The organism is Stenotrophomonas sp. yr243, assembly GCF_900184195.1.
GTDB lineage: Bacteria > Pseudomonadota > Gammaproteobacteria > Xanthomonadales > Xanthomonadaceae > Stenotrophomonas > Stenotrophomonas lactitubi.
Map to the genome: position 1 here is coordinate 1 of NZ_FXWT01000002.1, position 56,367 is coordinate 56,367.

The window sequence follows — 56,367 nt, forward strand, 5'->3', positions numbered from 1 at the left end:
GGGTCCGGTTGCGGGGGTGTCCGCGGCATGGATGCCGCGGCCAAGCCCCCATGGATGGGTTTACGGCGTCCCCCGCAACCGGACCCACCCCGCCATCCCACGGATAGCCCGCTGTTGCTTTGGCCGTTGCCGTTGCCGTTGCCGTTGCCCTGGCGTCGGCAGGTGCAGGGCGTAGCCCTGCCGGCTCACCCACCCACCCTATACTTGCCGCCGTGACCGCCTTCCCGACCCTCATTCCGCTGGATGCACCCCTGCTGGTCGGCTACAGCGGCGGCCTGGATTCGACCGTGCTGCTGCACTGGCTGTGGCGATCGGCGCAGGCCGCCGGCACGCCCTTGCGCGCCATCCATGTACACCACGGCCTGCAACCCGCTGCCGATGACTGGGTGCGCCACTGCCAGCAGCAATGTGCTGCGCTGGGCATCGAGCTGGCCGTGCACCACGTGCAGGTCACGCGTGAGGGCGGGCATGGCATCGAAGGTGCCGCCCGGCTGGCACGCCGTGCGGCATTCACCGCCGAGTTGCAGGTTGCGGAAACCCTGGTGCTGGCCCAGCACCAGGACGACCAGGCCGAGACCTTCCTGCTGCGCGCGCTGCGCGGCTCGGGCATCGATGGGTTGGCGGCGATGACCGCTGACAGCCAGCTCGACGGACAGCGACTGTGGCGGCCGTTGCTCGCTGTGCCTCGCAGCGGGCTGCAGGCCTACGCCACCGCACACGGCCTGCAGTGGATCGAAGACCCCAGCAACGGCGACGACCACGCCGACCGCAATTTCCTGCGTCTGCGGGTGCTGCCACTGCTGCGCCAGCGCTGGCCACACGCCGCTGCCGCATTGGCGGGCAGCGCCGCGCATAGCGCGCAGACCCGCGCGCTGCTCGACGAAGAAGATGCCGAGCTGCTCGCTCACCTGGAAGTGGCACCACGGGTACTGTCGCTGGAGCTGCTGCGCCAGGTTGCCCCGGAACGTGCTGCGCGCGTGCTGCGTGCGTGGGTACGCCAGCACAACGCAGCGCCGCTGCCGGCGCACGTACTGCGGCAGGCACAGAACGAATTGATGGTTGCCGGCGCCGATCGGCAATCGCAGGTGCGTTGGCAACAGCACGCCATCCGCCAGTGGCGCCAGCACGCCTACCTGCTGCCGGCAGAGCTGCCTTCTCTGCCGAAGGACTGGCAGGCGGCGTGGGACGGCCGCGCGCCGCTGCAGCTGCCCGACGGCGGCCAGCTGCGCCTGCTCGGCGCGGACGGCTTCGAACACCCGCTGCAACTGCGCGCCCGCCAAGGGGGCGAACGCATCGTGCTGCCCGGCCGCACGCATTCATCCGCGCTGAAGGACTGCCTGCAGCGCGAACATTTGGCGCCCTGGCGACGCGCGCAGCTGCCCCTGCTGTTCGACCGAGAGCAGCTGCTGGCGGCCGCCGACGTGGTTGTTTCCGCACCGCTGCAGGCCTGGCTGCAGGCACACAATGCACAGTTGCAGTGGCATCCGGGCGGCTGGTGAATTGACCCTCGCGCGCGCGCCGTCCACACTTGTCGCATGGCCAAGAAGTCCCCCGAAAACGCCTCCCCGGTCGCCCAGTTCGAGCAGTCGCTCGAATCGCTGGAACAACTGGTGGAGCAGATGGAAACCGGCGAGCTGAGCCTGGAAGCGTCGCTCAGTGCTTATGAACGTGGTGTCGGTCTGTACCGCCAGTGCCAGCAGGCGCTGGAGCAGGCCGAACTGCGCGTGCGCCTGCTCAGCGATCCGGCCCAGCCCGAAACCGCCGAACCCTTCGATCCGCCCAGCCATGACGGCTGAGGCGTTGTTCGCGCGCTGGCGCGACCGTATCGAAAGCCAGCTCGACGCCGCCCTGCCCTCACCCGCCGATGCGCCGCAACGGCTGCACCAGGCGATGCGCTATTCCGTACTTGGTGGCGGCAAGCGCATGCGCCCCTTGCTGGTCTATGCCGCCGGCCAGGTGTTCGGCGCCCCGCTGGACAAGCTTGATGCCGCAGCGATGGCGGTGGAGCTGATCCACGCCTACTCGCTGGTGCACGACGACCTGCCGGCCATGGACGACGACGCCCTGCGCCGTGGCAAGCCCACCACCCACATTGCCTTCGACGAAGCCACCGCGATCCTCGCCGGTGACGCACTGCAGACCCGTGCGTTCGGTCTGCTGGCCGATGCGCCGCTGCCGGCGGCATTGCGCGTGGCGTGCCTGCAGACCCTGGCTCATGCCTCCGGCGCGGCCGGCATGTGCGGTGGCCAGGCGCTGGACATCGATGCCACCGGCCAGCAGCAGTCGCTGGCAGCCCTCACCCGCATGCATGCGCTGAAGACCGGTGCGCTGATCCGCGCTGCCGTGCGCATGGGCGCGCTGTGCGGTGAAGCGCCCGAACCCGTGCTGGCCCAGCTCGACGGTTTCGCCGATGCGCTCGGCCTGGCCTTCCAGGTCCGCGATGACATCCTCGATGTCGAAGCCAATTCCGAGCAGCTGGGCAAGACCGCCGGCAAGGACCAGGCCCAGGACAAGAGCACCTTCCCTGCCCTGCTCGGCATGGACGGGGCCAAGGCGCAGCTGCGCGAACTGTCCGCGCACATGCAGCAGGCGCTGGCGGGCTATCACGAAGAAGCCGATGCGCTGCGCGCGCTGGCCACGCTGGCGGTGGAACGCGACCACTGAGGCAGCGTGCCGCCACCAACAAAAAACGCCCGGCAGTGCCGGGCGTTTTCGTATCCGCTTACAGCCTGTCTTACTTGATCAGGCGCAGTGCGAACGGGTAACGGTAGGCTTCGCCGTTGTTCGCCTTCACCGCAGCGATGATGCTGAAGACCAGGCTGAGCAGGCCGACGATCGGCGCCAGGAACGCGCCGATGACCACGAAGGTCAGGATGATGCAGGCGAACATCGCGATGGCGACGGTGATCTGGAAGTTCAGCGCCTCCTTCGACTGGTCGGTGACGAAGGCCTTGCTGGCGTCATCCTTGTTGATCAGCCAGATGACCAGTGCGCCGATGAAACCGGTGAAGATGCCCAGCAGATGCGCCGCCAGGGCCATGGTGCGCTGGTCGGCCGGTACGCTGGTCGCCGCCGGGACGTTCTCGAATTCGCTCACGACAAAACTCCTTTTTATTGGGTGGTCTTGACCGACCGGCGGCAAGCCGGTCGCGTCAGGCGGGCCTAGCTTACGCCATCAATGGCATCAATCATTGCCGGCGATCGTCATCCGTCCCACCAGGATCGAGCCGGTGCGGATATGCGAGCGCGGATCGACGTCGCTGCCAACCGCCTCAATGGCCATGAACATGTCGCGCAGGTTGCCGGCGATGGTGATGCCGTCCACCGGATACTGGATCTGGCCGTTCTCCACGCGGAAGCCGCCGGCGCCGCGCGAGTAGTCGCCGGTCACCCCGTTCACCCCCTGCCCCATCAGCTCGGTCACCAGCAGGCCGTTGCCCATCTGCGCGGCGATCTCCTGCAGCGAACCGGCATTGGCCGCCAGCTGCAGGTTGTGCACGCCGCCGGCATTGGCGGTGGTCTGCAGGCCCAGCTTGCGTGCCGAATAGCTGCCCAGCACGTAACGCTGCAGCACGCCGTCGCGGACCAGGGCCGACGCGCGCGTGGCCACACCGTCACCGTCGAAGGCGGCCGAGCGCAGGCCGCGGCGCAGGTGCGGCAGCTCCTCGATCTGCATCCAGTCGGGGAACAGCTGCTGGTCGACACTGTTCAGCAGGAAGCTGGCCTGGCGGTACAGTGCGCCGCCGGACACCGCCGACAGCAGATGGCCCACCAGGCTGCGCGCCACTTCCGGCGCGTACAGCACCGGCATGCTGCCGGTCGGCAGCGAACGTGGCTGCAGGCGGGCAACCGTGCGCTCGGCGGCGCGGCGACCGACGCTGGCTGGATCTTCCAGGTCCTCGCGGGCCAGTGCGCCGGTGTACCAGCCGTCGCGCTGCATGCCGTCGCCGGTGCCGGCGATCAGCGCACAGCCGATCGAGTGGTGGGTACCACGCTCGCGGCCGATGAACCCGTGCGAATTGGCGTAAACCGACACGCTCTGCATGCTCGACACCGAGGCGCCATCGGAATTGCGGATCTGCGCATCGGCTTCGCGGCCCGCTGCCTCGCAGGCCAGTGCCAGGTCCACCGCCTCGTCGGCCTGCAGCTCCCAGGGGTGCCAGCCGTCCAGTTCGGGGAAGTCGCGGGCCATCAACCCGGCCTCGGCCAGGCCGGCGGCCGGGTCGTCCTCGGTATGGCGGGCGATCGCGCAGGCCTGCCCGACAGTGGCCAGCAGGCTGGCCTCATGCAGGTCGGCGGTGCTGGCACTGCCCTTGCGCTGGCCGAAGTAGACGGTCACGGCAATGCCGCGGTCACGGGTGGACTGCACGGTCTCGACCTCGCCGAGACGGACATTGACCTCCAGCCCGCGGTCTTCGCTGCAGCTGACCTCGGCCTGGCTGGCGCCCAGCGCGCGGGCACGCTGCAGCAGCTGCTGGGAGATGTCGGCCAGCCGTTCCAGCCGGGCCGGGCTGTCGTCGCCGACGGCAACTTCAGGGGCGATCACGTTCAATGCTTTATCCTGTGCGGGTTGGGCCCGGCATCACGCCGGGCGACTTTTTTTGAAATCAGGTATGGACGATGCGCGGACGCGACGAAGAAACCGGTGAATTCCACGACAAGAGCCGCAGCCAGAACCGGCGCGATGCGCTCGACGTCCTGGCCCTGGGCGAGAAGCTGGTGTCGCTGACCCCGGCCCAGCTGGCGCGCCTGCCGATCCCGGAGGACCTGCTGCCGCACATCGCCGAGTGCAAGCGGATCACCGCCCATATCGCGCACAAGCGGCAGCTGGCGTTCCTGGCCAAGCACATGCGCCGCGAGGACGATGCCGCGCTGGACGCGATCCGCGATGCGCTGGACGCCAACAGCGACACCGGTCGCCGCGAAGTGGCGATGATGCACCGTGCCGAAGACTGGCGCGAACGCCTGATGAACGAGGGTGACACCGCGCTGGCCGCACTGCTCAACGATTACCCGCAGGCCGACCGCCAGCAGCTGCGCACGCTGGTGCGCAACGCCCAGGCCGAAAAGGCCAAGAACAAGCCGCCGCGCGCCTACCGCGAAATCTTCCAGGTGCTGCGCGCGCTGATGCTGCCGGCCGCGCTGGGCCTGAAGGCATCCGGTGAGGATGTCGAGGCGGACGCGCCGGTCGACGACGCCGACGAGGACTGAGTCCTCCTCGGGCATGGCGGTGGCTGTGGCCATCGCCGTGCTCAGGCCTGGGTACCGCCGACGGTGATGCCCTCGATCAGCAGCGAAGGCTGGCCGACACCGACCGGCACGCTCTGCCCGTCCTTGCCGCAGATGCCCACGCCCTCGTCCAGGGCCAGGTCGTTGCCGACCATGCGCACCTTCTGCATGGTTTCCGGTCCGTTGCCGATCAGGGTCGCGCCCTTCACCGGAGCGGTGATCCGGCCATCCTCGATCAGGTAGGCCTCGGTGGCCGAGAACACGTACTTGCCGCTGGTGATGTCGACCTGGCCGCCACCGAAATTGACCGCGTACAGGCCCTTCTTCACCGAACGGATCATTTCCTGCGGATCGTGCTGGCCGGCGCGCATGTAGGTGTTGGTCATGCGCGGCATGGTCATGTGCGCGAACGATTCGCGACGGCCGTTGCCGGTCGGCGCCACGCCCATCAGCCGCGCGTTGAGGCTGTCCTGCATGTAGCCGACCAGGATGCCGTCCTCGATCAGCGTGGTGCACTGGGTCGGATGGCCTTCGTCATCGATGTTGAGTGAACCACGCCGCCCATCCAGGGTGCCGTCGTCGACGATGGTCACGCCCGGGGCGGCCACGCGCTCGCCGATCCTGCCGGCGTAGACACTGGTGCCCTTGCGGTTGAAGTCACCTTCCAGGCCATGGCCGACCGCCTCGTGCAGCAGCACGCCCGGCCAGCCCGGCCCCAGCACCACCGGCATCACCCCGGCCGGTGCCGGCACCGCCTCCAGGTTCACCAATGCCTGTCGCAGCGCTTCGCGGGCGAAGGCTTCCGGGCGGCCATCGGCAAACAGCACTTCATAGCCGTAGCGACCACCGCCGCCGGAGTAACCCGACTCGCGGCGGCCGTTCTGTTCAACGATCACCTGTACGTTCAACCGCACCAGCGGGCGCACGTCGGCGCCCAGCACACCATCGGTGCGGGCAACCAGCACGGTATCGACGCCACCGGACAGGCTGACCATCACCTGCTTCACGCGCGGGTCGGCCGCGCGCAGGTAACCGTCCAGGCGCTTGAGCACCTCGACCTTGGCTTCGTTGCCGATGCCGTCGATCGGGTCCAGCGCCGGATACAGCACGCGCGCATCGCCGCGCAGCAGCGAGCGTCCGGTCTGTGCGCCACCTTCGCGCGAGATCGCGCGTGCCGACTGCGCCGCCGCCAGCAGTGCACCGGCGTGGATGTCGTCGGAATAGGCAAAGCCGGTCTTCTCGCCCGCAATCGCGCGCACGCCCACGCCCTGCTCGATGGAATGGGCGCCGTCCTTGACGATGCCGTCTTCCACGCTCCAGCTTTCGCGCCGGGCGTGCTGGAAGTACAGGTCGCCGAAGTCCACACCGGGGCCGAGCAGTTGGCCGAAGGTGCGCTCCAGGCCGGCGGTATCCAGGCCACCGGGGCGCAACAGGCGATCTTGGGCAAGCGTCAGGGCGTTGTCAGTCATGGTCTCGATCTGGGGGTGTGAAGGCGGCCAGGCAAGTCCGCCGGGGGAAACGGGGACGCCGGGCTCAGCGCGGCGGCGGTTCGGTGACGGTCGGCGGTACGGCCGGCAATGGTTGTATGCGCGACGGCGGTGCCGGCGCTGGCGCGCGTTCGCGGCTGCGCTCGATCACTTCCACCTTGGGCTCCTTCCACGGGCCGGTCACCTTGTAGGTGCGGGCGCCGATCTCGCCCAGTGGCTTGGACAATACCGCATTGGTGGCGGCGCCCAGCGCCGCGCCTACCGGGCCGCCGGCCACCGCGCCGACCACGGTCAGCAGGTTGCCCGCGCGCGGGTTGACGTCGATGGTCTGGTCGAACTGCTGTTTTCGCAGATCGGCCTCGCCACGGATGGTGATGTTCGCTGCCGGCCCTTCGATCAGCACCTTGTCGGTACGCGCCACGCCGTCGCCGAACTGCACGCTGCCCTCGACCTGGTTGAACGCGAAGCCCTTGGAGAAGAAATCGCGGAAGTCGAACATCAGCCGCCGCGGCAGCTGGGCGACGCTGAGCAGGCCCAGCACGCGGCCGGCACCCGGTTCCAGCTCCAGCAGCTGGCCATTGCGGGCATTCACATCAAGCTGGCCCTGCAGGTTGCCCAGCTGGAAGTCCGACGGACCACCGGGCCACGACGCCTGCAGCTGGGCATGGCCGGAGCCGCCGCGCAGCTGGCCGCCGTAATCGAGGTTCTGCAGCAAGCCGCCGAGGTCTTCACTGCGCACCTGCGCATCAAGCGCGGTGCGCGAGCCGCCGCCCTTGCCGAGCCAACGACCACGGATGTCGATCTCCTGGCTGGGGGCACGGAAGCGCAGTTCTTCCACGCTCAGGCCATTGGCGATCGGCCGCGTGCGCAGCACTGCCTGGCCCAGCACGACCTTGCCGAACTTCAGATCGGCGATGTCCAGCGCGAACGGCGGCAGTTTGGCCGGGTCCATGTCGTCGGCACCGGCCTGCACCCGCGCCGGTGCCGCGGTGGCTCCGGCAAGGGTCGGCAATGATTGCCAATACACGCGATCGAGCTGGCCGCTGATGGTGCCGCCATCGGCGTTGGGTACGTTCAACCTGCCGGCCAGCGAGGGGCCATCCAGGCGCACGTCCAGCGCCTGCGGGCCGGGGTGCAGCTGCAGGCGGGTCTGCTCGAACACGCCGCCGATCAGCATCAGCTGGCCGACCTGCACGTCCACTGCGCGCAGCGGCATCGGATCGCCATCGCCACCGGCGCCACGGGCCAGGCCGATCCATTCCAGCGCATCCAGCGTCGGGCTGCGGCCATTGATGGTCAGCCCGCTGGGCGGCGGTTCGCGGTCAACACGGTCGCTGCCCAGGGTGACCTGCACGCCGGTCTGGTTGTTGTGGCTGCGCGCGGCCAGCGCCAGACGCTGGCCGAATGCCACGTCGATGCGGCCAGCGCCCATCGGCAACTGCGCGGCCACGGTGGTCGGCAGCGGCTCGCTGGCCGGCTTCTGCAGCGGTGCCGGCAGGTCCAGGCGGGTGCCCACCAGGTCCGAGCGCAGGCGCAGCTCACTTGGTGGCGCAGGCGCACCCGGCGCGACCTTCGGCAGGTTCACCGCGATGGTCCACGGCGAGGTGCCATTGATGTAGGGCTTCAGCCAGGCCATTTCCGGTGCGCGGTCGATCAGCACGCCCGCGTCGAGCGTGGCGGCCAGTTCCGATTCGAAGGCCAGCTTGGGGTCACGCACGAAGCCACCGGCGCGCAGGCTCAGTCGGCCGTCCTGGCCAAGGTGGCGCACCGCCAGTTCCTCGGCGGCGAAGCCGGCGTTGCTGTAGCGGGCCTGCCCGCGCATGTTGTCGAACTCCAGCTGGAAGCGCTTGTCGACCAGCTTCAGCCCCGCCAGGTCCACCGTGCCCTGCAGGTGACCGCCGCCCTGGTCATGGTGCAGCGGCTGCAGCAGGTCGAAATGCACATTGGCCGGGCCACTTGCCGCGAGGTTGTCCAGGGTGTCGCCGTATTCCTTGTGCAGCGGGCTCTGCCGCAGCATTGCCAGCAGCTTGCCGGCATCGCCCTGACTGTCGGCGCGCACATACAGCGGCTGCTGGCCGAAGTCCTGGATGCCGGCTTCGAACTTCTGTACCGCTACGCCGGCCAGATCGCCGCGGCCCTGCATGTGGAAGCCGGGGCCGATGAAGGCGACATCGGCATCCACCTGGCCCATCAACGGCCAATCGTGCTGGAAGCGGATGTCACCGTTGGTGATGTGGCCGGTGGCCTCGAAGCGGCCATCGTTGTTGTCGAACGGCCAGTCGTCCAGGTCACCACTGACCAGGCCGATGCCGTTGCGCACCTGGCCACCGGCCAAGGCCATGTCCAGCCAGTCGGTGGCGCCCTTGCTCATTTTGGAATGGATCCAGAAACGCTTGGCGGCGGTCATCGGCACGTCGTCCAGCTTGGCCGCCAGCTGCATCCACGGCCGGGTGCCATCGCCCTGGAACCAGAGCCCACCGCGCACGTCGGCGGCGTAGTCGGTGCCTTCCACGCGCATCGCCGGGGTGCCGATGCGCCAGCCACCGCCCTCGTCGCGCCAACCGACGATCTGCCCGGCCAGGTGCAGGTCATGGCGCACGCCGAAACCGGTCGGCCAATCGAACTGCAGCTGGCGTTGTGGCTGCAGCTGCAGGCTGAAGCCGTCGGCATCACCCTCGAAGCGGCCGCCCAGGCCACGCAGGCCCGGCGAGTTGCCCACGCTGGCGAAGCCCAGCGACTGCAGTTCGCCCTGTACCCACAACGGGCCATCCTGCTGACCGCGCACCTGCAGCTGCGCCACGTCCAGCTGCGGCTTGGCCAGGTACAGCCAATGGCGCAGGCCCGCATCCAGCCGGTCGCTGAGGGCCAGCGCGCGCAGCGCGGTACCCGCCTGCGTCGCCCCGGCCTGCACCTGCATCTGCTTGCCCATCCGCACGTGCAGGCCGTCCAGCTGCTGCTGGTTGCCATCGGCCTGCAGGCGCAGGCGCGGCACCTGCAGCGCCCAACCGTCTGCCGTCCGCTGCCAGCGCAGGCGCGCCTGCAATCGTTGCAGCTGCATCTGCGGACGCGCGATGCCGGGCATCGGCGCGCCTTCGATACGCAGATCGCGCAGGTCCGAATCGGTGGTCAGCGCCACCGGCGCGAAATCTCGCAGGGTCAGCCACAGGTTGAGCTCGCCCTTGCCCTCGCGCAGGCGCATGCCACCGGCAGCCAGCAACGGCGACCAGGCGCGGAAATCAACCGGATCGGCACCCAGCCAGGCCTGGCCGTTGCCGCGCTGGCGATCCAGGTCCAGCACCGCGGTCAGCGGCAAGGCGTCGGTCTGTGCCCAGGCACGCACGCCCACCCGCAGGCGGTCGCCATCCACGCGCAGGCGCAGATCGATGCGTGGCAGGTTGGCGTCGACGCCCAGCGCAGGTGCATGCACGCCCAGGCGGCCGCCTATCACCTGCAGTTCGCCCAGCCGGCGCAACGCATCCAGTGGATCGCCGCCTGCACTGGATTGCGGCAGGCCACGCACCGACCAGCGGCCATCGGCAGCCTGCTGCAGATCCAGCGCCAGGCCGCGCAGGCGCAGTTCGGTCAGCGAGCGGCCCGGCAACAGGCCGCTGTACATCGACACCAGCACTTCGGCTTCGCCGATGGCCAGGCCCTGGCCCGCGCCGATGCGCAGGCCCTTCAACTGCAACAGTGGACCGCGTCGGGTCCAGGTGGTATCCAGGCGCTCGAAGCGCACCGGTTGCCCGGCGCGCGCGCTCAGCCAGGCCGCGATCCTGTCCGGATGGCGCTCAGCCAGCGGCAGCAGCTGGCTGAGGGTGCCGACCAGCAGAGCAAGCCCGACCAGGCCGACCGCGCATGCGGCGATGAAATGACGGCGGATCCTTCGCAGTCGCAGGCGCGGCGGCGCGCTCATCGGCCACCGAAGGGAAACAGTCGGCCTGGATCAGAGCAGAACAACATCGAACTGCTCCTGCAGGTACTGCTCATCCGCCTGGAAGCGGATGCTCTTGCCGAGGAACTCCTCCAGCTCGGCCACGGCCGTGGATTCCTCATCGGTGATCCGCGCCACCACCTTGCTGGAGGCGATCACCAGCAGGCGCGCGGCATCGAACTGGCGCACCGCACGGGTGATCTCGCGGAAGATTTCATAGGTCACCGTTTCGGTGGTCTTGATGGTGCCGCGGCCACTGCACTGCGGGCAGGTCTCCGACAGCTGGCGCTCCAGGCTTTCCACCGTGCGCTTGCGGGTCATCTCCACAAGACCCAGCGGCGAGAAGTCGTACACCGTGGTCTTGGCGTGGTCGCGGGCCAGCGCCTTCTCCAGGGTACGCAGCACCTGGCGGCGATGCTCGGCGTCATCCATGTCGATGAAGTCGATGATGATGATGCCGCCCAGGTTGCGCAGGCGCAGCTGCCTGGCCACCGCCTGCGCGGCCTCCAGGTTGGTGCGGAACACCGTCTCTTCCAGGTTGCGCTGGCCCAGGAACGAGCCGGTGTTGACGTCGATGGTGGTCATCGCCTCGGTCTGGTCGATCACCAGGTAGCCACCGGACTTCAGCGGCACCTGCTTGTCCAGCGCACGGCCGATCTCGTCCTCGACCCCGAACATGTCGAAGATCGGGCGATCGCCGCTGTACAGCTCGATCTTCTCTGCCAGCACCGGCATGTACTTGGCCACGAAGGCCTGCAGCTGGGCGAAGGTCTCCTTCGAGTCCACTTTCACCTTGTCCACGTCCTTGCGGATCAGGTCGCGCACCGAGCGCAGCGGCAGGCTCAGGTCTTCGTAGATGTTGCTGCACGACGCCGCCTCGCGGCCGCGGCGTTCGACCACGTTCCACACCCGAGACAGGTAGGCGATGTCTTCGGCGATGGCCTCGGCCGGCTGGCCCTCGGCATTGGTGCGCACGATATAGCCGTAGCCGCCGTGCTGGGCCGACAGCTCGGTCACCAGCGCCTTCAGCCGTGCGCGCTCGCCTTCGTCCTCGATGCGCGCCGACACTCCCACCACCTTGGACTGCGGCAGCAGCACCATGTAGCGCGAGGGAATGCTGATCTGGGTGGTCAGGCGTGCGCCCTTGGTCCCGATCGGATCCTTCACCACCTGCACCACGATGTCCTGGCCGTCGCGCAGCAGCTCCACGATCGGCACGCTGGACGGCGGCGGCAGGGTCGTGTTCTCGGTGTCGGCACTGGCCACCGGCGCCGGCCGCACCACGTCGTTGGCGTGCAGGAACGCAGCGCGCTCCAGCCCCACTTCGACGAATGCCGCCTGCATGCCCGGCATGACCCGTTGCACCTTGCCCTTGTAGATGTTGCCGACCACACCCCGGCGCCAACCGCGCTCGATGTGCAGTTCCTGCAGCATGCCGTTCTCGATCACCGCGACCCGGGTTTCGCGCGGGGTCACATTGACCAGGATTTCCTCAGACATCGGCAGCCTCCCTGGCGGCATCAGCAGTTGGGGCCAGCACGCCGCAGCGGGCCAGCAGACGATCGGTATGCAGCAACGGCAGCCCCATGACACCGGAGTAGCTGCCGGAAAGATGTTCGATCCAGCGCTCGGCGCCGCCCTGGATGGCATAGGCGCCCGCTTTGTCCAGCGGCTCGCCGGTGGCGACGTAGGCGGCGATGTCGGCCGCATCGATCGCGGCGAAGGTAACCTCGGAAACGACAAGTTCGCTGTCCAGCCCCTGCGCGTCCACCACCACCACGGCGGTCATCACCTGATGGGTGCGCCCGGCCAGCCGCGCCAGCATCGCCCGCGCGTCGGCGGCGTCGGCCGGCTTGCCGAATACGTCGCCATCGAGCACCACTTCGGTATCCGAGCCCAGCACCCGCGCCTGCGGGTCATCGGCCAGCACCCGCGCCAGGCCAGCGCGCGCCTTGTCGGCGGCGACCCGGCAGACATAGTCCTGGGCACTTTCAGAGGCCGCGCGCTGCTCGACGACCTCCAGGTCCAAGGCCTGGAAAGGGCGTCCGAGTCGGGCCAGCAGCTGGTTGCGTCGGGGGGAGCGGGAAGCAAGATAGAGCATCGACACAGCATAACCTGACGCCGGTACCTGAATCGTCGGACAATCCTTCCCCGGCGCCTGCAACCCCGAACGGACTCACAGCGCGTTCATCGCTACGACACCACCCTCACCGCCACAACAAGGAGATCCCATGCGCCGCACCGCCACCCCGCTGCTGCTTGCCCTGTCCCTCGCTCTTGGAGCTTCGATGACCGCCCATGCCGACCCGTCGTCGCCGTCGATCGCCGCAGCGGCCGAAGGCACGCTGCTGAACATCTCGGCCAACGCCGAAGCCACCCGCGTGCCGGACGTCGCCACCCTGTCGGCCGGCGTGGTCACCCAGGCCGCCGACGGCAACAGCGCCATGCGCCAGAACGCCCAGCAGATGGACAAGGTACTGGCCGCGATCAAGGCCGCCGGCATCGCCGAGCGCGACGTGCAGACCAGCGGCGTCAGCCTCAACCCGCAGTACCGCTATGCCGACAACGAAGCACCGAAGATCACCGGCTACCAGGCCAGCAACACCGTCAGCCTGAAGGTCCGCGACATCGCCAAGCTCGGCAAGGTGCTGGACGCGCTGGCCGCGCAGGGCGCCAACCAGATCAACGGCCCGCAGTTCGAGATCGACCAGCCCGAACCGGTCTATGACGAAGCCCGCCTGGCGGCACTGAAGAAGGCCCAGGCCCGCGCCCAGACCTATGCGAAGTCGCTTGGCCTGCAGGTGCGCCGCATTGTCAGCATCTCCGAGAACGCCGGTGGCGGTTTCCGCCCGATGCCGATGATGCGTGCGCAGGCCGCCGGCATGGCCATGGACAAGGCCACTCCGGTCGCCCCGGGTGAGTCGACCGTCTCGGTGAACCTGGACGTGGTGTTCGAACTGGGCCGCTGAGGCCCCTGCCCGCTTCCTGCTACGGCGCCCTGCGGGGCGCCGTTTTCGTTTCCGCCGCCGCCGTGCGCGCCTGCCTAGATGAAGGCCAGCTCAACGCTGCCGCCCCTGCCTCTAGGCAGTGGTGGAGGCGGCGCGCTAATGATTGACTGCCAGCCGCGTGCGGCAACCCCGATGGCGGCCCTGGTGCGTTGAGGACTTCAACACTGGCATGGAGGTGGACCATGGTTCGTACGTATCCCGTAGTACCCCTGCACTTCGATCCCGCCCGCGTTGCCGCCTGGAGTGCGGCCATCGCCCTGCATCTGCTTGCGTTCCTGATGTTGCTGATTCCGGCGACCTACCAGGCCGTCACCGCACTTCCCCGCGACCAGACCACGATCCGGTTCATCCCTAAGGAAGAACCCAAGCCGCCGGTACCGCTGCCGACCGAACCCGAAAAGGTGGAGGTGGTGCACAAGCGGCAGGCCACGCCGGTGCCCGCACCGCTGCCGACGCCTACCGCCACCGTCGAGGAGGCCCAGGGCATCATCCTGCCGGCCGCCGAGCCGACGGCGGTGCAGACGGCGCCGACGATCGCCCCGTCCACGCCGTTGGCCGGTGCCCAGCTGCAGTACCGCAGCAACCCGCCGCCCAGCTACCCGATCCAGGCGCTGCGCAACCACGAGCAGGGCACGGTGCTGCTGCGGGTGGAAGTGGACCCCAGTGGCCAGCCGGTGAATGTCAGCATCGAACGCAGCAGCGGCTCGCGCAGCCTGGACCAGGCCGCGCGCCAGCAGGTGCTGCGCCACTGGCGTTTCGTGCCGGCCGAGCGTGATGGCATGGCCGTTCCGGCCATCGGCATGGTGCCGGTGCAGTTCTCCCTGCCCCACTGAGTCAGAGGCCGGCCCGGCAGCGCGCCGGGCCGGCCACAACGGTGAATGGGCCGGAACAGGGCCAATCTGCCCGGTTATTTGAACTTCGTTGGAAAACCGTTACGAATTTAGTAAAACTTCACACCTCCGTCACCTGCCGGAAACCTAGATTGACGCGTCCCGGGACACACCGGAGACAGCCCTCAATGCTCGAGTTTTCCAGTCAGGAGAGAAGCTGTGAAACACCCGATCCAACGGCCCGCCAGCCGCCGCCGCAACCACCTGGCAACGTCCATTACCCATATCCTCACCGGTGGCGCCCTGCTGCTCGCCGGCGCCGTGGCCTCCTCCTCTGCATTCGCACAGGAACAGGCCACCAACCTTGACCGGATCACGGTCACCGGTTCGAACATCCCGCGCACCAACACCGAGACACCGTCGCCGGTGCAGGTGGTGACCCGCCAGGAAATCGATCGCACCGGCAAGACCACGGTGGCCGAATACCTGCAGACCCTGACCGCTGACGGCTCAGGTTCGATCCCCAAGACCTTCGGCAACGGCTTCGCCGGTGGCGGCGCCGGCATTTCGCTGCGCGGCCTCGGTGCCGGCTCGACGCTGGTGCTGTTGAACGGCCGCCGCATGGCCACCTACGGCCTGGCCGATGACGGCCAGAAGGTGTTCACCGACCTCAGCACCATTCCCCTCGACGCCGTCGAGCGCGTGGAAGTGCTGAAGGACGGCGCCTCGGCGATCTATGGTTCCGATGCCATCGCCGGCGTGGTCAACATCATCCTGCGCAGCGACTTCCAGGGCGCGATCCTGCGTGCCTCCTACGGCACCTCCGGTGATGGCGACGGCAATGCCAAGAAGGCCACCCTGACCGCCGGTACCGGCGATCTGGCCACCGACGGCTGGAATGCGTTCTTCAGCCTGGATGTCGCCAAGACCGACGCCATCAAGATCAGTGACCGCAAGAACCGCAAGTGGATCGGCACCGGCGATATCCGTCCGTGGGGCTACGGCAACAATGCCCAGTTCCTGGGCGGCGCCTTCCTGTCCGGGCGCACCCGCGGCGGCGTGGGCCCCACCGGCGCGGTGTATGACGACCGCAATGTAGATGAAGACAATCCCGCCTTCCTGGTCGCGCTGCCGGGCTGCGCCGGCCTGACCACGATCCCCGGCCAGACCGAGGCCACCGCACAGGCCCAAGGGTGCCTGTGGGATCCGAACCAGCTGTATCGTGACCTCACTCCGGAAGAGAAGTACGTCAACGTGTTCGGCCGTGCAAGCTTCGCTTTTGGCGAGGGCGGTGAGGTCTACACCGAAATCGGCTACTCGAAGAAGGAAACGACCTTCAGCAACACGCCGTCGGGTGTCTCCGGCGGCTGGGGCTATCCCGGCGGCCCGGTCAACGCGAACAGCGGCGACGGGGCAACGGTGCTTGGCCCGAACCATCCGGACAATCCGATCCCGGGCCAGGCCTCGCGCCTGCGCTATTCGGCGTGGGATGTCGGTCCGCGCGTGACCAACAACACCAACGAGTTCAACCGGTTCCTGGTCGGCATCAAGGGCAACTGGGGCGACTGGAGCTACGACACCGCCTACCTGCACTCCGGCACCGATCTGGTCAACAAGCGCACCGGCTTCCTGCGTTACAGTGCCGTGCAGTGCGCACTGGGCAATCCGAACTGTGCCGGCGGTGTGTGGCGCATCGGCGACAATGCCAACCTCAATTCGCAGGCACTGTACGACTACATCTCGCCGCAGATCAGTGCACGCGCCAAGTCCAGCCTGGACATGTTCGACTTCACCGTGTCGCGCAGCCTGATGGATCTGAAGGGTGGCCCGCTGGGCCTGGCGATGGGCACCGAGTGGCGCAAGACCAGCAACAGCCTGACCCCGCAGACCTACACCGACCAGGGTGACATCATCGGCCTGGGCTACTCGGCCTACGACGGCACCCAGAACGTGTATGCCGGCTATGTCGAACTGTCGGCGCCGGTGCTGGAGCAGCTGGAACTGTCGGCCGCCATGCGCTACGACAAGTACGAAAGCGGCGAAGGCAAGGCCACGCCCAAGGTCGGTATCAAGTGGACCCCGGCCGACTGGATCGCGCTCCGTGGCAGCTATGCAGAAGGCTTCCGTGCCCCCAATCCGGCTGAAAACGGCGATGGCGGCCTGGCAGCGTTCTCCAATGCCGCCGACCCTGTGCGCTGCCCGGGCGGCAATCCGGCCCCCGGTGCAACGGACGACGATTGCGGCGCCCTGCCGGTCGCCATCATCACCCGCCCGAACAAGGACCTGAAGCCGGAGGAGTCCAAGAGCTATTCGGTGGGCATCGTGCTGCAGCCGACCTCCTCCACCTCGCTGACCGTCGACGCCTGGCAGATCAAACGCACCAATGAAATCGCCCAGGGCGACACGGGTGCTGCAATCGCGGCAGGCAACGTGCTGCGCGACAACAACCTGCTCAACGGCGTTGCCGGCACCGGCAGCATCCTGGCGGTGAACACGCAGTACATCAACGCTGCATCGACCCGCGTGCGCGGCATCGATACCGATATCCGCCAGACCTTTGACATTGGCCCGGGTCAGCTGGAAATGGACCTGCAGTGGAGCCACGTGCTGAAGTTCGAGCGCACCGATGCCGATGTCACGAGGGATTACGCCGGCACTCATGGCAACTGCGATGTGACCAACTGCATCGGCACGCCGAAGGACCGCATCAACTTCGGCACCACCTGGAAGCAGGGCAGCTGGAGCGTCAGCGGCGTTGCCAACTACATCTCGAAGATGGAAAACAAGGACTTCCGTGGTCCGGAGGGCTCTTACCAGTTCGCCTACGCCGACGGTACCGACGTCACCAAGATCTCTTCGTTCACCACCTTCGACCTGTCCGGCCGCTGGAACATCACCGAAGCCTTCGAGCTGAACGCTTCGGTGCAGAACGTGTTCGACCGCATCGCCCCGCTGGATCCGACCACCTACGGTGGCGTGAACTACAACCCGCTGCACTTCAGCGGTGCGATTGGCCGTTACTTCACCGTTGGTGCCAAGTACACCTTCAACTGATCCTGGAAGTCGCTTCAACGCAAAGGCCCGGGCTCACGCCCGGGCCTTTGCTTTTTTCCGCACGCGACAGCGTCCATCATGGTCACCCCGAAAGCTGCGACGCGGGTGATGCCCTCTTCCAACCAACGCCTTGGCCTGGCCGCACTGACCGCACTGGTGGTCGGCTCGATGGTCGGTGCCGGCATCTTCTCGCTGCCGCAGAACGTGGCGCGCAGCGCCGGCCCGGCCGCCGCGCTGATCGGCTGGGCAGTGAGCGGCGCCGGCATGCTGATGCTCGCCTTCGTGTTCCAGGCCCTGGCCAATCGTCGCCCCGACCTGGACACCGGCATCTATGCGTATGCGCGCGCAGGCTTCGGCAACTACATCGGATTCTCTGCGGCCTGGGGCTACTGGGTCGCTTCGGTGCTCGGCAACGCCAGCTTCTTCGTACTGATCTTCAGCGGCCTCGGCCACTTCGCGCCGGTGTTCGGCGAAGGCAATACTCCCGCCGCGATCGCCGCATCGTCCGTGTTGCTGTGGACCGTGCACCTGCTGGTGCTGCGCGGCCTGCGTACCGCCGCGATCATCAATGGCCTGGTCACCGTGGCCAAGCTGGTGCCGATCGCGCTGTTCCTGGTTCTGGCTGCCGGTGCATTCCGCATGGACGTGTTCCGCGCCGACTTCTTCGGCGCTCCCGCGCTGGGGGACATGGGTCAACAGCTGCGCGGAATGATGCTGGTCACCGTGTGGGTGTTCATCGGCATCGAAGGCGCCAGCATCTACTCGCGCCGGGCCACACGACGCGCCGATGTCGGCCGCGCCACCGTGATCGGTTTCATCGGCGTGTGGCTGCTGCTGGTGCTGGTCAGCCTGCTGTCGATGGGCGTGCTGTCGCAGGCCGAGCTGGCGGGCCTGCCCAATCCCTCGATGGCCTATGTGCTGCGTGCGATCGTTGGCGAATGGGGCGCAACGGTGATCATCATCGGCTCGATCGTCTCGGTACTGGGTGCACTGCTGGCGTGGGTGCTGCTGTGCGCCGAAGTGCTGTTTGCCGCCGCTGGGGATGGCACGATGCCGGCGTTTCTCGGCCGCGAGAACGCGCGCGGCGTACCTGCCAATGCGCTGTGGCTGAGCAACGGACTGATCCAGCTGTTCCTGCTGCTGGTGCTGTTCAATTCGGGCAGCTACACCAGTCTGGTGCTGCTGGCGGCGTCGATGAGCCTGGTGCCGTACTTCCTGTCCAGCGCGTTCGGCGTGAAGCTGGCCTGGCAGGGTGAGGCGTACGCCAGCGCGGCCGGCGCCCGCTGGCGCGACTTCATCGTCGCACTGCTGGCCAGCGTCTATGCGCTATGGCTGGTGTATGCCGGTGGCCTGGACAACCTGCTGCTGTCGGTGCTGCTGTATGTGCCGGGCGTGGTGCTGTACGCGTTGACCCGGCAACAGCGCGGCGAGCGGATTTTCACGCGCTGGGAGTGGGTATTGTTCAGCGCGATCCTGGTGGTGGCGATCACAACGCTGGTGGCATTCTGGAAAGGCCAGCTGACGCTGTAGAGCCGAGCCCGCGCTCGGCTTCGCGCAGGCAGCCGAGCATGGCTCGGCTCTACAACGCGCGTTTCGGCAGCATGCCGATGTCGTGCATCCAGCGTTCGGCCAGGCTGGGCCATGCCGACACCGGCGCATCTTTCAGGCGCAGGCCGAACGCGTGGCCGCCGCGCGCGAACAGATGCATTTCAACCGGCACGCCGGCGTCGATCAGTGCGCGCTGATAGGTCAATGCGTGACGGACATCGTCCGTCGGATCATCGGCGGCCTGCACGATGAATGTCGGCGGCACCTTGGCATCGACCACGATGTCTTTTTCCAGCGAGTCATCCTTGCGTACCCAGAGATGCCCCGGATACAGCAGCATCGCGAAATCCGGCCGGCTGGACTGCGCATCCGCCGCATCCAGCGGTACATAGCTGCGCTGCGCATGCGTGCTCAACCCGGCCACCACATGGCCGCCGGCCGAGAAGCCGATCACGCCCAACCGTTGCGGATCGATGTTCCAGTGCGCGGCCTGCGCACGCAGCAGGCCCATTGCCCGTTGCGCATCCTGCAATGCCATCGGCACGGCCGGAATGTCGCGGCAGTTGCATTCGCGATTCCAGTTTGGTCCCGAGGCCGGTACGCGATACTTCAGCAGCGCGCAGGTGATGCCTTGTGCGGTCAGCCAATCGCAGATCTCGCTGCCTTCCAGGTCCATCGCCAGCACGTTGTAGCCACCGCCCGGTATCACCATCACTGCGGTGCCGTTCGGGGTGCCTTTCGCCGGGAACACGGTGAGCGTGGGAACGGCTACGTTCTGCAGCATCCTCCAGTGCTCGCCGCTGGCCTTGGAGACGGTTTCGCTGACCTGCTCGGGGCCTTTCAGCTTCGGCGGCGCCATCACCTGGCCATCGGGCCAGAGAGGAAATTCAGTGGTACCGGCCGACGGTTGCCAAGTGGTTGGCGCGTCGGCAGATGCGGTAAATGGCAGCAGGACCATCAGCAGGAGAAATGCAAAGCGAAACGCGCGCATCGTCAACATCCACGTGATGGAGCTGCAGTGTAGAGTCGAGTCCGCTCGAAAAATCGCGCGCAATGCATCCACGCATGACGTGGATCTACCGCCGCACGCGACTGCACGGCACGACGCAACAAAAAAGGCCTGCATCTTGCGATGCAGGCCTCTTGAAAGTGGCGCCCGAAGTTGGACTCGAACCAACGACCCCCTGATTAACAGTCAAGTGCTCTAACCGGCTGAGCTATTCGGGCAGACCGCCAGTATAACGACTCTTCACGCGCGATGGTAGGGGTGATTGGCCAACATCGCAGCGGCGCGATACAACTGCTCGGCCACCACCAGCCGCACCAGCATGTGCGGCAGCGTCAGCGGGCCGATCGACCACTTTTCATCGGCCAATGCAGACACTTCCGGCGAATGGCCTTCCGGCCCGCCGATCAGGAACGCCAGGTCCCTGCCCTGTCCGCGCCAGTGCTCCAGGCGCTGCGCCAGTTGTTCGGAACTGAGCTGGCGGCCCGGCACGTCAAGTGCAACGACATAGGCATTCTTCGGCAACGCAGCGATCACCCGCTTGCCTTCGTCTTCGGTGGCGCGGCGTGCGTCCCGCCCTTTGCCGCGCAGGCCGGGCTCGATCTCGACCAGCTCAAAGGGCAACCAGTGCGAGAGCCGCTTCTGGTACTCGGCAAACCCCTGCGCCACCCAACTGGGCGCGCGTTCGCCGGTGGCGATCAGGCGGGCTTTCATCAGCATTCCTCCAAAACGTCGACGGCGCCATCGGCGCCGTCGAAAACCGCATCAACGAATGGCTCAGGCCACTTCGTCGTCGTCGTAGGACGGCGGCTGGTCGCCAACGGTCCACAGGCGCTCAAGCGCATAGAACTCGCGCACGCGCGGCAGCATCACGTGCACGATGACGTCGCCCAGGTCGACCAGCACCCATTCGGCTTCACGCTCGCCTTCGACACCCAGCGGCATGACGTCGATCTTCTTGGCGAAGCGTACGACCTCGTCGGCGATGGACTTCACATGGCGGGTCGAAGTACCCGACACGACCACCATGTAGTCGGCGACGCTGGACTTGCCGCGTACGTCGATCTCGACCGGGTCCTTGGCCTTCAGGTCTTCGGTGGCTTGACGGACGCTGGCCAGCAGTTCCGGCACGGAGGGCGCGGGGCTGGGCAGATCGACCTTGATGGTCTGGGGCTGGGTCTGGTTGCTCAAAGCGGGTCGACTCGATAAACGTGGGGGCGATTATACGGCCACATCGCGGCAACGGTATTCACGAGGTGGCGGAGCGGTACAGGCCGTGGCCAGAAACATAGTCGGCCACCGCCGGTGCCAGCATGGCCCGCCAGGGGCCGCCCGCGGCGATCTGGGCGCGCACGGCACTGGCCGATTCCTCGCGCAGCGGGTGGTGCAGGCGCAGGATGCGGCCGGCCGGGCTGGCAAACAGGGCCTGCTCGTTGTCGGCCCAGCGCCCCTCGGTGGCCAGACCCAGCGCGCCGTCGACGCTGGCCCGCAGCGGACTGCCCGGACGCTCGGCGACGATGAAATGGGCCAGCCCGAACAGCGACTGCCACTCATGCCAGCTGGGCAGGCCCAGCAGGCTGTCGGCCCCCACCAGCCACGCCAGCGGGCGGCTGGGGCCAAGTTCGGCCCGCAGTTCGCGCAGGGTATCGACGGTATAGGACGGCCTGCCGGGAAAGCGCGCCGCCCGATCCAGCTCACGGCGATCCAGCAGCAGGCCCGGTTCATCGCCGATGGCCAGGCCGAGCATGGTGCAGCGTTGTTCGGCGGTCGCGCCCGGCACCGCGCGGTGCGGCGGGTCGGCAGCAGGCAGCATCCGCACCGCCACCTGCAGTTCATCGCGCGCAGCGCGCGCGATCGCCAGATGGCCCAGATGCACCGGGTCGAAGGTGCCCCCGTAATAGATCCGCAGGCTCATGGATCAGGCCCGGGCGAGCAGCCGCACCGCGCGTGCCTCGGCCACCGCCACCAGCAGGCGCTCAAGCGCGAGCCAGGCGTCGCCGTCGGCGCGCCCCTTGGCGATGCGGTCAACCAGCCCTGCTTCGGCCACGAAACGCTCCCAGCGCTTGCCTTCCGGATGCCGCTGCAGCGCACGCTTGTAGGGTGCCTGCCGCGATTCCCAGATACCGCGGAATTTCATCTCCGCAGCCAGATTGCCGCCACGTGCCTGTACCCGCGCCAGGCCGGCACCGGCCAGCAGTTCGCGGATCACGATCGGCATCAGCGCGGCCACGGCCTCGCCTTCGCCGCGCAGACCGGCCAGCATCCTCAGCACGGCCTGTGGCTGGCCGGAGAACGTCGCCTCCACCAGCCGGAACACGTCGTAGCGGGCGGCATCAGCCACCAGCGATTCCATCCGTTCCACGTCCAGGGTCTGGCCATCGGCCAGCAGTGCGAGCTTGTCGATCTCCTGCGCTGCGGCCAGCAGATTGCCTTCCACGCGCTCGGCCAAGCGCTGCACGGCGGCAGGCTCGGCGCGCAGGCTTCTGCTGCGCAGGCGCCGTTCGATCCAGTCCGGCAGCTCATGTGGCTTGATCGCCCAGGCCACCGACAACACGCCGACACGGTTCACCGCCTCGGCCCATTTGCCCTGGTGGGCCTTGCTCCATTCATTGGTGGTGATCATCAGGATCACGTCCGGCGCCGGATTGGCGCAGAACTGGCTGATCACCTCGCCACCTTCCTTGCCCGGCTTGCCACTGGGCAGGCGCACTTCCACCAGGCGGCGGGCGCTGAACAGGCTGGGGGCGTGGAAACTCGCGTCGAGCTGGTTCCAGTCGAAATCGCGGCCATCGGCATCGAACACTTCGCGCTCGTCGATGCCGGCCGCGCGTGCACGGGCCCGCACGGCGTCGGCTGCCTCCAGCACTCTCAGTGTTTCCGGACCGGCGATCAGATAGACCGGCGCCAGCGCCGTGTCAGCGCCCTGCCCGGCCAGCTGTTCCGGTCGCAGTTCCATCAGGCGCCCGGCTCAGTGCTTGACGGCGGGTGCGGGCTCGACCGGATCGTGCTCGACCGGCTTCGGCGCCGACAGGCTGCCGCCCTTTTCCAGCTCGGCGCGGACCACGCTGTCGATGCGACGGATGATCGAGGCCGACATTTCCCGGCGCAGTTCATCGGCCAGGATCTCGCGTTCGGTGGTGGTACCGGTGGCGTCGGTCGGTGGCGACACGTAGTCGCGCGACAGTTCGATCACCTGCTGCGGCACCAGCTCGCTGCCGTCTTCGCGGCGGAAGATGAAGATCACCGCATAGCGCAGGCTGTATTCCTGTGCGCGGCCCTGCGAGTCGATCGCGATGGGCAGGTCGCCCCAGCGTTCGGACAGGACCTGCAGCTGGGCATTGGGGCCCTTGCTGTCCTCATCGGCCAAGCGCGCACCGGAGGCCAGCAGGCTGCGGTTCAACAGCTTGACCAGCTCGCTGTAGGGCGCGGTGGATACCACCTTCACCGGCGCCGTATCGGTCGGCAGCATCAGCTTGTTGCGCAGGTGGAAACCACAGCCGGCGAGGCCGAGGACGAGAACGAGGGCAAGCAGGATTCGGGTCATGGAGACAGTCTGGCGGAGCCGGGCGATCACGGCAACAGACAGGGTGCCCGAGGCCGCGTGAATGCAGGGCCATCGGCCGGGCACGCCCGGCGTGGCGACAACGCACCGGCCACCAGGATGGCGGCCGGTGCCGGGTACATCAGGCAGCGACGATGTTCACGATCTTGCCGGGGACGATGATGATCTTGCGCACCGCCAGGCCTTCCAGGAACTTGGCCGCGTTCGGCTCGGCCAGGGCCAGCGCTTCAACCTGCTCACGCGCGGCGTCGGCGGCGACCTCAATGGTGCCACGCAGCTTGCCGTTGACCTGTACCGCCAGGGTCAGCGCATCGCGTACCAGCGCGCTGCTGTCGGCCTGCGGGAACGGCTGGTCTTCCAGCAGCGTTTCGCCATGGCCCAGCACCTGCCACAGGGCGTGGCTGGCATGCGGGGTGATCGGGTTGAGCAGCAGCACGATGGCCTGCAGCGCTTCCTGGCGCACGGCGCGCCCCTGTTCACTGCCGTCCTCAAACTTGGCCAGTGCGTTCATCAGCTCCATCACCGCGGCAATGGCGGTGTTGAAGCTGTGACGACGGCCGTAGTCGTCACCGACCTTGCCGATGGTCTCGTGGGTCTTGCGGCGCAGGGCCTTCTGGCTGGCATCCAGCGCGGCCGCGTCGAGCACCGGTGCGGCACCGTCGGCAGCGTGCTTCTGCACCTGTGCCCACAGACGGCGCAGGAAGCGGGCCATGCCGTCCACGCCGGCTTCGTTCCATTCCAGCGACTGTTCCGGCGGTGCAGCGAACATCGAGAACAGGCGCACGGTGTCGGCGCCGTACTTGCCGACCATCGCCTGCGGGTCCACGCCGTTGTTCTTCGACTTGGACATCTTCTCGGTACCACCGACCACCACAGGCTGGCCGTCGGCGATCAGGGTGGCGCCGGTGATGCGGCCGCGCTCGTCGCGCTGCACGTCCACATCGGCCGGATTGATCCAGTCCTTCGAGCCGTCCGGGTTCGGGCGGTAGTAGGTCTCGGCGATCACCATGCCCTGGCACAGCAGGTTGCGCGCAGGCTCGTTGCTGTCCACCATCCGCGCGTCGCGCAGCAGCTTGTGGTAGAAGCGGAAATACATCAGGTGCAGGATCGCGTGCTCGATGCCACCGATGTACTGGTCGACCGGCAGCCAGTAGTTGCCGCGCTTGTCGACCGCATCGCGGGCACCCGGCGAGGTGTAGCGGGCGTAGTACCAGCTCGACTCCATGAAGGTATCGAAGGTGTCGGTCTCACGCTCGGCCGCGCCGCCGCATTCCGGGCAGGTGGTCTTGCGCCATTCCGGATCGGTCTTGATCGGCGAACCGGTACCGGCGAACGCCACGTCTTCAGGCAGCACCACCGGCAGCTGGTCTTCCGGCACCGGCACCGCGCCACACTTGTCGCAGTAGATCACCGGAATCGGGCAACCCCAGTAGCGCTGGCGACTCACGCCCCAGTCGCGCAGACGGTAGTTGACCCGGCGCTGGCCCTGGGCCTTGCGCTCGAACCGTTCGGCCAGCGCCTCGAAGGCGCCCTGGAAGTCGAGGCCGTCGAACTCTTCGGAGTTGACCAGTTCGGTCTCGCGGGTCTTGTCGCCGTACCAGTCCTGCCAGCGCGTCGCGTCGTAGGCGCCTTCGTCCTTGCGCAGCGACTTCAGCGCGATGACCTGGCGGATCGGCAGGTTGTACTTGTTGGCGAATTCATTGTCGCGCTGGTCGTGACCCGGTACGGCCATCACCGCGCCGGTGCCGTAGCCCATCAGCACGAAGTTGGCGACCCACACCGGCACCTGGGCACCGGTAACCGGATGCACGGCGCGCAGGCCGGTATCCATGCCGCGCTTTTCCTGGGTCTCCAGCTCGGCCTCGGACACGCCGCCCTGCTTCATTTCCGACAGCAGCGCAGCCAGTTCCGGGTTGTTCTTCGCGGCATGCAGCGCCAGCGGATGTTCGCCGGCGATCGACACGAAGGTCACGCCCATCACGGTATCCGGGCGGGTGGTGAACACGCGCAGCGGATCCAGTGCGGCGCCATCGACGTCACGCACGTCGAACTGGATTTCCAGGCCTTCGGAGCGACCGATCCAGTTGCGCTGCATGGTCTTGACCGAGTCCGGCCAGCCGTCCAGCTCATCCAGGCCGTCCAGCAGTTCCTGGGCGTAGTCGGTGATGCGCAGGAACCACTGCGGGATCTCGCGCTTTTCCACCAGCGCGCCAGAGCGCCAGCCACGGCCATCGATGACCTGCTCGTTGGCCAGCACGGTCTGGTCGACCGGGTCCCAGTTCACCACCGCGTTGCGGCGGTAAGCCAGGCCCTTGCGCATCAGGCGGGTGAACATGCGCTGCTCGTGGACGTAATAGTCCGGGCGGCAGGTGGCGAACTCGCGCGACCAGTCGATGGCATAGCCCAGCGACTGCAGCTGGCTGCGCATGTGGTCGATGTTCTTGTAGGTCCAGGCCGCCGGCGCGGTCTTGTTCTTGATCGCGGCGTTTTCCGCCGGCAGGCCGAACGCGTCCCAGCCCATCGGCTGCAGCACGTTGTGGCCGGTCATGCGCTTGTAGCGGCTGATCACGTCGCCGATCGTGTAATTGCGCACGTGGCCCATGTGCAGCGCACCGGACGGATACGGAAGCATCGACAGGCAGTAGTACTTCGGCTTGTCCGAGGCTTCATCGACCTCGAAGGCACGGGTAGCATCCCAGTACTGCTGGGCGGCGGATTCAACCTGCTGCGGATCGTAAACGTTGGGTTCGACGCTGGTCATGTAACACGCGGTTGCGGCGGCAAAGCGGTACAGCGTACCGCAGTGCGGCAAATGGCTCCAATCCTGCCTGCCGGGCCGGTGCGCGGCGAGGCAGCAGAAACCGTCTCAGCGCCTGCGCGACAGGGGCAGGGCCAGGGCCAGCCACACCGCCCAGCAGGCAAAGGCCAGCCGCTGCGCCAGCGCCGCCGGCAGTACACCCGGCAGGCCGAACGCCAGCAGGCCGGCGCCGATCCCGCAGGCCAGCGCCAGCAGGCCCAGCCTGCGCCCGCCGGAATGCCGCAGTCGTGCCGCCCCCAGCATCACGCTGCCGGCGACAAAGGCCAGCGCCCAGACCATCCACACGCTGGCGTGCAGCTTGCTGGCCGGGCCCTGCATGTCCATCTGGTCCTCGAAATCCAGCGGCAGCAGGCCCATCGCGATGAAGGCAAGCGCAGCCAGCAGCAGCATCTGGCTGCCCACGCGTGCCGTCCAGGCGGCGTCCACCGGCAGTTGCCGGCGCAGGCGCTCGGCCACGACCACCGCCAGCGCACCCGGCAGCACCAGGCCCAGCAGGTTGAAACCCAGCGCATGGGGAATGCCGTGCGCGCCCAGCCAGGTCACCGGATGCAGTGCCTGCGAATAGTCCGGCAGCGCCGCACCGAAGCCGGCCACCGACAGCACGAACAGGGCTGCGGCGAGCACGCCCACCCAACGATCCAGCCGAACCACGGACATCGCAGCCACTCTTCAGAAGAACATCAGGACATTGTCGCGGCAGGCGGCACCTGCGCCAAGCTGTCCGGGATTTCACGATGGGTATGACCGCAGGGTTGAGACCGACATGGTTCGTCACCATAGAATCGGTCTCCAGATGCCGAACGATGCCCCATGACCGAGACGACCTACGTATTCGACGCCACCACCGCTACCTTCGAGGCGGAAGTGCTGCAGAAGTCGCTGCAGACGCCGGTCCTGGTGGACTTCTGGGCGACCTGGTGCGAACCGTGCAAGACCCTCGGCCCGATGCTGGAGAAGCTGGCCGGCGAATACAACGGCGCCTTCGAGCTGGCCAAGGTCGATGTTGACAAGGAACAGCAGATCGCTGCGGCCTTCCAGATCCGTTCGGTGCCCACCGTGTTCCTGGTCAAGGGTGGGCAGCTGGTGGACGGCTTTCCCGGCGCCCTGCCGGAAGGCCAGCTGCGTGAATTCCTGGCCCAGCACGGCGTCGTGCCAGCCGATATCGGCGACACCATTGCCGAGGACGAGGCCCCGCTGGACCCACAGGCACAGGTGGACGTACTGCGCGCGCAGATCGCCGCCGAGCCGGACAAGGATGAGCTGAAGCTCGACCTGGCCCTCGCGCTGCTGCAGGTCGGCGGCGTGGACGAAGCCGGCACCCTGATCGATGCCCTGCCCGCCAACCTGGCCACCGACGACCGCGCCGTGCGTGGCCGCGCCCGGCTCTCCTTCGCCGCCGCGCTGAAGGACGCCCCGCCCGCCGAGGTGCTGGAGGCGCGCATCGCCGCCGACGGCAAGGATCTGCAGGCGCGTCACCTGCGCGGCGTACAGCTGCTGCTGGCCGGCGAGGATGAAGCTGCATTGGAACAGTTCCTGGAGATGCTGCGGATCGACCGCGGCTTCCAGGAAGGACTGCCGCGCAAGGCGCTGATCGATGCCTTCAACGTCATCGCCGACGAAGACCTGGTAGGCCGCTCGCGGCGCCGGATGGCCTCCCTGCTGTTCTGAACGGCAACGGCACCGTTCAGAATCCCTGCACTGAACGCGGGCAATAATGCCCGCGATGGTGGCCTCCAGGGCCGCCACGATCCGTTCGGGGGGATGAGGTCGGGGCCATGGGGTCTTGCAGCTGCGCCCCCGCTTTGCCGGGACTGCATTCCGTGACCGTTGGCCGCTCGTCGTCTTTCATCATCCTTTTCCTGCGCGCACTGTTGTGTGCCCTCTGCCTGTTGCCGGCGCTCGCCGGCGCGCAGGACTGGAACTACCGGGTCCGCCCCGGCGATACCCTGTGGGACCTGGGCGCTGCCTACCTCAAGCCGAGCGTGGGCTGGCAGCAGCTGCAGCAGCACAACCGCATCGATAATCCGTACCGGCTGTCGCCGGGTGAGCTGCTGCGCTTCCCGATCGGCTGGCTGCGCGTTGAACCCGCCCCGGCGCGGGTACTCGCCGTGCGTGGCCAGGTTGAACTGAGCGCGGCCGATGGCAGCAGCAGCCGCGCCGTGCGCGCCGGCGAGCAGCTGCACATCGGCGATGCGATCCAGACCAAGGCCGACTCCAGCATCACCCTTGAATTTGCCGACGCCTCGCGGTTGCAGCTGCGCGAGTACTCACGCCTGCGCCTGGACCAGCTCAGCCGCTATGGCCGCACCGGCATGGTCGATACCCGCCTGCGCCTGCAGCAGGGGCGCGCCAGCAACCGGGTCACCCCTGCGCGCGGGCCAGCCTCTCGCTACATCATCGATGCACCGACGGCCACCAGCAGCGTGCGCGGCACCGTGTTCCGGGTCAGTGCCGGCGATGACGCCCAGGCCGGCGCCACCGAAGTACTGGAAGGCAAGGTGCAGGTCGGCAACCCGCATGGCCAGCGCCTGGTACAGCCCGGCCAGGCCAGCCGCAGCGCGAGCAGCGGAACGGCACCCGAAGCGGTTTCCGGTCTACTGCCGGCACCGCACCTGCGTGCCGATTCGACCCGCCTGGGCGCCTTGCCGGCCCAACTCGCCTGGGAGCCGGTGACGGGTGCCGATCACTACCGGGTAGAAGTCGTGCAGGCCGCCACCCCGGAAATCCTGTTGTTTGCGGCCACCACCACCGACACCGGACTGGTGATCGGCGAGCTGCCGCCGGGAGCGCTGCGCCTGCTGCTGCGTGCAGTGGATGCGCAGGGAGTGGAAGGTCTCGATGCCAGCGAGGATTTCCTCCTCGGCGACCAGCCGCCACCGCCGCTGACCCTTTCCCCGGTGCAGGGGCAGACGGTCAACAGCGACCGGCCGCGCTTCCACTGGAGCCAGGCGCCCGGTGCCAGCAGCAGTGTGCTGCAGGTGGCCGACGAACCGCAGTTCCTGCAGCCGCTGCGCGAGCAGAGCACCGATGGCACCGACCTGCGCTTGGGCGAGCCGCTGCCTCCCGGCCAGTACTACTGGCGGATCGCTTCGCGTGATGGCCAGGGCCATCAGGGTCGCTATGGCCAGGCACTGACACTGCAACTGAGCAATGAACCGGTGGATCCGGCGCTACAGCCGCCCGAAGCCACCAATGGCGAGCTGACTCTGCGCTGGCAAGCGGGAAGCGATGGGCAGCGGTACCGGGTGCAGGTCGATCGTCGCGGTGATTTCAGCGCGCCGCTGATCGATAGCACCGTTGACGAACCGCAGGTCAGCCTCAAGCGCCCGTGGCGCGGCACGCTGCACATCCGTGTGCAGTACATCGACGACGACGGCCACGCCGGCCCGTTCTCGCCTGCCCAACAGGTCAAGCTGCCATGCCGCCTGTGCTACGGCGCGGGCGGCGGTGTCCTGCTGCTGTGGCTGTTGCTGTGAGGCGCTCGCCGCTGCCGTGGTCGCGACGCATCCTGCTGGCCCTGCTGGCGGGTGCCGCGACTACGGTGGTCAGCCACGGCCAGTGGCTGTGGCGGCAGGATGAAACGGCGTACGACCTGATGGTCGGCAGCTGGGATTACCGCCCCGACCCCAGCGTGCTGATCGTCGCCATCGACGAGGGCAGCCTGCAGCGGCTGGGTCAGTGGCCGTGGCCGCGCTCGGTGCATGCCCGCCTGCTGGACCGCCTGACCGACGCTGGTGCCGAGCGCGTCGCGCTGGACCTCATGCTGTCCGAGCCCGACCGCCGCGATGCACGCCAGGACGCCGAGCTGGCCGCGGCGATCCGTCGCAACGGCCGCGTGGTGCTACCGGTGCTGGCCGCGCCGGCGGCCGGCGACCGCATGGCCGAGGAGATGCTGCCGATCCCGCTGATTGCTGCCAGCGCTGCCGCCATGGGCCATAGCGATGTTGAAGTCGACGGCGATGGTGTCGCCCGAGGGGTTTACCTGCATGCCGGCATCGGCCAGGCGCACTGGCCGGCGCTGGGCCTGGCGTTGACCGATCTGCCGCCGCAACGCGCACACGGCCTGCCCGACCCCGACCCGGCGCTGGACTCGCCCTATCAATGGCGCCGCAATGATTACGTGCGCGTACGTTATGCCGGGCCACCGGAACGCTTGCCACAGGTGTCCTACGCCGATGTGCTGGAAGGGCGCGTGGATGCCTCGATGCTGCGTGGCAGGCGCATCGTGGTGGGCATGACGGCCAGTGGCATCGCCCTCCGCCTGTTGACACCCACCACCCGCGAATACTGGATGAGCGCTAGCGAGTACCAGGCCAACATCGCCTCGATGCTGTTGCAGGACAAGCAGATAGACGTGTTACCCCGCGCCTGGCAGGACACCCTGGCCGGCATGCTGGTGGCAATGTGCGTGCTGCTGCTCGGGCTGCGCCTGCCCTGGGTGGTTGCCCTGTGCTCGCTGCCCGCCGCGCCGCTGCTGAGCTGGCTGCTGCTGCGCACTGGCAGCCTCTGGTGGGCGCCGGCCAGCGCCCTGCTCGGCATCGTGCTGGTGCTGACGGCGTGGGCGACCTGGCGGATCGCCTCCTGGCACCGCCAGGCCAACCGTGATGCGCTGACCGGGCTGGGCAACCGCCTGCGCTTCGAACAATCGCTGCAACAGGAATGTGATGCGGCGCGCCGCAGTGGCAAGCCACTGACCCTGGCCCTGATCGATGTCGACCACTTCAAGCACCACAACGATCGTCATGGGCATCAGGTCGGCGATCGCGTGTTGTGCGAAGTGGCCCGCCTGATCCAGGCGCATGCCCGGCGCCCCCGTGACATGGCCGCCCGCTACGGCGGCGACGAGTTCGCACTGGTGCTGCCCGACACCCCGGTTGAAGGCGCACGGCAGGTAATCGAAGACCTGATCTCCTGCATACGCGCCCTGCCGCCGCCCGGCGATGGCAGCGACACGGGTGTCACCCTGACCATCGGCGTCTACACCCGTGTGCCGGACAGCGACCTGCAACCGCATCATTTCGTCGAAGGCGCCGACAACGCGCTTTACCGGGCCAAGGACAATGGCCGCGACGGCTATGTGATCGACGGCGGCACGCCCGGGCCATAGCGGCCGGCAGGCCTGATGTGGATGCCACGGGCTACAACATACGCATGCGAATGGTTAGACTGGGGCCCCGCCCCCTGCCCGGTTCCCGCATGAAAGCCAGCACGTTCCGCTTCGGCATCAATCTGTGGCCACCGTTCCTGTTCACCGGCATCCATGTCACCCGGATCACCCCCGACTACCGGCAGATCGACGTGGAACTGCGCCTGCGTCCCTGGAACCGCAACTACGTCGGCACCCACTTCGGCGGCAGCCTGTTCGCGATGACCGATCCGTTCTGGATGCTGGGTCTGATGCACACCCTGGGCCGTGACTATTACGTCTGGGATCGCGCAGGTGCGATCGATTTCCTCAAGCCCGGCCGCGGCACAGTACGCACGTCCTTCCGCATCGACGACGCCCTGTTGGATGAACTGCGTACGGCGGCGGCCGGTGGCGAAAAAGTGCTGCGCTGGTTCAGCAACGACGTGGTCGACGAAGCCGGCGAGGTCGTCGCGCAGGTACGCAAGCAGGTCTATGTGCGCTTGAAGCCACACGCACGGTAAAGCGGGCCGGCTGGCGCCCCGCTATCCTCTGCAGCCCTGCCATGGAGGCTGCAATGCGCCTTTTCGTCCTTGCTGCGGCGCTGACCGCCCTCCCCTTCGCAGCCAGCGCACTGGACGTGCCGCCGGTGCGCTATCCCTCCCTGCCGGCGCACGCCGCTACGGCCGAGGGGTTCGTACCTGCCGGCTGGGCGCTGGAATACAGGATCGAAGGCGACCTCGACCAGGATGGGCGCGCCGACCTTGCGCTGGTGCTGCGCCAGCAGGATCCGCGCAACATCATCGAGCACGATGGGTTCGGGCCGTCGCCGTATGACAGCAACCCGCGCATCCTCGCCGTCGCCTTTGAGCGACCGTCCGGTTATGTGCTGGCCGCGCAGAACCAAACGCTCATTCCACGGCCGGACTCGCCCGTGCTCAGCGATGCGCTGGCCGAAGGCACCGGCGTGTCGATCCAGCGCGGCGCACTGCGGGTGGGGCTGTACTCGTTCTCCAGCGCGGGCAGCTGGTCAACGAGCACCACCACGTTCACGTTCCGCTGGCAGGAAGGCGACTTCGCGCTGATCGGCTACGACCGCGACTCGATGATGCGCAATTCCGGACAGACCGAGGGCCTCAGCGTGAACTTCTCCACCGGCAAGGTGAAGCTGACCGAAGGCAGCATGCAGGACGACAAGGAACAGGTGCGCTGGCAGACCCTGGGTGACCGCAGGCGCTGGACGCTGGACAGCGTTGGCGATGGCTGGGCGTTCAATCCACTCGGCGACGGCGGCTGAGCCCGGGTCAGCCCTCCCGCAACGGCATCGACAGATACGGGCCCTCTCCTTCGCGCGCCGGTCCACGCCGCAATACCTGCAGGTGGCGACCGTCGGCAGACAGTTGTGGCGCGCGGGTGTCCGAACGCCATTGTGCGGGCAACCGCACCAGTGCCTCTGCGGGCGCTTCGGGCTGTTGCCGCAGCCAGCGCTGCGCGCCAAGCAGGCGGATCATCGCCGCTGCGTCCTGGCTGCGCGCCGCGTACTGTGCGTAGGACGGCCCGGCGATGGCGCTCAATGTGCATCCCAGCGGATTGGCCACGCAGCCCACGTCCCATCGGGGCGATGGCGGGACAAGGAGCGGGACATCGGCTGCCAGCGCCTTTGCTGCAGCGGGGCGGCACGCCCAGCCGAAATTGCCGGCAATGCGGGCCAGGGTGTGGTCGCGATCCAGCAGCAGACGGCTACCTGCTGTCTGCGTGGACGCCTCGATGGCGGCCTTGTTCATCGCAAATTCGCCCTGCATCGCTTGGCACAGGCTCTGCTCGTCGGCGTCCAGCGGCTGCAGCGCCGCCTCGCAGGAGGCGGGCAGCACGTAATCGGGCGATTGCTCGACCAGCATGTCGCCCAGCAATGCAGCATGGGACCTCACCACGGCGGCACCCATCATGCTGTCCACCAGCGTGCTGCCGGTGCGCATCATCCGCCGCCCGAACCGAACCGATCTGCAGCCTGCCTCGACGGCACCGGCAACATCGCCCTGCAGATAGGCCAGTGCCTGCGCACTGGTGCCATCCAACAGCGGCGTGTACGCCGGTAGTGGCAGGAGTTCGCTTTCGAAGGGCTGGAACGGGGAATCGAAACGATCGTAGTCCACCATCCGCGCCAGTCGCTGGTGCAGGCCGGCATGCTCGGCGTGGGCGTCAGCGAAGCGCTGCGGATCAGCGCGCACCTGTGCCAGGCAGCCGACGGGCCCGACGGCACAACGACCTGCCCCATCCAGAGTCAACGGTGCGTGCCCGGCCGCCAGCAACGAGGCGTGCGACGCCTGCGATGGCGAGGCCTTCCAGCGCTGCAGATCGTCGGCCAACGCAGCCTCACGCTGGGCCTGGTCCAGCCCATCGAAGGGCAGCGTCCACAGCAGGGCGAAGCCGTTGCGACCTTCGTTGGGTTGCACGGCCTCAAGCAGACGCCTGTCTTCCCGCTGGGCGGCCGACAACGGCCAGAACCTCGACAGCAGCCATGCCGCGACGGCCATCACCACCAGGGCCAGCATTGCCCAGCCAAACCACCGCAGCATCTTCAACACAGCATCCTTTCCCTGCATGGCCAGCACTGCCAACGGACAGCGTAAACGAGCGGCCGCGACCGCTACAATGCGCGCATGTCGCTCGAAGCCCCCGCCCTGGTTCCTCGCCCCTCCCTGCAGCGCCTGTTCCTGACCGGCCTGCTGACCCTGTTGCCGATCTGGCTGACCTGGGTGGTGGTCAAATTCGTGTTCGTGCTGCTGTCGGGCATTTCCAGCCCACTGGTGGTGCCGCTGTCCGAACAGATCGCGACCAACTTCCCGCATTACCTCGGCTGGGTCCGCGCCGAATGGATCCAGAACACCATCGCCCTGCTGGCCACCCTGCTGGTGATCCTGGCGGTGGGCGTGGCCAGCCGACGCGTGGTCGGCCAGCGCCTGCTGCGCTGGGTCGGTGCGATCATCAAGCGCATTCCGCTGGCCAGCATCATCTATGACAGCGCCAAGAAGCTGCTGGACATGCTGCAGACCGAGCCGGGCAGCACCCAGCGCGTGGTGCTGATCGACTTCCCGCATCGCGACATGAAATCGGTCGGCCTGGTCACCCGGGTCATCAAGGAACAGGGCACCGACCGCGAACTGGCCGCCGTCTACGTGCCCACCACGCCGAACCCGACCTCGGGCTATCTGGAGATCGTGCCCGTCGAGCTGCTCACCCCGACCGACTGGACGGTGGACCAGGCGATGAGCTTCATCATTTCCGGCGGTGCAGTCGCGCCCTCCAGCGTTCCGTTCACCCGCGCTGGCGATCGTTCCGAATGAGCGAGGCGTCGCACGCGCGCCCGCTGCAGGACCGCGCGGTTCTGCTGTTCATCGTGCTGGCCGCGTTCTTCTGTGGCAACGCGGTACTGGCCGAACTGATCGGGGTGAAGATCTTCGCCCTGGAAGACACCCTCGGCATCGATCCGCTGAACTGGAACCTGTTCGGCCAGACCGGCTCGTTGAGTTTCACCGCCGGCACGCTGCTGTGGCCGGTGGTGTTCATCATGACCGACACCATCAACGAATTCTTCGGCAAGCGCGGGGTGCGTTTCATCTCGTGGCTGGCGGTGGTGCTGATCGCCTACGGTTTCCTGTTCGCCTTCGCTGCGATCTCGCTGGCACCGGCCAGCTGGTGGGTGACCTCGATGGATGCCCACGGCGTGCCCGATTACCAGGCCGCGTTCGCGGCGGTGTTCGGACAGGGCATGTGGACCATCGCGGGATCGCTGGTGGCGTTCCTGTTCGGCCAGCTGATCGACGTGGCGGTGTTCCATCGCATCCGCCAGGCCACCGGCGAGCGCCATGTATGGCTGCGTGCAACGGGCTCCACCGCAGTCTCGCAGCTGGTGGACAGCTTCGTGGTGATCTGGATCGCCTTCGTGCTCGGCCCGCAGCACTGGCCGACATCGCTGTTCCTGGCGGTCAGCAGTGTCAACTATGTCTACAAGATGGGCTTTGCGATCGCCCTGATTCCGTTGCTGTACCTGATGCGGCGTGCAATCACCCGCTATCTGGGCGAGCAGCGCGCCGCCGACCTGCGCGCCGCAGCCGCGGCTGACTGAAGCCCCAGCGGCGCGCTACCTGACTGCGCCCTCACGCTGGCCGTACGCGCGCGGATCGTGCAAGCTCCACGGTCTGTGTTCCACGGAAGCTTCTTGATGCCGTATTCCCCCCGCGTCCTGGCCGCCGCCATCGCCGCGTTGTTCCTGTTCAGCGCCGTACCGCCGGCCGAAGCAGCGAAGAAGAAGGGCAGCCGCCCCGCCGCCGCGCAGACCCGCCAGGCGGCCAAACCGAAGGCCCGCGCCGGCACACGTGCCACCCCGCCGGCCCGCGGCAGTTCGGCGCGCCGCGCCGCGCCGCGTCCGGTCGCCCCGGCCCGCGCAGTGCCCAAGCAGGTGCAGCTGGAGCGCTTGTACGACGAATACTGGGATGCCTCCATGCGGTTGAACCCGCTGCAGGCCACCTTCCAGGGCGAGCCGCGCTACAACGACCAATTGCCCAACATCCTGTCCGCCGCCTGGCGCCAGCAATCGCACGACTTCACCACCGAATGGCTGGGCAAGGTCGAGAAAATCGGCAGCGACGGCCTGCAGGGGCAGGACCTGCTCAGCTACGAGATCTTCGTGCGTGACGCCCGCGCCTCGCTGGCCGCCGAGCGTTATCCAAGCTGGATGATGCCGATCAGCCAGTACTACAACGTCGGCAGCATCATGGCCATCCTCGGCGCCGGTGCTGGCGCGCAGCCGTTCAACACGGCCAAGGACTACGACACCTGGTCGCGCCGCTCGCTGGGCATTCCCGATCTGTTCGACCAGGCCATCGCCAACATGCGCCAGGGCATGAAGGCCGGCGTGGTGCAGCCGCGCGACCTGATGGAAAAGGTCCTGCCGCAGCTGGACGCGGTGATCAAGCCGACCGCCGAAGAGAGCATCTTCTGGTCGCCGATCCGGACCATGCCGGAGTCCATCTCCGCCGAAGACAAGGCGCGTATCAGCGCCGAGTACAAGCGCATGATCGAACTGCGCATCATGCCGGCCTACCGCGCCCTGCGTGGCTTCATCGCCACCGAATACCTGCCCGCCACGCGCAGCAGCAGCGGCTTGGGCGCTCTTCCCGATGGCCAGGCCTGGTACGCCAACCTGATCGTGCAGACCACCGCCAGCCAGCAGACCGCCGCGCAGCTGCACGCGCTGGGCGAACAGCGTGTGCAGGAGCTGCAGGCGCAGATCACCACGGTGATGCGCGATGGCAAGCTGCGCAGTTCGCAGGCCAAGCTGCTGCGCAGCATGCGCAACGACCGCCAGTTCCAGTACAGCGACGCCAACGCGTTGCTCAACCGCTACCGGCAGGTGCAGCAGCAGGTCGATGCACGCCTGCCGCTGGTGCTGGACACCCTGCCGAAGGCGCCGCTGCAGATCCATGCAGTGGAGCCGGAGCGCGCCATGACCGCCGCAGCAGCCTCCTATCAGCCGTCGCCCCCGGGACAACCCGGCGTGCTGTTCGTCAACACCCGCGACCTGCCCAGCCGCAAGCGCTGGAACGTGCCGGTGCAGTACCTGCATGAAGCCATTCCCGGCCACCACGTGCAGCTGGGCCTGCAGCAGGAACTGACCAAGCTGCCGCGCTTCCGCCGCCTCGGCGGTGACCTCGCCTTCGTCGAAGGCTGGGGCCTGTATGCAGAGACCCTGGGCGAAGAGCTCGGCGCGTACACCGATCCGTACGACCGCATCGGCTATCTGTATTCGCGCCTGCTGCGCGCCGCGCGCGTGGTCGCCGACACCGGCGTGCATGCGCAGGGCTGGAGCAAGCAGCAGGCCGTGACCTATCTGCAGAAGACCGTGGACATGAGCAGCGACGACGCCAACGCCGAGGTCGAACGGATCATGGCCCAGCCTGGCCAGGCGCTGTCCAACGTGGCGGGCCTGACCACGATCATCGCCCTGCGCGACAAGGCCAAGGCACGCCAGGGTGCAGCGTTCGACCTGCGCCGCTTCCATGCCGAAGTGCTGAAGGACGGTTCGATGCCACTGGATGTGCTGGACCACAAGATCGAACGCTGGCTGGCCCAGCCGGCCGCGGCAACGCCAGCACCCGCACCCTGACCGTCACGGAGCTGCCATGCGCGCTGCCGCCCTGCTGTGTATCGCCGCCCTCGCTGTGCTGCCGTCGATCACCCTGGCGGCGGCACCGCTGGCGCCGCCGGATGCAGGCATCGATGGCCTGATGCAGGCCTACGACGGCCAGGTGCCGGGCGCGGCCGTGCTGGTACTGCACGACGGGCAACCGGTATTCCGCCGCGGCTACGGCTTGGCCGTGGTCGAAGATGGCAGCGCCGTGACGCCGGCCAGCAACTTCCGCCTGGCTTCGGTCAGCAAGCAGTTCACCGCTGCGGCGGCGCTGTTGCTGGTCGAGGACGGTCGCCTCGCGCTGGACCAGCCGGCGCGGCGCTGGCTGCCGGAACTTCCGCCCGCCGCTGCCGCCATCACCCTGCGGCAGTTGCTGTCGCACACCAGCGGCCTGCTGGACTACGAAGACCTGATGGACCCTGCCGACACCCGGCAGGTACACGACGCCGATGTGCTGGCGCTGCTCGCCCGCGAAGATCGGCTCGCCTTCGCACCCGGTACGCAGTACCGCTACAGCAACAGCGGTTACGCATTGCTGGCGCTGATCGTCGCTCGTGCCGCCGGCACCGACTTCGCCAGCTTCCTGCAGCAGCGCATCTTCCGGCCACTGGGCATGGCGCATACCGTCGCCCACCAGGACGGTGTCGATGTGGTGGCGCAGCGTGCCTATGGCTACAGCGAAGTCAGCGGCCACTGGCAACGCACCGACCAGAGCACGACCAGCGCCGTACTCGGCGACGGCGGCATCTACGCCTCGCTGGACGACCTCGCCCGCTGGGACGCGGCCCTGTACGACGACCGCCTGCTGTCAGCCGCATCACGCAAGGCGATGTTCAGCCCAGCGACCGCCACCACTGAAGCGGACGTGCCGCATTACGGTTTCGGCTGGCGCTTGAACGGCCGCATGCAGTGGCACAGCGGCGAAAGCATCGGCTTCCGCAACGTGATCCTGCGCTACCCGGACAAACACCTGACCGTGATCGTGCTGAGCAACCGCAACGCCCCCGAACCCTATCCACTGGCGCTGAAGATCGCCCAGCGCTGGCTGGACACCCTGCAATGACCCCCGATACCACCGGCCTGCTGGGCATCCACCATGCCGCACTGATCTGCAGCGACTACGCGCGCTCGAAAGACTTCTACGTGCGCGTGCTGGGCCTGCGCATACTGGCCGAGAACCACCGCCCCGCACGCGACTCATGGAAGCTGGACCTCGCCCTGCCCGATGGCGGCCAACTTGAGCTGTTCTCCTTCCCCTCGCCGCCCGCACGGCCCAGCCGCCCCGAAGCCCAGGGTCTGCGCCACCTCGCGTTCCGCGTAGCCGCGCTGGAACCGTTCATCGAACGCCTGGCCAGCCACGGCGTAGCCTGCGAACCGATCCGCGTGGACGAATACACCGGCCGCCGCTTCACCTTCTTCGCCGACCCCGACGACCTGCCGCTGGAGCTGTACGAGATCGGTTGAGCGATCCTCAATCGCGAAGTTCATCCACGCATGGCATGGATCTAAGTGTCGACCAAGGTCGACACCTACCAAGAGCAGGCCGTGCCATTCCGACAGGTGTTCATCCACGCATGGCGTGGATCCAAGTGTCGACCAAGGTCGACACCTACCAACAGCAGGCCATGCCATTCCGACAGATTGCGGGAGCCTGTCGAAGGCGGGGTGGGTCCGGTTGCGGGGGCGTGAGCCGCATGGATGCGGCGACCGAGCTTACATGGACGTACTTGCAGCGTCCCCCGCAACCGGACCCACCCCGCCATCCCACAGAACAGCTGCTTTTGCCGTTGCTCCGGCCGTTGCCTCTGCGGGTGCCGGGCGCAGCCCGGCCAAGCCCCCCCCCTTCCCCATACCCCGCCGAATGGGTATACAGTCGACCCGTACCGGCATCGTGCCGGAATGAACCCTGGGAGGGGACCATGCGCAAGACCTTCAAGACCCTGCTGCTGGCGCTGCCGCTGTGCCTGGCCGCGCTCTCCGCGCAGGCCGCCGACAGTGCCGCCGGCCGCTGGAAAACCATCGACGACAAGACCGGCAAGGTGAAGTCGATCGTCGAGATCAGCCAGACCGCCAACGGCACGCTGACGGGCCGTGTGGTCGAGATCCTGCATTCGGACAAGGGCCCGAACCCGGTCTGCGATGGTTGTGAAGGCGCCAACAAGAACAAGCCGGTAAAGGGCATGACCATCCTCTGGAACCTGAAGGCCGACGGCGCCAACAAGTGGTCCGGTGGCACCATCCTCGATCCGGCCAACGGCAAGACCTACAGGTCGAAGATGGAACTGCAGCCCGGCGGCACCAAGCTGGACGTGTCCGGCTGCATCGCCTTCATCTGCCGCGCGCAGACCTGGCAGCGCGAATAAGCGCCCCGGCCCCCGCCTTGTTCCCGTGACCCGGCCCAGGCCGGGTCACCTCGTTGCGGGCATGCGATAATCCCCGGTTCCCCCTGGCTGCACCCCGTGACCATGACCCGTACCGCGCTCGTCACCACCGCCCTGCCCTACGCCAACGGCCCGCTGCACCTGGGCCACCTGGTCGGCTACATCCAGGCTGACATCTGGGTGCGTGCGCGTCGAATGAGTGGCGGCAAGGCCTGGTTCGTCTGCGCCGACGACACCCATGGCACGCCGATCATGCTGGCCGCGGAAAAGGCCGGGGTCACCCCGGAAGCCTTCATCGCCAACATCCAGGCCAGTCACGAACGCGATTTCGCCGCCTTTGGCGTCGCCTTCGACCATTACGACTCGACCAATTCGGCGGCCAACAAGGCGCTGACCGAGGCGTTCTACCTGAAGCTGGAAGCCGCTGGCCACATCAGCCGCCGTTCGGTGGCGCAGTTCTATGACCCGGCCAAGGGCATGTTCCTGCCCGACCGCTACGTCAAGGGCATCTGCCCCAACTGCGGCAGCGCCGACCAGTACGGCGACAACTGCGAAGTCTGCGGCGCCACCTATGCGCCGACCGACCTGAAGGAACCGCGCTCGGTGATTTCCGGGGCCACCCCGGAAATGCGCGATTCCGAGCACTTCTTCTTCGAGGTCGGCCACTTCGACGGCTTCCTGCGCGACTGGCTGGCCGGCGATGTCGCCCTGCCCGGCGTGAAGGCCAAGCTCGGTGAATGGCTCAATGCCGAAGGTGGCCTGCGTGCGTGGGACATCTCGCGCGATGCGCCGTACTTCGGTTTCGAGATTCCCGGCCAGCCGGGCAAGTACTTCTACGTCTGGCTGGACGCGCCGATCGGCTACCTGTCCAGCTTCCAGACCTTGTGCGGCAAGATCGGCGAGGATTTCGAAGCGCACCTGCGCGCCGGCACCAGCACCGAACTGCATCATTTCCTCGGCAAGGACATCGTCAATTTCCACGGCCTGTTCTGGCCGGCGGTGCTGCACGGCACCGGCCACCGCGCGCCGACCCGCCTGCACGTCAACGGCTACCTGACCGTCGATGGCGCGAAGATGAGCAAGTCGCGCGGCACCTTCGTGATGGCGCGTACGTTCCTGGATGCCGGCCTGGAGCCGGAGGCGCTGCGTTACTACTTCGCCGCCAAGTCCGGTGGCGGCGTCGACGACCTCGACCTGAACCTGGGCGACTTCATCGCCCGCGTCAACGCCGATCTGGTCGGCAAGTTCGTCAACCTCGCCAGCCGCTGCGCCGGTTTCATCAGCAAGCGCTTCGATGGCCAGTTGGCCGCGCAGCTGCCCGACGCGGCGCAGTACCAGCGCTTCGTCGATGGCCTGGCGCCGATCCGTGAAGCCTACGAGCGCAACGACCCGGCAGCAGCGATCCGCCTGACCATGACCCTGGCCGATGAAGCCAACCGCTACATCGATGACGTCAAGCCGTGGGTGATCGCCAAGCAGGAAGGCGCCGACGCGCAGCTGCAGGCGGTGTGCAGCCAGGGCCTGAACCTGTTCCGCGTGCTGGTCACCGCCTTGAAGCCAGTGCTGCCGGCCACCGCCGCGCAGGCCGAGGCCTTCCTGGCTGCACCGGTGAATGACTGGACCGAGTTGGCGCAGCCGCTGTTCGGCCACCGCATCACCGAGTACACCCCGCTGTTCACCCGTATCGACCCGAAGAAGATTGACGCCATGATCGACGCCTCCAAGGACACCCTGACCGCTGCCGCTGCAGCCCCCGCAGCGAAGGTGGAAGCCGCCAAGCCTGCCGCACCGGTGGTGGCCAAGGACGAAGCAAACAGCGCTGACGCGCCGGCCTACATCGGCATCGACGACTTCGCCAAGCTCGACCTGCGCATCGGCAAGGTACTGGTGTGCGAGTTCGTGGAAGGCTCGGACAAGCTGCTGCGTTTCGAACTGGACGCCGGCGAGCTCGGCAAGCGCCAGATCTTCTCCGGCATCCGCGCCAGCTACGGCGAGCCGGAAGCGCTGGTCGGCCGCAGCGTGGTGTTCATCGCCAACCTGGCCCCGCGCAAGATGCGCTTCGGCCTGAGCGAAGGCATGATCCTGTCGGCCGGTTTCGATGGCGGCGCGCTGGCGCTGCTGGACGCCGACAGCAGCGCGCAGCCGGGCATGCCGGTGCGTTGATGCAACACGGGCGCGGCTCCGGCCGCGCCCGGTCATGAGCACCGCGAAGGGAGGTACCGTGATGGGAGATGCTGCGTTGGAACTGGCGCTGTTCGACTTCGACCACACCGTCACCACCTGCGACACCTACGGCCGCTTCCTGCGCCGGGTTGCCACCGCTGAACAGCTGGCACAGGCCTGGTGGAAAGTCGGCCCCTGGCTGCTGGCCTACAAGCTGAAGCTGATCTCCGCCGAGCGCATCCGCGCACGGGTGACCCGGTTGACCTTCAGCGAGCGCCACGCCGATGACATCGAGACGCTGGCGGCTGGCTTTTCCCGCGAGTTCCTGCCCGATGTCGTGCGTCCGGAAATGCTGGAGCAGATCCGTTGGCACAAGGAGCAGCAGCACACCGTGGTGGTGGTATCCGGTTCACTCGACCTGTACCTGCGGCCGTGGTGCGAACAACTGGGCCTGCAGTTGATCTGCAATCGGCTCGAAAGCGAAAGCGGACGCTTGACTGGCCGCTACGCCGGTGGCGATTGTGGTCCGCGCAAGGTCGAGCACATCCGTCGCCAGTTCGATCTGTCACGCTACACACGCATCCATGCCTACGGTGACAGCGCCGAAGATCGGCCGATGCTGGCCCTGGCGCACGAGCGCTGGTACCGCGGCAAACCCCTGAAGTAACCACACGCGCAGCCTTCGCCACGCATGAGCCTGATTCCACCCCTGACCGAACGCCTGGACCGCTTGCTGCCGCAGACCCAATGCGGGCAATGCGGCTACGACGGCTGTCGCCCGTATGCGCAGGCGATGGCCCGTGGAGAGGTGGGCGTGGATCGTTGTCCGCCGGGCGGCGATGCCGGGGCGCGGGCGTTGGCGCAGGTGCTGGGTGTGCCGGCGCTGCCGTTTGATCGCAATCGTGGCGAGCACAAAGCGCCGCAGGTGGCATTGATCGTGGAGGCTGACTGCATCGGTTGCACGAAGTGCATACAGGCGTGTCCGGTGGATGCGATTGTCGGTGGGGCGAAGTACATGCATACGGTGATTGCGGATCTGTGCACGGGGTGCGAGTTGTGTATTCCGCCGTGTCCGGTGGATTGCATCGAGCTGGTGTTGGTGTAGGTTTTTTGCGACGCGGCGGCGTCGCGTTGCGCTTTTTTCAAGCAACAGCAACAGCTGGGAGCGTCGGCTGTCTGGGTTTCATGGCCTGGGCTGGTGGGCGGGGGCAAGCGGGACACGCCGTGAACCCATCCATGGGGGCTCGATGGCGCCATCCATGGCGCCAACGGTCCCGCTTGCCCCCGCCCACCAGCCCCCGACAGATATCCGTGGCGGACGGTCGAGCAGTGCGACTGCAACGTCAATTGCAGAAGCAGGAGCGTGGATTCGATATTTGAATGACAGAACTGGGATGTTGGCGGGTGTGGCCCGGCTTTTGGTGGGTGCGGACCTTGGTCCGCACAATCTTTCCGACGCCATGAACCCTCGTCGCAATCGACCCCGCCTGTGCACGCTGGCAACTGCCGAATCACGATGCATGTCGCAGATTGCTCGATCATTCGCGACCCTTGCGCCACCTGCACTTTTGGCTGTTAAACAGCATGCAAAAATGCTGAAAGCGTCTTGATGATGCGGGCAATGCAACTCATCTGATTGGCATTGCGCAGCAGCAGGTTTACAGATGGTGAGCCACCGGAAAAGGGTGGCCGGGCTTCGAAAACCCGTTTTGTCGAACGTTGTTTACGCTTGCCAGCCGGCGTCACCTTGCGTGGCGCCGGCTGGCAATCCGTCTGCCGGCTATGGCGGGCGGGGCGTGGGGGCCTTCGGGCCAGCCGGATCGTTCGACACCGGTTTTCGAGCCACGTCTCCGTCCGCCACCTTTGAGTGGCGGCTACCGTCTGTCCTGCACGGAGCCTTGCCATGAACGCATCGGATTTCCCCCATCTGCACGCTTACCTCGGCCCGGCAGACGCCGACGAGGACACGCAACAGGCACCAGCCTGTGATCCCACCACACTGGTTGCGACCTTGCGGCGTATCGGTACTGGCGCGGCGGCCGACGGCCAACCGTGGCCGGAACGGCATCAACTTCCCAGCCGGTGCATGGCCTTGGCCGATGCCGACTGCGCGCTGGCCGGGCTGCGGGTGGTGCAGGAGGTCATGCTGGCCGCCGAACGCGCCCGGCAGAACGGTGCGCCGGAGGAATACGTCGGCGACCGGGTCATGGAAGGGTTGATGCTGGCCTGCCTGGCCTTGTGCGCGCAGGCAAGCTCACGACTGCAGCCGCCGCTGTAACGGATGTTGCAACGTCAGCCCCCGGCAAACGGGGTCAGATCCCTTTTCCGGAGGAAAAGGGATCTGACCCCTGTCCGGTAATTACGGCACGGCCGCCGTCACGATGATCTCGACCTTCCATTCGGCGTGCGCAAGCTTGGCTTCGACGGTCGCGCGGGCCGGGGTCGCGCCCTCCACCACCCACTCGTCCCACGCCTTGTTCATACCTTCGAAGTCAGCCATGTCGGCCAGGAAGATCTCCGCACGCAGCACGTGCTGGCGGTCACTGGCCACCAGCGCCAGCAACTTGTCGATCTCGGCCAGTACCTGCCGGGTCTGCCCGGTGATGTCCTGGCTGGTGTCTTCCGGAATCTGGCCGGAAAGGTAGGCGACCTTGTTGTACACGGTCATCTCGGACATGCGCGGTCCGACGTCGTAACGCTCCATCATGGGCGTGGCTCCTGCGGGTGGTCTGAACTGCATTCTCACCCAGCCGGCGTTGGAAGTGTGTGCGCGGTGCGGCCACTGAATACCGCCACCGGCGGCACAGCCGCACCGCTGGTCAAACCGCGCTGGCAGGCGCACGATGCGCGACGCCCTGCGTTGACACCGCCCTCGCCCTTACTGCCGCACCCTTGCGCCGATGACCGCCCCTACCGATTCCGTCCCTGCCGCCGCTGCCCCGACCTGGAAGCGGGTCGTCACCATCGTCGTTCCGTTGTTGATCCTGGCGCTGGCCCTGCACGGGCTGGCCGGTGAATTCGATGAGCACGGCTATCGCGCGATCCGCCAGGCCTTCCGCCAGCTCAGCGGTGCCCAGATCGCGCTGACCGTGCTGCTCGGCCTAGCCAGCTACGCGTGCCTGATCGGCTTCGATGCAATCGGCCTGCGCCGCAGCGGCATCCGCGTGCACCCGGCACGGATCGGCATCACCGCGTTCCTGGCCCACACCCTGGGCCAGACCGTGGGCTTTGCCGCACTCACCGGTGGTGCGGTGCGCCTGCGCGGCTACCGCAGTGCCGGACTGGACCTGGCGCAGATCGGCCAGGTAGTGCTGATGAGCACGCTGGGCTTCATCTTCGGCGCGTGGCTGCTGATCGGCGTGGCGCTGTGCATGGAGCCGGCCGCTGCCGCGCTTGCGCTGCCGCTGGACCCTTCGGCGGTACGCGTGGTCGGCATCGTCGCGCTGATCGCCTTTGCCGCCACCGTCATCCTGGTCGGCCGCGACGGTCGCCAGTTCCGCATCTTCGGCCATGGCCTGTGGTTGCCGGACCGACGCACCATGTTGGGCGTCACCGTGCTCAGCGTGGTCGAGCTGGTGCTGGCCAGTGCCGCGTTCTACGTGCTGCTGCCGGATTCCACGCCGACCGGCCTGCCCGGTTTCGTCGGCCTGTACCTGGTGGCCGTACTGGCCGGCCTGGTCTCCACCGTGCCGGCCGGTCTGGGTGTGTTCGAGTGGAGCCTGCTGAAGCTGCTGCCGCAGGTGGCGCCCGCTGCGGTGCTGGCGGCGGCATTGATCTACCGCGTCAGCTACTACGTGCTGCCGCTGCTGCTGGCCACCGTGCTGGCACTGGCGCCCGCGCTGCGGCAACCGCTGCAGGCCAGCGCAGGTGCAACCCGCGCCGGCTGGTACGCGCTGCGTCCGTGGTTGCCGCAGATCATCGCGCTGGCCGCCTTCAGCGTCGGCGCCGCGCTGGTCATCGACGGCACCCTGCCCACACCGCGGCGGCACCTGATCAATGCCTCACTGCCGATCCTGGAAACCTCGCACCTGATCGGCAGCCTGGGCGGCGTCGCCCTGCTGCTGATCGGCCAGGGCCTGGCCCGCCGCAGCCATGCGGCCTGGATGTTGGCGATGGCGATCTGCGTGATCGCGCCGCTGCCGATCTGGCTGCGCGGTGGCCAACCGCTGATCGCCTTGTCGGCGTTGCTGGTGGCGATGGCGCTGTGGGCGGCGCGGCGCGAGTTCTATCGTCAGGGCGCGCTGCTGGACGAAGCCTGGTCGTGGCCATGGCTGCGCAACCTCGGCCTGGTGCTGGTGGCAGTGACCTGGCTGCTGTTCTTCACCTACAGCCATGTCGAATACCAGAACGAGCTGTGGTGGCAGTTCGCAGTGTCCGGCAATGCGCCGCGCGCGCTGCGTGCGCTGCTGCTGGTGGCGATGGCACTGGTGATGTTCGGGCTGGCGCGGTTGCTGCACAGCACGCGCAGCCCGCTGCCGCCTGCCGACGATGCAACCCTGCAGGCGCTGGCACCGGTGCTGGCAGATGCTACCGATACCCAGGCCTGCCTGGTGCTGACCGCCGACAAAGCAGTGCTGCGCGATGCGGAACACAAGGGCTTTGTGATGATGCAGCGCTACGGCGGCTCGCTGATCGCGATGGGCGATCCGGTCGGGCCGCCCGAGGTGGCGCGTGCATTGATCTGGCGCTTCCGCGAGGAAGCCGACCGGCTCGGCCTGCGCCCGGTGTTCTACCAGGTGGGTGAAGCGTATTGGCAGACCTATCTCGATCTCGGGCTGGGCCTGGTCAAGCTGGGTGAAGAGGCCATGGTGCCGCTGCACGACTTCGGCCTGGAAGGCCGCGAGCGTGCCGACCTGCGGCAAGCCTGGAACCGCGGCAAGCGCGGCGGGCTGTCCTTCCGCGTTGCACCCGCGGAAGAAATCCCTGCCCTGCTGCCACGCCTGCATGCCATTTCCAACGCGTGGCTGGACGACAAGTCCGGCGACGAGAAGGGCTTCTCGCTGGGCAGCTACGACCCGGATTATCTGGTGCGTTTCCCGATCGCCCTGGTCGAAGCCGAAGGCCGGATCGTGGCCTTTGCCAACCTGTGGCAGGCACCAGCTGGCGCTGAGTTGTCAGTGGATCTGATGCGCCACGTCAGCGACGCACCGAAGGGCACGATGGATTTCCTGTTCATCGAGCTGTTCCTGTGGGGCCGCGCACAGGGGTATGCGCGATTCTCGCTGGGCATGGCGCCGCTGTCCGGCCTGGCCCAGCACCGCCTGGCCGGTCGCTGGAACCGCCTGGCCGGCCTGCTCGCGCGGCATGGCGAGCGCTTCTATGGCTTCAGCGGCCTGCGCCGGTTCAAGTCGAAGTTCGATCCGCAGTGGCGACCGCGCTACCTGGCCGCGCCCGGCGGCATGCACCTGCCGGCCGCGCTGCTGGATGCCACGCGCCTGATCTCGCTGGACCCGCGGCGGAATTGAGGTCACGATCCGCCGGGCATGGCCCGGCGCTACCTGCCGCCCGGTAGGTGTCGACCTTGGTCGACACGCTCCCTTCCGTGATGGTCCAAGCCGCAGCGCCGACGAAGGTCGGCGTCTACCAGGGACCTACGCGCCGCCCTTGAGGATCACCTCGGCCAAGCGATCGTAGTCACCGCCGAAGTGATGGTCGCCCGGCAGCTTGACCTTGTGCACGCCGTCGTTGCCCGGCAGATCGGGGCACAGCGCGTCCTCGTCCTTGTCGCCGTATACGCACAGAGTTCTGTCCGCCGGCAGCTTGGCCACTTCCGGCGCGATCGGCAAACCGTCGCCGCCACCGCCCAGCCAGTTGCTGACATGGAATTCAAAGTCGGCGTTCTTGCCCACCGACAGCAGCACGATGCGCTCGAGACCGGCGCGGGTGCCCGCATCCAGCTGGTTGATGGTGGCCGGCAGCACATCGGCGCCCTGCGAGAAACCGATCAACATCACCTTGTCGCGCTGCCATTGCTGGCGGTAGTGGCCGATGATCTTCTGCAGATCGACAGCGAATCCCTGCGGCGTGCGTTCGCTCCAGAAGTAACGCAGCGAATCGAGGCCAACCACCGCCACGCCATGTTCGGCCAGGGCACCCGCTACATCCTTGTCCAGGCCGGCCCAGCCGCCATCGCCGGAAACGAACACCGCCAGTGTGTCACCGCTGCCCTGCGCCGGCACTTCCACTACCGGCAGGCCCTTCAGGGCATCCGGCGGCGGCGCCAGCGCGACCCCGGCCTGCGCGCCGATCACCCGGGCGGCTGCCACCAGCCCCGGTGTCGCATCGCCGGCAACGGTGCGCTTGAATTCACGGGCCATCGCAACCTGCTGCACAAACGGGCCTGCACTGTTGGTTGAACACCCCGGCGCACCGGCCGCGTTCAACCACGGGAAATTCAGTTCACTGGGCTGCAGGCGGTCGTGCTTCACGCCATCGCCGCAGACCATGCGCTCGTGCGTGTGGGCCGGGCAGAAACCCGAGGTCAACAGGCCGGCAAAGACCTGGGTGTCGGCCTGTGCTGCCAGCGCATAGGCCAGCTCGGCGCCTTCGCCGCTGCCGCCAACCAACGGCAGGTGATACCCCGGCAGATGCAGGAATGCCTGCACCCAACGCGAGAAATTCTCGACATCGCCCGCCCCGAACGCGCAACTGCTGTTGCCTTCGCGCTTGAGCACGCCGCGCAGGTGGGCCACATCCACCGATGCGACCAGCGCACCATCGGCACGCAGCGCTTCGATCGGGCTGCGGCCGGCATCAGCACCATCATGGAACCAGATCACCACCCGTTGTGGTGCCCCGGCCGGTACATGCACCGGTACCTGATCGAAGCGTCCGTGGCTGACCTGCTGCACTGCCGCCACCGCTGGCAACGCCGCCAGCGCCAACACCAGCCCCATCGCCCTGCCCAGCCCTGCACGCATCGTTTCGCATCCCGTTGGAATGCGCACACGATACGCCGCCGCTGCGTGCACGGCACGTACCGGTAGAGGCGTCCTGCAACACAGCAGGTGGTCGATTCAGCGGGTGCCGGTGGTACGCCCGCGGCGATACAGCGCCAGCGCCAGCCACAGCAGCCAGCCGACGATCACCGCGATCACCAGTTTCTGCCCCAGCCCGCGCGGTGGGCCACCACGCCAGAGCACGTGCATCCACAGCAGCACGAAGGCCAGCCATGCCCAGCCCCACAGCAGTGCCGCACTGCCTCGCCAGCCCGGCTCGCGGCGCAGGTACCAGGCCTGCAGCAGCATGCCCACGCTGGCGCACAGGAAGGCGGTATTGGCGGCCAGCCCGTGGATCAGCGGTGCCAGCAACGGTGTTGCCTCGGGCAGCCAGCTGTCACCAATGGCAACGGTGGCGAGGCCGCCGGCAGCCACGCAGAACAGCAACGGTGCCGCTGCGCTGCGCCGTGGCCCCACGCTGTACCGGTACAACGCAATACCGAGCACGGCGATGGCCAGTGCCAGCAGGCAATAGGCCGTGCGTAGCGCCACGCCCCACGGCCCATGCAGGTACAGGCTCAGGGTAGCCTTCACCCAATCCAGATCCGCACGCGCGAACTGCGTCCACAACGCGGTCGCCACGAACAACAGCAGTGCCACCAGCGCCAGCATCGCGGCTGGACGGGCACGACTCATGGGTCGGCGTCCGGATGCCGTGCCTTCCACTCAGCCAGCACCTTGCGGTAGCGCTGCAGCTCCTCGGTGTACAGGTCGAGCACGCACAGCGGGCAGCCACTGCCGCAGCATTCGTTGGGGCCGGGTTCTTCCGGCGGCAGCGGACGGGGATCGGCAGGGGTATCGGAGACGGTCACGGCTGGAAACAACACCACGCGGTTGCAGGTGGATAGTGTAGCGGCGCGCTCAAGCGCCCAGTTGACGGCGCAGGTTGGCCCGCGCGGCAGCATCAAGCCGCTGGTCGAAAAAGTCACTGAGGAAGATCCGCGGTGCGCGCAGCAGGCCCTGCAGGAAGCGGCGGCGCCCGGCGCGGTACAGGAAGCCCGGCACCACGCCCTTGTACTCTTCGGCTACGCCACGGTCGTAGGCGGAGAACACCGCTTCCGGCGCCGCCAGGATCGCCATGTCGCAATCCAGGAACAACGCGGCTTCGGCATCGACATCGGCCGGGCCCAGCGCGCCATGGCGGGCGGTAAGCAGGATCAACTGCTCGACCCGGCCGGCGTCCACCGATGCCAGCTCCGGTGAGTCCGCGATGGCCTGCAGGGCCAGCGCGGCCGACTTTGCCTCGTTGTCCTTGCGGCCGGCCTGGTAGACCGCATCGTGGTACAGCGCTGCCAGATAGACCTCGGCCGGCTGCTGCCAGCCCGGCCCCTCGGCCACCGCCTGGCAATGCTGCAGGACCGCGCGCACATGACCGAAGTGGTGGTAGGCGCGTGGCGGCGTCGCATAGGCATCCTGCAGTGCCTGCCAATGCGCGGGAGCGAGGGTCAGCGGGGCGAAGTCCATGCGTGGATGATCCCGCCCTTGGCGACGCCGGGCAAGCTGGCTGTTTTTTCACCAGCAGTTCACGCGCCGCGCCAGGCAAGGCCCCGCAGCAGTTGTCCACAGGTTTGGCGCGCGCTGGTCCACACCGGCTGTGGATGATCGACGCGCTGATCGCCAGTGGATGCGGACCGCCACATGCAGGTCTACACTGGCCGCAGGCGGGAGCGCCCGCCGCCGCCGGAAACCGTCATGCGCCGTCTTGCCGCTCGATGCTTTCTCCTGTCGCTGGCTGCGCTCGGCGCGCCAGCCCTGTCCGCCCAGGATGCGCCGGCTCCTGCGCCCGCCATCCCGACCATCTCCACCGTAAAGGTCACCGCCGCCAGTGTGCCGACGCCCGAACAGGTGCTCGCGATCCCGCCGGCGATGCGCGAGATGCTGCAGAAGCAGGTGATCAGCCGCAGCTACTCGCGTGACCAACGCCTGCAGGCGCTGGTGGAAATGATCTTCAGCCAGCCCGGCCTGGACCTGCAGTACGACGCCGATGCGACCTACACCGTCAGCGAGATCTGGCAGCACCAGCGCGCCAACTGCCTCGCCTTCACCCTGCTGTTCGTCACCCTCGCCCGCGAGGCCGGCATCCAGGCGCGGGTGCAGGAAGTCGGCCAGGTGGTGTCGTGGTACCAGGACCAGGACCAGGGCGTGGTCTACAACGTCGGGCACGTCAACGCCGGCGTGGATGTCGGCGGCCGCTACGGCACCGTCGACCTGGACCGCAACGTGCTGTACGACCGCCATGGGCCGCAGCCGATCGGCCGTGAGCGGGCGTTGGCCCACTACTACAACAACCGGGGCGCGGAGCATCTCGCCGATGGCGACCTGAGCGGCGCGCGTGCCTTTTTCGATGCCGCACTGGCGCAGGACCCAAGCTTCGCCTCGACGTGGAACAACATCGGCGTGCTCGACAACCGCCTGGGCGATGACCAAGGGGCCCGCACCGCGCTGGACACCGCCCTGCGCCTGGACGGACGCCAGAGCGCAGCACTGAACAACGCCAGTGCGCTCTATCGCAAGCTCGGCATGATGGCGCAGGCGCAGTCGATGCAGAAGAAACTGCAGTCGGTGCAGCGCGAGGATCCGTTCGCGCAGTACATGCAGGGTGCCCAGGCCGAACGCGCTGGCGACTTGGACAAGGCGATCACGTACTACCGGCGGGCGGTGCGTCTGTACGACACCGCGCACCAGTTCCACTTCGGCCTGGCACGGGTGTATTTCCTGACGGGCCGGCTGCAGCGTGCAGACCGCGAGCTGCAGCGGGCACAGGAACTGGGCGGTTCAACGCTGCAGGCCCGCTACCAGGCCAAGCTGGACAGCCTGGCCCGCTGGCGGGCGCAGCAGGCCAAGCGCTGAGGCGCGATCAGGCCTTCTTGAGGAAGCAGGTCTTCAGCACCAGCCCCTTGATCTTGTCCGAGTTGCCTTCGATGTGTTCGGCATCGCCTTCGACCAGGCGGATGTTGCGGATGACGGTGCCCTGCTTGAGCGGGATCGAAGAACCCTTGACCTTCAGGTCCTTGATCACGGTGACGGTGTCGCCGGTCTGCAGGGTATTGCCGTTGCTGTCACGCACGACCAGGGTCGAGCCGGCACCTTCCTCGGCCGTCCACTCGAAGCCGCAGTCTGCGCAGATCCACAGCGCGCCATCGGCGTAGGTGTTTTCCAGGGTGCACTGCGGGCAGGCGGGAACAGAAGACATCGCAAGTACCTCAAAATGAATCAACAGCCGCCATTGTAACCGCCCGGCCTTTTCGTTCATTTTCCGGTGGCGGTCCGGTTGCGGCCTCGCCCCGCCCCGCACAAGGGAGGCACCGGAACTTGCAGCGCGCGGCAAACTCCAGCAGAGTGCGCGGCCCCTGATCGTCCCCGGACCTCCCCCATGCGCCTCGGCATCGACTTCGGTACCAGCAACTCCGCCGCCGCCATCGTGCGTGATGGGAAGCTGCTGCCGATCCGCTTCGGCGAGGCCGAACAGTTCCGTACCAGCGTGTACTTCCCCGGCGTGGTACCCGACCCGGACGATTTCCAGCTCGACGCCGGGCAGGAACACGAACTGCAGCAGCTGATCGACAGCGCCGCCCGTGCAGCCCGCGCCGCTGGCCAGGAACGCACGCCACAGGCCTTGCGCCGCGAGGCATTGCGCGCCCTGCGCCGGGAGTGGATGGAGGCTCGCGCTGGAAAGGAACGCAGCGCCAGCGACCTGCTGCAGAACGCGGTCTATGGCGACGACGCGCTGGAAGCGTATTTCGAGGAGCACGAAGGCAACCTCGTGCAGAGCCCGAAGTCCATGCTCGGCTACAACCTGCACCCGCGCGCGCGGCAGACCATCACCGGCATCGCCGCGCACATCCTCGAACACATCCGCTTGACCGCCAGCGCCCAGCTCGGCCAGCCGCTGCGCAGCGCCCTGCTCGGCCGCCCGGTGCAGTTCCGCAGTTCGATCGGTGAGGCCGGCAACGACCAGGCCCTGGACATCCTGCGCGAAGCGGCCAGCCAGGCCGGCTTCGACCAGATCGACTTCCTTGAAGAGCCCGCCGCCGCAGCCATGCATTACCACGCTGAAAGCAGCGATCGCCATCAGGCGGTGATCGTCGATATCGGCGGCGGCACCACCGATATCGCGCACGCCGAAGTGGGCGGCAGCGAAGCGCCACGCATCCACCGCGCCTGGGGTATCGCCCGCGGCGGTACCGATATCGACCTGGCCCTGAGCCTGTCCGGTTACATGCCGCTGTTCGGCCGTGGCATCACCCGCGTGCCCACCCACCACTACGTGGAAGCGGCCACGGTGCAGGACATGACCCGCCAGCGCGAGTTCCGCCAGCACAGCTACGACAACGTCGACGCTCCGTGGGGCGCGCGCCTGCAGGCACTGCAGGACACCGGCAACACCGCCCGCCTGTACCGCGATGTCGAGCGCGCCAAGATCGCCCTCAGCGGCGCCAGCGAGCATCGCAGCACGCTGGACTACATCGCGCGCGACCTGCACGTGGACAACAGCGCCGACGGTCTGGCCGCCGCCGCACATGGCTACCTGAGCCAGATCCGCGAACTGCTCGCCCAGGTCCGCAATGACATCGGCGGCGACCCGGACGCGGTGTTCCTGACCGGCGGCATGTCCCGCGCCGGCTACCTGCGGCAGGCCGCGGCCGAGGCGTTCCCGGGCGCCCGGATGGTCCACGGCGAGCCCTCGCTGGGAGTCGTCCAGGGCCTTGCGCTGGCGGCAGCCAGCCGGGATTAACAAAACGTTACGCGGTCTGAGCTACCCTTGGCCGGCTAGAAAACCCCTGCACCTTCCGCTGGCCTCGCCGGTGTGTGTACCCATGGTGCAGCCTGACCCGCCCAGCGGGTCTGGCGACCATGCCCTCTGGCTCGATCATGGTCCGCGTACTACCCGAGCCGCCATCGAGACCCGCTTTGGGCACCCGCCAGGCCCCTGTGGCCGTACAACCTGACGCTGAACCAGCACCCATCGACTGCCGCCGTTGTGACGCGGTCTGTTGCCGGTTGCCGGTCCTGCTGCAGCCCGGCGACCACGTGCCCGGCCAGTTCCTGTCGCGCGACGCCCACGGCCGTGCCGTGATGGCGCGCAACGAGGAAGGCTGGTGCGCGGCGATCGATCCGTATCACCTGCGCTGCACGATCTATTCGCAGCGCCCGGCGATCTGCCGCCAGTTCTCGATGGGCGGCGACGACTGCCGCCGCGAGCGGCAGGACTACCTGCGCCAGGCTGAATCCTGCGCGCTTTCCTCCCCTTCCACCTGACAGGAGCAACCATGCCCCGCAAGGCAAAGACCCCCGCGAAGGCCAGCAACAGCATCCGCAGCGAACGCAAGGGCGCATCCGCCAGCACCGTGGTCAACAGCGACTCGATCGCCTCCGACCTGGCCGCGTTCCGCAAGAGCGGTGGCAAGATTGAAGTTCTCGGTACCACCTGGGCGCTGAAGAAAGCCAGCTGACCCACCCCCGACCGCGGCGGCGCTGCCGCCGCGGCCTGCCGGACCGCGCTCAGCGGTCCAGGCGTACCTGCACGCTGCCCGAGTGCGACTGCACGCGGATATCGCCGTCGCCGCTGCCCAAACGGGCATCCAGGCTGCTGCCCGGCCCATAACGCGGCCGCTCGACCTTGCCGGCGTCACTGTTGATCGACCCGCTGAAGCTGTTCACCGACAGCTGCGCCGACACCGTGCGCGGCAGGCGCAGGCTGACCGATGCACTGACCGACTCCACGTTGATGCGTCCGCCCGGCGCCAGCCCGGCCGCCGACAGGTCGATGCTGCCCGACACGGTTTCCACCGCAAGCCGCTGCACGCGACCGGCGTCGACGCCGACCCGGCCAGACACTGTCTGCGCCCCTATCTCACCGGAAACACCGCCACCGGCCTCGATCCGGCCGCTGACCGTGTTCACGTCCAGCTTCGGCGTCTGCAGTCGCGCATTGACATTGCCGCTGACCGTGTTGAGCTTGCTGTCGCCACTGCGACCGGACGCACTCAGGCTGCCGCTGACCGTATCGGCCTGCAGGCGTCGCACATCAACGCCACTGATGTCCTGGTCGGCGCTGACCGTGCTCAGCAACAGCTCCACCGAGCGCGGCACGTTGAGGGTCAGGGTGGCGCCACCACTGTTGCCACGTCGCGGATACTCGATTTCCCAGCGCACCCGGTTGGCACTCTTTTCCTGGCGCAGCTGCAGGCCGTCGCTGAGCGTGCCGGTGAGCTGCACGTCATTGCGGTCCCAGCCGCGCACGGTCACCTTGCCGGCAATGTTGCTCAGTTCGATGCGGCCGCCCGCAGCAACATTGTGGCGTTCATCGACGCGCGTATCGGCCAGCGCCATCGCGGGCACCAGCAGCAGGGCCGCGCAGAAAGGGAAAAAGGTTCGCATCGGGGGGTCTCCTCAGGTTGTCAGACCGGTGGCGGCCTGGGCCGCCTGCCGGGTCAGTTCGAGCCGCAGCGCGTAGGTCCGCTTCAGCTGTCCAAGCAGGTGCGGCGCACGCGGGTCCTGCGCCATCGCGGCGCGGATCTGTTCCACGCTGCGATCCAGTTCATGCAGCGCGGGCTGCCACTCCGGCGCAGTGCCATCGGGCAGTGACGCCACTGCCTGCCGGTACTGTTCGGTCATTGCATCGGCCTGCAGCTGCAGGCCGCTGGGTGGTGCGGGCAGCGTATCGGCTGCATGCCGCCACGGCGCCACCGCGTAGAGCCCGAGACTGGCCGCCAGCGCCGCGCCAACCGGCAACCACCAGCGTCGACGGCTGCGCAGTGGCAAGGCCACCACGTTGTCCTTCGGCACCTGCGCGGCAACCGGTTCGCGGGGCGGCAACCGCGCCGACAGGCGTTCCCAGCCATCAGCCGGTGCGCTGCGTTCCGCGGGAAGGGCGCGCAGGCGCGCCAGCAGGTCGTGATCGGGGTCGTGCGTACTCATGTCATGTCTCCCAGGCGCGCGCGCAGCAGGCCACGCGCGCGATGCAGCTGTGCTTTGGAACTACCGACCGCCATCTGCAGCTGGCCGGCGATTTCATGGTGTTTCCAGCCTTCGAT

General features: G+C 67.5%; 52 protein-coding genes and 1 tRNA gene (1 of these 53 only partly in view). 28 read left to right on the forward strand and 25 right to left on the reverse strand.

The window, feature by feature from the left end; translation table 11 throughout:
• Window positions 1-212: 212 nt before the first annotated feature.
• From tilS to QOL57_RS06865, 3 genes are read left to right on the forward strand one after another with little or no spacing between them, the layout of a single operon-like run.
• On the forward strand, window positions 213-1,499 hold the full coding sequence (gene tilS, locus QOL57_RS06855; RefSeq protein WP_089236362.1) for a tRNA lysidine(34) synthetase TilS: 1,287 nt from the start codon (window positions 213-215) through the stop codon (window positions 1,497-1,499).
• Between the two features lie 36 nt (window positions 1,500-1,535).
• Window positions 1,536-1,796, forward strand: a complete 261-nt coding sequence (locus QOL57_RS06860) for an exodeoxyribonuclease VII small subunit (RefSeq protein ID WP_006381978.1) — start codon at window positions 1,536-1,538, stop codon at window positions 1,794-1,796.
• Window positions 1,786-2,664 (forward strand): farnesyl diphosphate synthase, encoded by an 879-nt coding sequence (locus QOL57_RS06865; RefSeq protein WP_089236363.1) that lies wholly within the window; start codon window positions 1,786-1,788, stop codon window positions 2,662-2,664. Before QOL57_RS06860 ends, QOL57_RS06865 begins: the two co-directional genes overlap by 11 nt.
• Window positions 2,665-2,734: 70 nt before the next feature.
• Here the strand turns inward: QOL57_RS06865 and QOL57_RS06870 are convergent, their stop codons facing one another.
• Together QOL57_RS06870 and pmbA are read right to left on the reverse strand one after the other, a co-directional pair.
• Window positions 2,735-3,097, reverse strand: a complete 363-nt coding sequence (locus QOL57_RS06870) for a DUF4870 domain-containing protein (RefSeq protein ID WP_089236364.1) — start codon at window positions 3,095-3,097, stop codon at window positions 2,735-2,737.
• Between the two features lie 87 nt (window positions 3,098-3,184).
• A complete protein-coding gene (gene pmbA / locus QOL57_RS06875; RefSeq protein WP_089236365.1) occupies window positions 3,185-4,552 on the reverse strand; it encodes a metalloprotease PmbA in 1,368 nt (455 codons plus the stop codon).
• 68 nt (window positions 4,553-4,620) lie between these two features.
• Here pmbA and yjgA point away from each other — a divergent pair, with 68 nt between their 5' ends.
• Entirely contained in the window at window positions 4,621-5,211 is a 591-nt protein-coding gene (yjgA, locus tag QOL57_RS06880) for a ribosome biogenesis factor YjgA (RefSeq protein ID WP_089236366.1), read from the forward strand.
• A 41-nt stretch (window positions 5,212-5,252) separates the two neighbouring features.
• On the opposite strand, the gene tldD is transcribed toward yjgA, so the two are convergent.
• The 4 genes from tldD to QOL57_RS06900 form a co-directional block, all read right to left on the reverse strand.
• Complete coding sequence (gene tldD, locus QOL57_RS06885; RefSeq protein ID WP_089236367.1) at window positions 5,253-6,698, reverse strand: metalloprotease TldD; 1,446 nt, start codon at window positions 6,696-6,698, stop codon at window positions 5,253-5,255.
• Between the two features lie 64 nt (window positions 6,699-6,762).
• Complete coding sequence (locus QOL57_RS06890; RefSeq protein WP_089236368.1) at window positions 6,763-10,629, reverse strand: YhdP family protein; 3,867 nt, start codon at window positions 10,627-10,629, stop codon at window positions 6,763-6,765.
• A 30-nt stretch (window positions 10,630-10,659) separates the two neighbouring features.
• Window positions 10,660-12,147, reverse strand: coding sequence for a ribonuclease G (gene rng / locus QOL57_RS06895; RefSeq protein ID WP_025879287.1), 1,488 nt, complete (start codon window positions 12,145-12,147; stop codon window positions 10,660-10,662).
• Window positions 12,140-12,748 (reverse strand): Maf family nucleotide pyrophosphatase, encoded by a 609-nt coding sequence (locus tag QOL57_RS06900; RefSeq protein WP_089236369.1) that lies wholly within the window; start codon window positions 12,746-12,748, stop codon window positions 12,140-12,142. The genes rng and QOL57_RS06900 overlap by 8 nt, the downstream gene beginning before the upstream one ends.
• A gap of 130 nt (window positions 12,749-12,878) precedes the next feature.
• Here QOL57_RS06900 and QOL57_RS06905 point away from each other — a divergent pair, with 130 nt between their 5' ends.
• The 4 genes from QOL57_RS06905 to arcD all read left to right on the forward strand — a co-directional run bounded on the left by QOL57_RS06905 (window position 12,879) and on the right by arcD (window position 19,069).
• Entirely contained in the window at window positions 12,879-13,616 is a 738-nt protein-coding gene (locus tag QOL57_RS06905) for an SIMPL domain-containing protein (protein WP_025879289.1), read from the forward strand.
• A 221-nt stretch (window positions 13,617-13,837) separates the two neighbouring features.
• A complete protein-coding gene (locus QOL57_RS06910; protein ID WP_089236370.1) occupies window positions 13,838-14,488 on the forward strand; it encodes an energy transducer TonB in 651 nt (216 codons plus the stop codon).
• Window positions 14,489-14,704: 216 nt separating this feature from the next.
• Window positions 14,705-17,539 (forward strand): TonB-dependent receptor, encoded by a 2,835-nt coding sequence (locus QOL57_RS06915; protein WP_089236371.1) that lies wholly within the window; start codon window positions 14,705-14,707, stop codon window positions 17,537-17,539.
• 108 nt (window positions 17,540-17,647) lie between these two features.
• Window positions 17,648-19,069: an arginine-ornithine antiporter gene (gene arcD / locus QOL57_RS06920; RefSeq protein ID WP_089236372.1), complete on the forward strand. Its 1,422-nt coding sequence runs from the start codon at window positions 17,648-17,650 to the stop codon at window positions 19,067-19,069.
• Between the two features lie 49 nt (window positions 19,070-19,118).
• Here the strand turns inward: arcD and QOL57_RS06925 are convergent, their stop codons facing one another.
• The 9 genes from QOL57_RS06925 to QOL57_RS06965 form a co-directional block, all read right to left on the reverse strand.
• Window positions 19,119-20,078 (reverse strand): alpha/beta hydrolase, encoded by a 960-nt coding sequence (locus tag QOL57_RS06925; protein WP_089236373.1) that lies wholly within the window; start codon window positions 20,076-20,078, stop codon window positions 19,119-19,121.
• Window positions 20,079-20,237: 159 nt separating this feature from the next.
• Window positions 20,238-20,314 (reverse strand) — tRNA-Asn (locus QOL57_RS06930).
• Window positions 20,315-20,336: 22 nt separating this feature from the next.
• The gene (rlmH, locus tag QOL57_RS06935) at window positions 20,337-20,807 is read right to left on the reverse strand and encodes a 23S rRNA (pseudouridine(1915)-N(3))-methyltransferase RlmH (protein ID WP_025879294.1); all 471 of its coding nucleotides are present in this window, start codon (window positions 20,805-20,807) and stop codon (window positions 20,337-20,339) included.
• 63 nt (window positions 20,808-20,870) lie between these two features.
• Complete coding sequence (rsfS, locus tag QOL57_RS06940) at window positions 20,871-21,284, reverse strand: ribosome silencing factor (protein ID WP_089236374.1); 414 nt, start codon at window positions 21,282-21,284, stop codon at window positions 20,871-20,873.
• A 58-nt stretch (window positions 21,285-21,342) separates the two neighbouring features.
• Entirely contained in the window at window positions 21,343-22,008 is a 666-nt protein-coding gene (gene nadD, locus QOL57_RS06945) for a nicotinate-nucleotide adenylyltransferase (RefSeq protein WP_089236375.1), read from the reverse strand.
• Between the two features lie 3 nt (window positions 22,009-22,011).
• On the reverse strand, window positions 22,012-23,049 hold the full coding sequence (gene holA / locus QOL57_RS06950) for a DNA polymerase III subunit delta (RefSeq protein ID WP_089236376.1): 1,038 nt from the start codon (window positions 23,047-23,049) through the stop codon (window positions 22,012-22,014).
• Between the two features lie 12 nt (window positions 23,050-23,061).
• Window positions 23,062-23,637, reverse strand: coding sequence for an LPS assembly lipoprotein LptE (gene lptE, locus QOL57_RS06955; protein WP_089236377.1), 576 nt, complete (start codon window positions 23,635-23,637; stop codon window positions 23,062-23,064).
• Between the two features lie 139 nt (window positions 23,638-23,776).
• Window positions 23,777-26,416: a leucine--tRNA ligase gene (leuS, locus tag QOL57_RS06960; RefSeq protein WP_089238039.1), complete on the reverse strand. Its 2,640-nt coding sequence runs from the start codon at window positions 26,414-26,416 to the stop codon at window positions 23,777-23,779.
• 105 nt (window positions 26,417-26,521) lie between these two features.
• Window positions 26,522-27,130: a DUF998 domain-containing protein gene (locus QOL57_RS06965; RefSeq protein ID WP_089236378.1), complete on the reverse strand. Its 609-nt coding sequence runs from the start codon at window positions 27,128-27,130 to the stop codon at window positions 26,522-26,524.
• 153 nt (window positions 27,131-27,283) lie between these two features.
• Here QOL57_RS06965 and trxA point away from each other — a divergent pair, with 153 nt between their 5' ends.
• The 5 genes from trxA to QOL57_RS06990 all read left to right on the forward strand — a co-directional run bounded on the left by trxA (window position 27,284) and on the right by QOL57_RS06990 (window position 32,895).
• Complete coding sequence (gene trxA, locus QOL57_RS06970) at window positions 27,284-28,141, forward strand: thioredoxin (protein WP_089236379.1); 858 nt, start codon at window positions 27,284-27,286, stop codon at window positions 28,139-28,141.
• A 107-nt stretch (window positions 28,142-28,248) separates the two neighbouring features.
• Window positions 28,249-29,949: a FecR domain-containing protein gene (locus tag QOL57_RS06975; RefSeq protein ID WP_089236380.1), complete on the forward strand. Its 1,701-nt coding sequence runs from the start codon at window positions 28,249-28,251 to the stop codon at window positions 29,947-29,949.
• Window positions 29,946-31,580 (forward strand): CHASE2 domain-containing protein, encoded by a 1,635-nt coding sequence (locus QOL57_RS06980; RefSeq protein WP_089236381.1) that lies wholly within the window; start codon window positions 29,946-29,948, stop codon window positions 31,578-31,580. The genes QOL57_RS06975 and QOL57_RS06980 overlap by 4 nt, the downstream gene beginning before the upstream one ends.
• An 89-nt stretch (window positions 31,581-31,669) precedes the next feature.
• On the forward strand, window positions 31,670-32,122 hold the full coding sequence (locus QOL57_RS06985; protein WP_032975063.1) for a DUF4442 domain-containing protein: 453 nt from the start codon (window positions 31,670-31,672) through the stop codon (window positions 32,120-32,122).
• 53 nt (window positions 32,123-32,175) lie between these two features.
• The gene (locus tag QOL57_RS06990) at window positions 32,176-32,895 is read left to right on the forward strand and encodes a hypothetical protein (protein WP_089236382.1); all 720 of its coding nucleotides are present in this window, start codon (window positions 32,176-32,178) and stop codon (window positions 32,893-32,895) included.
• A 7-nt stretch (window positions 32,896-32,902) separates the two neighbouring features.
• On the opposite strand, the gene QOL57_RS06995 is transcribed toward QOL57_RS06990, so the two are convergent.
• Window positions 32,903-34,174 (reverse strand): hypothetical protein, encoded by a 1,272-nt coding sequence (locus tag QOL57_RS06995; protein WP_244900651.1) that lies wholly within the window; start codon window positions 34,172-34,174, stop codon window positions 32,903-32,905.
• An 84-nt stretch (window positions 34,175-34,258) separates the two neighbouring features.
• Here QOL57_RS06995 and QOL57_RS07000 point away from each other — a divergent pair, with 84 nt between their 5' ends.
• The 10 genes from QOL57_RS07000 (at window position 34,259) to QOL57_RS07045 (ending at window position 44,610) form a co-directional block, all read left to right on the forward strand.
• On the forward strand, window positions 34,259-34,942 hold the full coding sequence (locus QOL57_RS07000) for a DUF502 domain-containing protein (protein WP_089236383.1): 684 nt from the start codon (window positions 34,259-34,261) through the stop codon (window positions 34,940-34,942).
• The gene (locus tag QOL57_RS07005; RefSeq protein WP_089236384.1) at window positions 34,939-35,724 is read left to right on the forward strand and encodes a queuosine precursor transporter; all 786 of its coding nucleotides are present in this window, start codon (window positions 34,939-34,941) and stop codon (window positions 35,722-35,724) included. Before QOL57_RS07000 ends, QOL57_RS07005 begins: the two co-directional genes overlap by 4 nt.
• 96 nt (window positions 35,725-35,820) lie before the next feature.
• Entirely contained in the window at window positions 35,821-37,764 is a 1,944-nt protein-coding gene (locus QOL57_RS07010; protein WP_089236385.1) for a DUF885 family protein, read from the forward strand.
• A 16-nt stretch (window positions 37,765-37,780) separates the two neighbouring features.
• Window positions 37,781-38,851: a serine hydrolase domain-containing protein gene (locus QOL57_RS07015; RefSeq protein ID WP_089236386.1), complete on the forward strand. Its 1,071-nt coding sequence runs from the start codon at window positions 37,781-37,783 to the stop codon at window positions 38,849-38,851.
• The gene (locus QOL57_RS07020; protein ID WP_089236387.1) at window positions 38,848-39,252 is read left to right on the forward strand and encodes a VOC family protein; all 405 of its coding nucleotides are present in this window, start codon (window positions 38,848-38,850) and stop codon (window positions 39,250-39,252) included. Before QOL57_RS07015 ends, QOL57_RS07020 begins: the two co-directional genes overlap by 4 nt.
• 455 nt (window positions 39,253-39,707) lie before the next feature.
• Window positions 39,708-40,151 (forward strand): DUF2147 domain-containing protein, encoded by a 444-nt coding sequence (locus tag QOL57_RS07025; RefSeq protein WP_089236388.1) that lies wholly within the window; start codon window positions 39,708-39,710, stop codon window positions 40,149-40,151.
• Between the two features lie 102 nt (window positions 40,152-40,253).
• Complete coding sequence (gene metG / locus QOL57_RS07030; RefSeq protein ID WP_089238043.1) at window positions 40,254-42,332, forward strand: methionine--tRNA ligase; 2,079 nt, start codon at window positions 40,254-40,256, stop codon at window positions 42,330-42,332.
• A gap of 76 nt (window positions 42,333-42,408) precedes the next feature.
• Window positions 42,409-42,999 carry an HAD family hydrolase gene (locus QOL57_RS07035; RefSeq protein WP_025879084.1) on the forward strand — a complete coding sequence of 197 codons (591 nt, stop codon included), beginning with the start codon at window positions 42,409-42,411 and terminating at the stop codon, window positions 42,997-42,999.
• A gap of 24 nt (window positions 43,000-43,023) precedes the next feature.
• Window positions 43,024-43,437, forward strand: coding sequence for an Rnf electron transport complex subunit RnfB (gene rnfB / locus QOL57_RS07040; RefSeq protein WP_089236389.1), 414 nt, complete (start codon window positions 43,024-43,026; stop codon window positions 43,435-43,437).
• A gap of 798 nt (window positions 43,438-44,235) precedes the next feature.
• Complete coding sequence (locus QOL57_RS07045; protein WP_089236390.1) at window positions 44,236-44,610, forward strand: hypothetical protein; 375 nt, start codon at window positions 44,236-44,238, stop codon at window positions 44,608-44,610.
• An 81-nt stretch (window positions 44,611-44,691) separates the two neighbouring features.
• On the opposite strand, the gene QOL57_RS07050 is transcribed toward QOL57_RS07045, so the two are convergent.
• Window positions 44,692-45,039, reverse strand: a complete 348-nt coding sequence (locus QOL57_RS07050) for a RidA family protein (RefSeq protein WP_025879081.1) — start codon at window positions 45,037-45,039, stop codon at window positions 44,692-44,694.
• A 193-nt stretch (window positions 45,040-45,232) separates the two neighbouring features.
• Between QOL57_RS07050 and mprF the strand changes: the two genes are divergently transcribed.
• Entirely contained in the window at window positions 45,233-47,797 is a 2,565-nt protein-coding gene (mprF, locus tag QOL57_RS07055; RefSeq protein ID WP_089236391.1) for a bifunctional lysylphosphatidylglycerol flippase/synthetase MprF, read from the forward strand.
• Between the two features lie 126 nt (window positions 47,798-47,923).
• On the opposite strand, the gene QOL57_RS07060 is transcribed toward mprF, so the two are convergent.
• From QOL57_RS07060 to QOL57_RS07075, 4 genes are all read right to left on the reverse strand, one after another.
• A complete protein-coding gene (locus QOL57_RS07060) occupies window positions 47,924-49,252 on the reverse strand; it encodes an AcvB/VirJ family lysyl-phosphatidylglycerol hydrolase (RefSeq protein ID WP_280521847.1) in 1,329 nt (442 codons plus the stop codon).
• Window positions 49,253-49,348: 96 nt separating this feature from the next.
• Window positions 49,349-49,966, reverse strand: a complete 618-nt coding sequence (locus tag QOL57_RS07065) for a DUF998 domain-containing protein (protein WP_089236393.1) — start codon at window positions 49,964-49,966, stop codon at window positions 49,349-49,351.
• Window positions 49,963-50,142, reverse strand: coding sequence for an oxidoreductase-like domain-containing protein (locus QOL57_RS07070; protein WP_244900708.1), 180 nt, complete (start codon window positions 50,140-50,142; stop codon window positions 49,963-49,965). Before QOL57_RS07070 ends, QOL57_RS07065 begins: the two co-directional genes overlap by 4 nt.
• 49 nt (window positions 50,143-50,191) lie before the next feature.
• Complete coding sequence (locus QOL57_RS07075; RefSeq protein ID WP_089236395.1) at window positions 50,192-50,794, reverse strand: hypothetical protein; 603 nt, start codon at window positions 50,792-50,794, stop codon at window positions 50,192-50,194.
• 228 nt (window positions 50,795-51,022) lie between these two features.
• On the opposite strand from QOL57_RS07075, the gene QOL57_RS07080 reads away from it, so the two are divergent.
• Window positions 51,023-52,180 (forward strand): tetratricopeptide repeat protein, encoded by a 1,158-nt coding sequence (locus QOL57_RS07080; protein ID WP_089236396.1) that lies wholly within the window; start codon window positions 51,023-51,025, stop codon window positions 52,178-52,180.
• A 7-nt stretch (window positions 52,181-52,187) separates the two neighbouring features.
• On the opposite strand, the gene QOL57_RS07085 is transcribed toward QOL57_RS07080, so the two are convergent.
• Window positions 52,188-52,523, reverse strand: coding sequence for a zinc ribbon domain-containing protein YjdM (locus QOL57_RS07085; RefSeq protein ID WP_089236397.1), 336 nt, complete (start codon window positions 52,521-52,523; stop codon window positions 52,188-52,190).
• A gap of 180 nt (window positions 52,524-52,703) precedes the next feature.
• On the opposite strand from QOL57_RS07085, the gene QOL57_RS07090 reads away from it, so the two are divergent.
• The 3 genes from QOL57_RS07090 (at window position 52,704) to QOL57_RS07100 (ending at window position 54,783) form a co-directional block, all read left to right on the forward strand.
• On the forward strand, window positions 52,704-54,065 hold the full coding sequence (locus tag QOL57_RS07090) for an Hsp70 family protein (protein WP_089236398.1): 1,362 nt from the start codon (window positions 52,704-52,706) through the stop codon (window positions 54,063-54,065).
• 230 nt (window positions 54,066-54,295) lie between these two features.
• On the forward strand, window positions 54,296-54,589 hold the full coding sequence (locus QOL57_RS07095) for a YkgJ family cysteine cluster protein (RefSeq protein ID WP_051501656.1): 294 nt from the start codon (window positions 54,296-54,298) through the stop codon (window positions 54,587-54,589).
• Between the two features lie 11 nt (window positions 54,590-54,600).
• A complete protein-coding gene (locus QOL57_RS07100) occupies window positions 54,601-54,783 on the forward strand; it encodes a hypothetical protein (protein WP_025879072.1) in 183 nt (60 codons plus the stop codon).
• Between the two features lie 49 nt (window positions 54,784-54,832).
• On the opposite strand, the gene QOL57_RS07105 is transcribed toward QOL57_RS07100, so the two are convergent.
• The 3 genes in view from QOL57_RS07105 to QOL57_RS07115 are tightly spaced (at most 12 nt apart) and all read right to left on the reverse strand, a layout consistent with a single transcriptional unit that may run on beyond the window.
• On the reverse strand, window positions 54,833-55,711 hold the full coding sequence (locus tag QOL57_RS07105) for a DUF4097 family beta strand repeat-containing protein (protein ID WP_089236399.1): 879 nt from the start codon (window positions 55,709-55,711) through the stop codon (window positions 54,833-54,835).
• Between the two features lie 12 nt (window positions 55,712-55,723).
• The gene (locus QOL57_RS07110; RefSeq protein WP_089236400.1) at window positions 55,724-56,251 is read right to left on the reverse strand and encodes a hypothetical protein; all 528 of its coding nucleotides are present in this window, start codon (window positions 56,249-56,251) and stop codon (window positions 55,724-55,726) included.
• Window positions 56,248-56,367 carry the end of an RNA polymerase sigma factor gene (locus QOL57_RS07115; protein WP_089236401.1) on the reverse strand. It continues 459 nt past the right edge of the window, so the window shows 120 of its 579 coding nt (coding positions 460-579); the start codon falls outside the window, past its right edge; its stop codon occupies window positions 56,248-56,250. The genes QOL57_RS07110 and QOL57_RS07115 overlap by 4 nt, the downstream gene beginning before the upstream one ends.

What these genes read in the sequence shown, in the direction of transcription:
- nadD (WP_089236375.1), bottom strand. Translation starts at nt 22,008, where the DNA reads ATGAGCCTGCGGATCTATTACGGGGGCACCTTCGACCCGGTGCATCTG.
- metG (WP_089238043.1), top strand. Translation starts at nt 40,254, where the DNA reads ATGACCCGTACCGCGCTCGTCACCACCGCCCTGCCCTACGCCAACGGC.
- rnfB (WP_089236389.1), top strand. Translation starts at nt 43,024, where the DNA reads ATGAGCCTGATTCCACCCCTGACCGAACGCCTGGACCGCTTGCTGCCG.
- QOL57_RS07025 (WP_089236388.1), top strand. Translation starts at nt 39,708, where the DNA reads ATGCGCAAGACCTTCAAGACCCTGCTGCTGGCGCTGCCGCTGTGCCTG.
- tldD (WP_089236367.1), bottom strand. Translation starts at nt 6,698, where the DNA reads ATGACTGACAACGCCCTGACGCTTGCCCAAGATCGCCTGTTGCGCCCC.
- QOL57_RS07085 (WP_089236397.1), bottom strand. Translation starts at nt 52,523, where the DNA reads ATGTCTTCTGTTCCCGCCTGCCCGCAGTGCACCCTGGAAAACACCTAC.
- holA (WP_089236376.1), bottom strand. Translation starts at nt 23,049, where the DNA reads ATGGAACTGCGACCGGAACAGCTGGCCGGGCAGGGCGCTGACACGGCG.
- mprF (WP_089236391.1), top strand. Translation starts at nt 45,233, where the DNA reads ATGACCGCCCCTACCGATTCCGTCCCTGCCGCCGCTGCCCCGACCTGG.
- QOL57_RS06890 (WP_089236368.1), bottom strand. Translation starts at nt 10,629, where the DNA reads ATGAGCGCGCCGCCGCGCCTGCGACTGCGAAGGATCCGCCGTCATTTC.
- lptE (WP_089236377.1), bottom strand. Translation starts at nt 23,637, where the DNA reads ATGACCCGAATCCTGCTTGCCCTCGTTCTCGTCCTCGGCCTCGCCGGC.
- QOL57_RS06900 (WP_089236369.1), bottom strand. Translation starts at nt 12,748, where the DNA reads ATGCTCTATCTTGCTTCCCGCTCCCCCCGACGCAACCAGCTGCTGGCC.
- QOL57_RS06975 (WP_089236380.1), top strand. Translation starts at nt 28,249, where the DNA reads ATGGGGTCTTGCAGCTGCGCCCCCGCTTTGCCGGGACTGCATTCCGTG.
- QOL57_RS07020 (WP_089236387.1), top strand. Translation starts at nt 38,848, where the DNA reads ATGACCCCCGATACCACCGGCCTGCTGGGCATCCACCATGCCGCACTG.
- arcD (WP_089236372.1), top strand. Translation starts at nt 17,648, where the DNA reads ATGCCCTCTTCCAACCAACGCCTTGGCCTGGCCGCACTGACCGCACTG.
- QOL57_RS06990 (WP_089236382.1), top strand. Translation starts at nt 32,176, where the DNA reads ATGCGCCTTTTCGTCCTTGCTGCGGCGCTGACCGCCCTCCCCTTCGCA.
- QOL57_RS07060 (WP_280521847.1), bottom strand. Translation starts at nt 49,252, where the DNA reads ATGCGTGCAGGGCTGGGCAGGGCGATGGGGCTGGTGTTGGCGCTGGCG.
- QOL57_RS06965 (WP_089236378.1), bottom strand. Translation starts at nt 27,130, where the DNA reads ATGTCCGTGGTTCGGCTGGATCGTTGGGTGGGCGTGCTCGCCGCAGCC.
- QOL57_RS07080 (WP_089236396.1), top strand. Translation starts at nt 51,023, where the DNA reads ATGCGCCGTCTTGCCGCTCGATGCTTTCTCCTGTCGCTGGCTGCGCTC.
- QOL57_RS06865 (WP_089236363.1), top strand. Translation starts at nt 1,786, where the DNA reads ATGACGGCTGAGGCGTTGTTCGCGCGCTGGCGCGACCGTATCGAAAGC.
- QOL57_RS07050 (WP_025879081.1), bottom strand. Translation starts at nt 45,039, where the DNA reads ATGATGGAGCGTTACGACGTCGGACCGCGCATGTCCGAGATGACCGTG.
- QOL57_RS07010 (WP_089236385.1), top strand. Translation starts at nt 35,821, where the DNA reads ATGCCGTATTCCCCCCGCGTCCTGGCCGCCGCCATCGCCGCGTTGTTC.
- QOL57_RS07005 (WP_089236384.1), top strand. Translation starts at nt 34,939, where the DNA reads ATGAGCGAGGCGTCGCACGCGCGCCCGCTGCAGGACCGCGCGGTTCTG.
- QOL57_RS07105 (WP_089236399.1), bottom strand. Translation starts at nt 55,711, where the DNA reads ATGCGAACCTTTTTCCCTTTCTGCGCGGCCCTGCTGCTGGTGCCCGCG.
- leuS (WP_089238039.1), bottom strand. Translation starts at nt 26,416, where the DNA reads ATGACCAGCGTCGAACCCAACGTTTACGATCCGCAGCAGGTTGAATCC.
- QOL57_RS07100 (WP_025879072.1), top strand. Translation starts at nt 54,601, where the DNA reads ATGCCCCGCAAGGCAAAGACCCCCGCGAAGGCCAGCAACAGCATCCGC.
- rlmH (WP_025879294.1), bottom strand. Translation starts at nt 20,807, where the DNA reads ATGAAAGCCCGCCTGATCGCCACCGGCGAACGCGCGCCCAGTTGGGTG.
- QOL57_RS07015 (WP_089236386.1), top strand. Translation starts at nt 37,781, where the DNA reads ATGCGCGCTGCCGCCCTGCTGTGTATCGCCGCCCTCGCTGTGCTGCCG.
- QOL57_RS07000 (WP_089236383.1), top strand. Translation starts at nt 34,259, where the DNA reads ATGTCGCTCGAAGCCCCCGCCCTGGTTCCTCGCCCCTCCCTGCAGCGC.
- QOL57_RS06860 (WP_006381978.1), top strand. Translation starts at nt 1,536, where the DNA reads ATGGCCAAGAAGTCCCCCGAAAACGCCTCCCCGGTCGCCCAGTTCGAG.
- QOL57_RS07045 (WP_089236390.1), top strand. Translation starts at nt 44,236, where the DNA reads ATGAACGCATCGGATTTCCCCCATCTGCACGCTTACCTCGGCCCGGCA.
- QOL57_RS06925 (WP_089236373.1), bottom strand. Translation starts at nt 20,078, where the DNA reads ATGCGCGCGTTTCGCTTTGCATTTCTCCTGCTGATGGTCCTGCTGCCA.
- QOL57_RS06985 (WP_032975063.1), top strand. Translation starts at nt 31,670, where the DNA reads ATGAAAGCCAGCACGTTCCGCTTCGGCATCAATCTGTGGCCACCGTTC.
- QOL57_RS07065 (WP_089236393.1), bottom strand. Translation starts at nt 49,966, where the DNA reads ATGAGTCGTGCCCGTCCAGCCGCGATGCTGGCGCTGGTGGCACTGCTG.
- rng (WP_025879287.1), bottom strand. Translation starts at nt 12,147, where the DNA reads ATGTCTGAGGAAATCCTGGTCAATGTGACCCCGCGCGAAACCCGGGTC.
- QOL57_RS06995 (WP_244900651.1), bottom strand. Translation starts at nt 34,174, where the DNA reads ATGCTGCGGTGGTTTGGCTGGGCAATGCTGGCCCTGGTGGTGATGGCC.
- QOL57_RS07110 (WP_089236400.1), bottom strand. Translation starts at nt 56,251, where the DNA reads ATGAGTACGCACGACCCCGATCACGACCTGCTGGCGCGCCTGCGCGCC.
- QOL57_RS07090 (WP_089236398.1), top strand. Translation starts at nt 52,704, where the DNA reads ATGCGCCTCGGCATCGACTTCGGTACCAGCAACTCCGCCGCCGCCATC.
- QOL57_RS06905 (WP_025879289.1), top strand. Translation starts at nt 12,879, where the DNA reads ATGCGCCGCACCGCCACCCCGCTGCTGCTTGCCCTGTCCCTCGCTCTT.
- QOL57_RS06910 (WP_089236370.1), top strand. Translation starts at nt 13,838, where the DNA reads ATGGTTCGTACGTATCCCGTAGTACCCCTGCACTTCGATCCCGCCCGC.
- QOL57_RS07075 (WP_089236395.1), bottom strand. Translation starts at nt 50,794, where the DNA reads ATGGACTTCGCCCCGCTGACCCTCGCTCCCGCGCATTGGCAGGCACTG.
- yjgA (WP_089236366.1), top strand. Translation starts at nt 4,621, where the DNA reads ATGCGCGGACGCGACGAAGAAACCGGTGAATTCCACGACAAGAGCCGC.
- trxA (WP_089236379.1), top strand. Translation starts at nt 27,284, where the DNA reads ATGACCGAGACGACCTACGTATTCGACGCCACCACCGCTACCTTCGAG.